This window comes from Microbacterium sp. Soil_N32, assembly GCF_057655505.1.
Genome location: NZ_JBDGME010000009.1, coordinates 56,070 through 111,756, shown reverse-complemented (window position 1 = coordinate 111,756; position 55,687 = coordinate 56,070). Strand labels below are relative to the sequence as shown.

At 71.4% G+C, this 55,687-nt stretch carries 54 protein-coding genes and 1 riboswitch (2 of these 55 only partly in view); of the genes, 32 read left to right on the top strand and 22 right to left on the bottom strand.

The window, feature by feature from the left end; all coding sequences use genetic code 11:
- Positions 1-1,301, top strand: the 3' portion of a protein-coding gene (locus tag AC3A3J_RS01740; RefSeq protein WP_487670631.1) for an MFS transporter. The gene continues 16 nt to the left of window position 1, outside the view; 1,301 of the gene's 1,317 nt are visible here — the last part of the coding sequence; its start codon lies beyond the left edge, outside the window; the stop codon is at positions 1,299-1,301.
- A gap of 10 nt (positions 1,302-1,311) precedes the next feature.
- On the opposite strand, the gene AC3A3J_RS01735 is transcribed toward AC3A3J_RS01740, so the two are convergent.
- Positions 1,312-2,121, bottom strand: a complete 810-nt coding sequence (locus AC3A3J_RS01735) for a Cof-type HAD-IIB family hydrolase (RefSeq protein ID WP_487670630.1) — start codon at positions 2,119-2,121, stop codon at positions 1,312-1,314.
- Positions 2,122-2,131: 10 nt separating this feature from the next.
- Complete coding sequence (locus AC3A3J_RS01730) at positions 2,132-2,977, bottom strand: exodeoxyribonuclease III (RefSeq protein WP_487670629.1); 846 nt, start codon at positions 2,975-2,977, stop codon at positions 2,132-2,134.
- A gap of 97 nt (positions 2,978-3,074) precedes the next feature.
- Here AC3A3J_RS01730 and pyrE point away from each other — a divergent pair, with 97 nt between their 5' ends.
- Positions 3,075-3,635: an orotate phosphoribosyltransferase gene (pyrE, locus tag AC3A3J_RS01725; RefSeq protein WP_487670628.1), complete on the top strand. Its 561-nt coding sequence runs from the start codon at positions 3,075-3,077 to the stop codon at positions 3,633-3,635.
- Complete coding sequence (locus tag AC3A3J_RS01720; protein ID WP_487670627.1) at positions 3,632-4,534, top strand: ROK family protein; 903 nt, start codon at positions 3,632-3,634, stop codon at positions 4,532-4,534. The genes pyrE and AC3A3J_RS01720 overlap by 4 nt, the downstream gene beginning before the upstream one ends.
- 13 nt (positions 4,535-4,547) lie before the next feature.
- Here AC3A3J_RS01720 and AC3A3J_RS01715 read toward each other — a convergent pair whose 3' ends face one another.
- Positions 4,548-4,838: a hypothetical protein gene (locus AC3A3J_RS01715; protein WP_487670626.1), complete on the bottom strand. Its 291-nt coding sequence runs from the start codon at positions 4,836-4,838 to the stop codon at positions 4,548-4,550.
- A 245-nt stretch (positions 4,839-5,083) separates the two neighbouring features.
- Between AC3A3J_RS01715 and AC3A3J_RS01710 the strand changes: the two genes are divergently transcribed.
- Positions 5,084-6,244, top strand: a complete 1,161-nt coding sequence (locus tag AC3A3J_RS01710) for an anhydro-N-acetylmuramic acid kinase (RefSeq protein WP_487670625.1) — start codon at positions 5,084-5,086, stop codon at positions 6,242-6,244.
- A gap of 25 nt (positions 6,245-6,269) precedes the next feature.
- Here AC3A3J_RS01710 and AC3A3J_RS01705 read toward each other — a convergent pair whose 3' ends face one another.
- The 6 genes from AC3A3J_RS01705 to AC3A3J_RS01680 are packed head-to-tail and all read right to left on the bottom strand — an operon-like array spanning position 6,270 to position 10,154.
- Positions 6,270-6,431 carry a hypothetical protein gene (locus tag AC3A3J_RS01705; RefSeq protein WP_314650182.1) on the bottom strand — a complete coding sequence of 54 codons (162 nt, stop codon included), beginning with the start codon at positions 6,429-6,431 and terminating at the stop codon, positions 6,270-6,272.
- Complete coding sequence (locus AC3A3J_RS01700) at positions 6,428-6,994, bottom strand: YdeI/OmpD-associated family protein (RefSeq protein ID WP_487670624.1); 567 nt, start codon at positions 6,992-6,994, stop codon at positions 6,428-6,430. The genes AC3A3J_RS01705 and AC3A3J_RS01700 overlap by 4 nt, the downstream gene beginning before the upstream one ends.
- A gap of 1 nt (position 6,995) precedes the next feature.
- Complete coding sequence (locus AC3A3J_RS01695) at positions 6,996-7,808, bottom strand: HAD-IIA family hydrolase (protein ID WP_487670623.1); 813 nt, start codon at positions 7,806-7,808, stop codon at positions 6,996-6,998.
- Between the two features lie 42 nt (positions 7,809-7,850).
- Positions 7,851-8,483, bottom strand: coding sequence for a metal-dependent transcriptional regulator (locus tag AC3A3J_RS01690; RefSeq protein ID WP_487670622.1), 633 nt, complete (start codon positions 8,481-8,483; stop codon positions 7,851-7,853).
- A 40-nt stretch (positions 8,484-8,523) separates the two neighbouring features.
- Positions 8,524-8,823 (bottom strand): hypothetical protein, encoded by a 300-nt coding sequence (locus AC3A3J_RS01685; protein ID WP_487670621.1) that lies wholly within the window; start codon positions 8,821-8,823, stop codon positions 8,524-8,526.
- Between the two features lie 35 nt (positions 8,824-8,858).
- A complete protein-coding gene (locus AC3A3J_RS01680) occupies positions 8,859-10,154 on the bottom strand; it encodes an Nramp family divalent metal transporter (RefSeq protein ID WP_487670620.1) in 1,296 nt (431 codons plus the stop codon).
- Between the two features lie 69 nt (positions 10,155-10,223).
- On the opposite strand from AC3A3J_RS01680, the gene AC3A3J_RS01675 reads away from it, so the two are divergent.
- Complete coding sequence (locus tag AC3A3J_RS01675; RefSeq protein WP_487670619.1) at positions 10,224-10,937, top strand: TrmH family RNA methyltransferase; 714 nt, start codon at positions 10,224-10,226, stop codon at positions 10,935-10,937.
- Between the two features lie 73 nt (positions 10,938-11,010).
- Here the strand turns inward: AC3A3J_RS01675 and AC3A3J_RS01670 are convergent, their stop codons facing one another.
- Positions 11,011-12,330 (bottom strand): MATE family efflux transporter, encoded by a 1,320-nt coding sequence (locus AC3A3J_RS01670; RefSeq protein WP_487670618.1) that lies wholly within the window; start codon positions 12,328-12,330, stop codon positions 11,011-11,013.
- Between the two features lie 102 nt (positions 12,331-12,432).
- Between AC3A3J_RS01670 and AC3A3J_RS01665 the strand changes: the two genes are divergently transcribed.
- From AC3A3J_RS01665 to AC3A3J_RS01655, 3 genes are all read left to right on the top strand, one after another.
- Positions 12,433-13,014, top strand: a complete 582-nt coding sequence (locus tag AC3A3J_RS01665) for a DnaJ family domain-containing protein (RefSeq protein ID WP_487670617.1) — start codon at positions 12,433-12,435, stop codon at positions 13,012-13,014.
- Between the two features lie 53 nt (positions 13,015-13,067).
- Positions 13,068-15,032: a M13 family metallopeptidase gene (locus AC3A3J_RS01660; RefSeq protein ID WP_487670616.1), complete on the top strand. Its 1,965-nt coding sequence runs from the start codon at positions 13,068-13,070 to the stop codon at positions 15,030-15,032.
- Between the two features lie 108 nt (positions 15,033-15,140).
- A complete protein-coding gene (locus AC3A3J_RS01655; protein WP_487670615.1) occupies positions 15,141-16,076 on the top strand; it encodes a serine hydrolase in 936 nt (311 codons plus the stop codon).
- A 93-nt stretch (positions 16,077-16,169) separates the two neighbouring features.
- On the opposite strand, the gene AC3A3J_RS01650 is transcribed toward AC3A3J_RS01655, so the two are convergent.
- Together AC3A3J_RS01650 and AC3A3J_RS01645 are read right to left on the bottom strand one after the other, a co-directional pair.
- A complete protein-coding gene (locus tag AC3A3J_RS01650) occupies positions 16,170-17,609 on the bottom strand; it encodes an MFS transporter (RefSeq protein WP_487670614.1) in 1,440 nt (479 codons plus the stop codon).
- 157 nt (positions 17,610-17,766) lie between these two features.
- Positions 17,767-19,236 carry a peptide MFS transporter gene (locus AC3A3J_RS01645; protein WP_487670613.1) on the bottom strand — a complete coding sequence of 490 codons (1,470 nt, stop codon included), beginning with the start codon at positions 19,234-19,236 and terminating at the stop codon, positions 17,767-17,769.
- 136 nt (positions 19,237-19,372) lie between these two features.
- Between AC3A3J_RS01645 and AC3A3J_RS01640 the strand changes: the two genes are divergently transcribed.
- Positions 19,373-20,758, top strand: a complete 1,386-nt coding sequence (locus AC3A3J_RS01640; RefSeq protein ID WP_487670612.1) for a glycine--tRNA ligase — start codon at positions 19,373-19,375, stop codon at positions 20,756-20,758.
- A gap of 91 nt (positions 20,759-20,849) precedes the next feature.
- Here AC3A3J_RS01640 and AC3A3J_RS01635 read toward each other — a convergent pair whose 3' ends face one another.
- A complete protein-coding gene (locus AC3A3J_RS01635; RefSeq protein WP_487670611.1) occupies positions 20,850-21,425 on the bottom strand; it encodes an HhH-GPD-type base excision DNA repair protein in 576 nt (191 codons plus the stop codon).
- Between the two features lie 59 nt (positions 21,426-21,484).
- Positions 21,485-22,798: a glutamyl-tRNA reductase gene (locus AC3A3J_RS01630; RefSeq protein ID WP_487670610.1), complete on the bottom strand. Its 1,314-nt coding sequence runs from the start codon at positions 22,796-22,798 to the stop codon at positions 21,485-21,487.
- Positions 22,799-22,880: 82 nt separating this feature from the next.
- Between AC3A3J_RS01630 and hemE the strand changes: the two genes are divergently transcribed.
- The 11 genes from hemE (at position 22,881) to AC3A3J_RS01575 (ending at position 32,363) form a co-directional block, all read left to right on the top strand.
- Entirely contained in the window at positions 22,881-23,909 is a 1,029-nt protein-coding gene (gene hemE / locus AC3A3J_RS01625; RefSeq protein WP_487670609.1) for a uroporphyrinogen decarboxylase, read from the top strand.
- Between the two features lie 94 nt (positions 23,910-24,003).
- The gene (locus AC3A3J_RS01620) at positions 24,004-25,557 is read left to right on the top strand and encodes a protoporphyrinogen/coproporphyrinogen oxidase (protein WP_487670608.1); all 1,554 of its coding nucleotides are present in this window, start codon (positions 24,004-24,006) and stop codon (positions 25,555-25,557) included.
- Positions 25,558-25,702: 145 nt separating this feature from the next.
- Positions 25,703-26,134 (top strand): hypothetical protein, encoded by a 432-nt coding sequence (locus tag AC3A3J_RS01615; RefSeq protein WP_487670607.1) that lies wholly within the window; start codon positions 25,703-25,705, stop codon positions 26,132-26,134.
- A gap of 3 nt (positions 26,135-26,137) precedes the next feature.
- On the top strand, positions 26,138-26,548 hold the full coding sequence (locus tag AC3A3J_RS01610) for a phage holin family protein (RefSeq protein ID WP_487670606.1): 411 nt from the start codon (positions 26,138-26,140) through the stop codon (positions 26,546-26,548).
- A complete protein-coding gene (locus AC3A3J_RS01605; RefSeq protein ID WP_487670605.1) occupies positions 26,535-26,804 on the top strand; it encodes a hypothetical protein in 270 nt (89 codons plus the stop codon). Before AC3A3J_RS01610 ends, AC3A3J_RS01605 begins: the two co-directional genes overlap by 14 nt.
- A 109-nt stretch (positions 26,805-26,913) precedes the next feature.
- A complete protein-coding gene (hemQ, locus tag AC3A3J_RS01600; RefSeq protein ID WP_487670644.1) occupies positions 26,914-27,594 on the top strand; it encodes a hydrogen peroxide-dependent heme synthase in 681 nt (226 codons plus the stop codon).
- Between the two features lie 4 nt (positions 27,595-27,598).
- Positions 27,599-28,594 carry a hydroxymethylbilane synthase gene (gene hemC, locus AC3A3J_RS01595; RefSeq protein ID WP_487670604.1) on the top strand — a complete coding sequence of 332 codons (996 nt, stop codon included), beginning with the start codon at positions 27,599-27,601 and terminating at the stop codon, positions 28,592-28,594.
- Entirely contained in the window at positions 28,591-29,391 is an 801-nt protein-coding gene (locus AC3A3J_RS01590; RefSeq protein ID WP_487670603.1) for a uroporphyrinogen-III synthase, read from the top strand. Before hemC ends, AC3A3J_RS01590 begins: the two co-directional genes overlap by 4 nt.
- Positions 29,388-30,365: a porphobilinogen synthase gene (gene hemB, locus AC3A3J_RS01585; protein ID WP_487670602.1), complete on the top strand. Its 978-nt coding sequence runs from the start codon at positions 29,388-29,390 to the stop codon at positions 30,363-30,365. Before AC3A3J_RS01590 ends, hemB begins: the two co-directional genes overlap by 4 nt.
- A 34-nt stretch (positions 30,366-30,399) precedes the next feature.
- Positions 30,400-31,722, top strand: a complete 1,323-nt coding sequence (hemL, locus tag AC3A3J_RS01580; protein ID WP_487670601.1) for a glutamate-1-semialdehyde 2,1-aminomutase — start codon at positions 30,400-30,402, stop codon at positions 31,720-31,722.
- A 188-nt stretch (positions 31,723-31,910) separates the two neighbouring features.
- A complete protein-coding gene (locus tag AC3A3J_RS01575) occupies positions 31,911-32,363 on the top strand; it encodes a hypothetical protein (RefSeq protein WP_487670600.1) in 453 nt (150 codons plus the stop codon).
- A 79-nt stretch (positions 32,364-32,442) separates the two neighbouring features.
- Here AC3A3J_RS01575 and AC3A3J_RS01570 read toward each other — a convergent pair whose 3' ends face one another.
- Entirely contained in the window at positions 32,443-34,698 is a 2,256-nt protein-coding gene (locus AC3A3J_RS01570) for an ATP-binding cassette domain-containing protein (protein WP_487670599.1), read from the bottom strand.
- A gap of 116 nt (positions 34,699-34,814) precedes the next feature.
- Here AC3A3J_RS01570 and AC3A3J_RS01565 point away from each other — a divergent pair, with 116 nt between their 5' ends.
- The 3 genes from AC3A3J_RS01565 to AC3A3J_RS01555 all read left to right on the top strand — a co-directional run bounded on the left by AC3A3J_RS01565 (position 34,815) and on the right by AC3A3J_RS01555 (position 40,069).
- The gene (locus tag AC3A3J_RS01565) at positions 34,815-35,876 is read left to right on the top strand and encodes an enoyl-CoA hydratase/isomerase family protein (protein ID WP_487670598.1); all 1,062 of its coding nucleotides are present in this window, start codon (positions 34,815-34,817) and stop codon (positions 35,874-35,876) included.
- 198 nt (positions 35,877-36,074) lie between these two features.
- Positions 36,075-37,802 (top strand): ABC transporter ATP-binding protein, encoded by a 1,728-nt coding sequence (locus AC3A3J_RS01560; protein WP_487670597.1) that lies wholly within the window; start codon positions 36,075-36,077, stop codon positions 37,800-37,802.
- Entirely contained in the window at positions 37,799-40,069 is a 2,271-nt protein-coding gene (locus AC3A3J_RS01555) for an ABC transporter ATP-binding protein (RefSeq protein ID WP_487670596.1), read from the top strand. The genes AC3A3J_RS01560 and AC3A3J_RS01555 overlap by 4 nt, the downstream gene beginning before the upstream one ends.
- 125 nt (positions 40,070-40,194) lie before the next feature.
- Here AC3A3J_RS01555 and AC3A3J_RS01550 read toward each other — a convergent pair whose 3' ends face one another.
- Positions 40,195-41,820, bottom strand: coding sequence for a D-alanyl-D-alanine carboxypeptidase family protein (locus AC3A3J_RS01550; RefSeq protein ID WP_487670595.1), 1,626 nt, complete (start codon positions 41,818-41,820; stop codon positions 40,195-40,197).
- Positions 41,821-41,901: 81 nt separating this feature from the next.
- Positions 41,902-42,013: riboswitch (TPP riboswitch) on the top strand.
- On the opposite strand from AC3A3J_RS01550, the gene AC3A3J_RS01545 reads away from it, so the two are divergent.
- The 5 genes from AC3A3J_RS01545 (at position 42,004) to AC3A3J_RS01525 (ending at position 46,775) form a co-directional block, all read left to right on the top strand.
- Positions 42,004-42,678, top strand: coding sequence for an ECF transporter S component (locus tag AC3A3J_RS01545; protein ID WP_487670594.1), 675 nt, complete (start codon positions 42,004-42,006; stop codon positions 42,676-42,678). (Overlaps the previous riboswitch by 10 nt.)
- Positions 42,678-44,135: an ABC transporter ATP-binding protein gene (locus AC3A3J_RS01540; protein WP_487670593.1), complete on the top strand. Its 1,458-nt coding sequence runs from the start codon at positions 42,678-42,680 to the stop codon at positions 44,133-44,135. Before AC3A3J_RS01545 ends, AC3A3J_RS01540 begins: the two co-directional genes overlap by 1 nt.
- Complete coding sequence (locus tag AC3A3J_RS01535) at positions 44,132-44,923, top strand: energy-coupling factor transporter transmembrane component T family protein (RefSeq protein ID WP_487670592.1); 792 nt, start codon at positions 44,132-44,134, stop codon at positions 44,921-44,923. The genes AC3A3J_RS01540 and AC3A3J_RS01535 overlap by 4 nt, the downstream gene beginning before the upstream one ends.
- Positions 44,924-45,035: 112 nt before the next feature.
- Positions 45,036-45,797 carry a 3-hydroxyacyl-CoA dehydrogenase gene (locus AC3A3J_RS01530; protein WP_487670591.1) on the top strand — a complete coding sequence of 254 codons (762 nt, stop codon included), beginning with the start codon at positions 45,036-45,038 and terminating at the stop codon, positions 45,795-45,797.
- Positions 45,798-45,944: 147 nt separating this feature from the next.
- Positions 45,945-46,775: an SDR family oxidoreductase gene (locus AC3A3J_RS01525; RefSeq protein ID WP_487670590.1), complete on the top strand. Its 831-nt coding sequence runs from the start codon at positions 45,945-45,947 to the stop codon at positions 46,773-46,775.
- Positions 46,776-46,936: 161 nt separating this feature from the next.
- On the opposite strand, the gene AC3A3J_RS01520 is transcribed toward AC3A3J_RS01525, so the two are convergent.
- The 3 genes from AC3A3J_RS01520 to AC3A3J_RS01510 form a co-directional block, all read right to left on the bottom strand.
- Positions 46,937-47,689, bottom strand: coding sequence for a sulfite exporter TauE/SafE family protein (locus tag AC3A3J_RS01520; RefSeq protein ID WP_487670589.1), 753 nt, complete (start codon positions 47,687-47,689; stop codon positions 46,937-46,939).
- A 7-nt stretch (positions 47,690-47,696) separates the two neighbouring features.
- On the bottom strand, positions 47,697-48,338 hold the full coding sequence (locus AC3A3J_RS01515) for a bifunctional 4-hydroxy-2-oxoglutarate aldolase/2-dehydro-3-deoxy-phosphogluconate aldolase (protein WP_487670588.1): 642 nt from the start codon (positions 48,336-48,338) through the stop codon (positions 47,697-47,699).
- Between the two features lie 82 nt (positions 48,339-48,420).
- Entirely contained in the window at positions 48,421-48,891 is a 471-nt protein-coding gene (locus AC3A3J_RS01510; RefSeq protein WP_487670587.1) for a hypothetical protein, read from the bottom strand.
- An 86-nt stretch (positions 48,892-48,977) separates the two neighbouring features.
- Here AC3A3J_RS01510 and rlmN point away from each other — a divergent pair, with 86 nt between their 5' ends.
- Positions 48,978-50,291: a dual-specificity RNA methyltransferase RlmN gene (rlmN, locus tag AC3A3J_RS01505; RefSeq protein WP_487670586.1), complete on the top strand. Its 1,314-nt coding sequence runs from the start codon at positions 48,978-48,980 to the stop codon at positions 50,289-50,291.
- Here the strand turns inward: rlmN and AC3A3J_RS01500 are convergent.
- A complete protein-coding gene (locus tag AC3A3J_RS01500; protein WP_487670585.1) occupies positions 50,240-50,866 on the bottom strand; it encodes an NAD(P)H-dependent oxidoreductase in 627 nt (208 codons plus the stop codon). The two genes, rlmN and AC3A3J_RS01500, sit on opposite strands and share 52 nt — an antisense overlap.
- Before the next feature lie 64 nt (positions 50,867-50,930).
- Between AC3A3J_RS01500 and AC3A3J_RS01495 the strand changes: the two genes are divergently transcribed.
- The 3 genes from AC3A3J_RS01495 (at position 50,931) to AC3A3J_RS01485 (ending at position 54,273) form a co-directional block, all read left to right on the top strand.
- On the top strand, positions 50,931-51,500 hold the full coding sequence (locus AC3A3J_RS01495) for a TetR/AcrR family transcriptional regulator (protein WP_487670584.1): 570 nt from the start codon (positions 50,931-50,933) through the stop codon (positions 51,498-51,500).
- 85 nt (positions 51,501-51,585) lie between these two features.
- Positions 51,586-53,106 (top strand): DUF4407 domain-containing protein, encoded by a 1,521-nt coding sequence (locus AC3A3J_RS01490; protein ID WP_487670583.1) that lies wholly within the window; start codon positions 51,586-51,588, stop codon positions 53,104-53,106.
- Positions 53,107-53,259: 153 nt separating this feature from the next.
- Positions 53,260-54,273, top strand: coding sequence for an aldo/keto reductase family protein (locus AC3A3J_RS01485; protein ID WP_487670582.1), 1,014 nt, complete (start codon positions 53,260-53,262; stop codon positions 54,271-54,273).
- A 253-nt stretch (positions 54,274-54,526) separates the two neighbouring features.
- Here AC3A3J_RS01485 and AC3A3J_RS01480 read toward each other — a convergent pair whose 3' ends face one another.
- Positions 54,527-55,033, bottom strand: coding sequence for a glycine cleavage system transcriptional repressor (locus tag AC3A3J_RS01480; protein WP_487670581.1), 507 nt, complete (start codon positions 55,031-55,033; stop codon positions 54,527-54,529).
- Positions 55,034-55,248: 215 nt separating this feature from the next.
- On the bottom strand, positions 55,249-55,687 hold the final stretch of the coding sequence (locus AC3A3J_RS01475) for a PLP-dependent cysteine synthase family protein (RefSeq protein WP_487670580.1). The gene runs 620 nt beyond the window's last position; 439 of the gene's 1,059 nt are visible here — the last part of the coding sequence; its start codon lies off the right edge, out of view; it ends in the stop codon at positions 55,249-55,251.

Here is a 55,687-nt window from a genome sequence, read left to right as displayed (position 1 = left end):
GCCCTCGCCTCGCCCCGCTGTACCTCGCGGGCTTCACCACCGCCTTCGGTGCGCACGGCATCGCCGCGGCGCTCGGCGCCGAGACCGAGGACATCGGGTGGACGCTGCTCGCGTTCGGCCTGACCCTCGCGCTGTACGACCTCGCCGAGGTGCTGCTGAAGCCCCTGTTCGGCGCGCTCAGCGACCGCGTGGGCGTGCGCCCCGTCGTCGTCGGCGGGCTGGTCGCCTTCGCCGCCTTCTCGGTCGTCGGGGCGATGGCCCCCGGCATGGTCGGGCTCGTCGTCGCCCGCTTCGGGCAGGGGGCCGCCGCATCCGCCTTCTCTCCCGCCTCGTCGGCGGCGGTCGCCCGGCTGACCGACGAGAGCACGCGCGGGCGGTACTTCGGCCGGTACGGCTCGTGGAAGAGCCTCGGTTACGCGCTGGGGCCCCTCCTCGGTGCCGTGCTCGTGGTGTGGGGCGGCCTCCCGCTGCTGTTCTGGGCCCTCGCGGTGATCGGCCTCGCCGCCGCCGTGTGGGTGGCGGTCGCCGTGCCCGCAGTGCCCGTTCTTCCCCGCAAGCGCGTGACGCTGGCCGACGTCGGGCGCGAGCTCGCCGCCCCGGGCTTCCTCGTCCCGACGCTGGTGCTCGCCGCGACGACCGGCGCGCTCGCCGTGGCCGTCGGCTTCCTCCCGCTGCTGGGGCGGCAGAACGGGCTGGGCACGGTCGGCAGCATGGCGATCGTGACCGTGCTCGCGGTGGTGTCGAGCATCCTCCAATCGCTCACCGGTGCCGCCCACGACCGCGGTCGGGCCTCCGTGCGCGCCGCGATGCTCTCCGGTCTTCTGCTGATCTCGGTCGGCATCGCGCTCGCCGCTCTCCTGCCCCATCCCGGGGTGCTCGTGGCGACGGCGGTGCTGGTCGGCGCGGGCGTGGGAATCGCCACGCCCGTGGCGTTCTCGCATCTCGCCGCGACGACGCCGCCCGAGCGCATGGGGCGCACCATGGGCAGTGCGGAGCTCGGACGCGAGCTCGGCGACGCGGGCGGCCCTCTGGTCGCGGGGGCCGTGGCCGCCGCGACCGTGCCGGCGCTCGGGATCGGGGCCGTCGCCGTTCTCGTTGCGGCTGCGGGTGCGGGGGCGGCGTTCGGTCTGCGCGGTGGCTCCCCGGCGACGCCGGGCGGTGGCTCCTCCGCCGGAGGGTCCACGACGTCGGGTGCGGCGCCGCGGTCGACGGTGGGCGGGTCGACCGCGCCGGGGTCGACGGACGCCGGGTCGACGGAGGCCGATCCGTCGGCACCCGGGTCGAGGGCGCCGCTGCCCTGACTCGGGCGGGTCAGCCCTCGGTCAGCATCCGCTCGATCACTTGCGCGACGCCGTCGTCGTCGTTCGAGACGGTCTGCTCGTCGGCTGCGCCGCGCACGGCCTCGTCGGCCCCGCCCATCGCCACGCCTCGACCCGCCCAGCGCAGCATCTCGACATCGTTCAACGCGTCGCCGAACGCGACGACGTCGGCGCGGTCGATGTCGAGGTGGGCGCACAGCCGGGCGAGACCCGTCGCCTTCGTGACGCCCTCGGCCATGATCTCGACGAAGGGCGCCCCCGAGAGCGTGGCCTCGAAACCGGGGAGACCGAGGGCCCGCAACGCCTGGAACACGGCGGGAGGCGCGAGTTCGGGATGCCGGATCACGAACTTCACGCTCGGGGCGTCGAGAACCTCGTCGAGCGGCACGCCACCCATCGAATCGGGGTCGCGCTTGTGGTCGGAGTGGTCGGCGATCGCCGCGTAGCCCTGCTGCGCCACGAAGGTCTCGCCGGCGTCGCGCACGCTCGCGAAGAGCAGATCGGGGATGCTCGCGCTGAGGGCCTGGGTCAGCGCGCGCAGAGTCTCGACGGGCACCTCCTCGGCGAACAGCAGACGGCCGTCGGCCAGGTGGGTCGCGTAGGCGCCGTTGCTGCACACCGCCCAGTCGCGGAAATCCGCCTCGGCGGCGATCGCGCGCAGGCCGATCGGCTGCCGGGCGGTCACCGGCACGACGTGGATGCCCCGGTCACGGGCAGCGTCGAGCGCGCGCCGGGTGCGCGGGGTCACCGATGACGTCGAGTCGAGGAGCGTGCCGTCGAGGTCGGTCGCGATCAGCCGCATGGGCGGATGCTCACGAGAAGATCATCGGCAGGTCGCCGTCGTCGTCGGCACCGCCGAGGTCGAGCTCGGCGACCACGGGCACGTGGTCGCTGGGCTGCTCGCCCTTGCGCTCCTCGCGGTGGATCGACGCGCCGGTGACGGCGTCGGCGAACGAGGACGAGCCGAGGATGAAGTCGATGCGGATGCCCTCGTTGCGCGGGAACTTGAGCCGCTGGTAGTCCCAGTAGGTGTAGCCCTCGGGCAGCAGGGGCCGCACGACGTCGGTGACCCCGGCGTCGGCGAGCGCGAAGAACGCCGCACGCTCGGGGGGCGAGACGTGGGTGGAGACGCCCTCGACGATGTCGGGGTCGCCGTTGTCGGAGTCGAACGGGATGATGTTGAAGTCGCCGACGAGCGCGAGGGGCAGCCCGGGCGTCGCGGCGAGCTCGGCGGCGGTCGAGGTCTTGAGGGCTTCGAGCCAGTGCAGCTTGTAGGTGTAGTGGGGGTCGTTCAGCGAGCGTCCGTTGGGCACGTACAGGCTCCACACCCGCACCCCGTCGACCATGACTCCGAGCGCGCGGGCCTCGAGCGGAGCATCCGGCCCTTCGTGACCCTTCGCGAACCCCGGCATGCCGTCGAAGGCGGTGCGCACGTCCGTCATGGGCAGGCGGCTGGCGATCGCGACGCCGTTCCATTGATTCAAGCCGTGCACCTCGACCTGGTACCCCGCCTCTTCGAACGCCGCATAGGGGAACTGCTCGGGCTTGCACTTGATCTCCTGCATGGCCAGCACGTCGATGTCTTCGCGAACCGCGAAGTCGACGGTGCGGGCGACACGTGTGCGGATGGAGTTGACGTTCCAGGTGGCCAAGCGCATGCGTCCAGCCTAGTTGCGGGGTCGGACAGCCGTCGCGCCCGCGACCCGCCTGGACATGACAGCGCAGTCAGAGCGCGGGCGCTCTACACTGGACGCCGTGACCGCACTCGACGCAGACCGTCAGAACCTCCTCGCCCTCATCACGGACGAGGCGGTGTTCCACGGCGACTTCACCCTCTCCAGCGGCAAGAAGGCGACGTACTACGTCGACATGCGCAAACTCACGCTCGACCACCGCGCCGCCCCCGCCATCGGCCGCATCATGCTCGACCTCATCGGCGATCTCGACGTCGCCGCCGTCGGCGGGCTCACCCTGGGCGCCGACCCGATCGCGAACTCGGTCATGCATGCGTCGGTCGCGACCGATCGTCCGCTCGATGCGTTCGTGGTGCGCAAGGAGCCGAAGGACCACGGCCGCGGCCGTCAGATCGAGGGCGCCGACGTCGCAGGCAAGCGCGTCGTCGTGCTCGAAGACACCTCCACGACCGGGCAGTCGGCGCTGAAAGCCGTCGAGGCGCTGCGCAAGGAAGGTGCAGAGGTCGTCGCCGTCGCAGTGATCGTCGACCGCAAGACCGGTGCGCAGGCCGCCATCGAGGCCGAGGGCCTCGAGTGGCGTGCGGCATTCGACCTCGACGACCTCGGGCTCGACCCGCAGTGACCCGCTACGCCCTCGCCGTCGACGTCGGCGGCACGAAGATGGAGGCGGCCCTCGTCGCCGAAGACGGCACGCTCGTCGACGGCAGCCGCAGTCGCCAGGCCACCGGTCGCGACGCCACCGCCGCCTCGCTCGACGCCGCCGTCGCCGAGATCGTGCGTCACGCTCTCGCGGCGCTGCCCGCCGGGGCCGAGCTCGTCGGCGCGGGCGCGGGGAGCGCGGGCCCCGTCGACCGGCGCACCGGCAGCATCGCGCCGGTGAACATGCCGGGAGCGCACGGATACGGACTCGCCGAGGCCGTGCGCCGCGAGGCGTCGGCGGTGCTCGGGCGCGCGGTGAGCGCGGTTCTCGGCCACGACGGCGGTGCGCTCGCGCTCGCCGAGGCGTGGCGCGGCGCGACGCAGGATGCCCGGGCCTCACTGTCGATCGTCGTCTCGACCGGCGTCGGCGGAGGGTTCGTGGTCGCCGGGGCGTACATCCCCGGAGCATCCGGCAACGCCGGGCACCTCGGGCAGATCCGCCGGGAGGGCGGGCTGACCCTCGAGGAGATCGCCTCGGGACCGGCCAGCGTCGCGTGGGCGCAGTCGCAGGGCTGGGTCGGATCGACCGGGGAGGACCTCGCTCGGGACTCCGCCGGTGGCGACACCGTCGCGCGGGCGGCTATCGAGCGGTCGGCGAAGGCGGTCGGCGAGGCGCTGGCGGATGCCGCGACGCTCGTCGACCTCGACATGGTGGCGATCGGGGGTGGGTTCTCGCGGGTGTCGCCGGACTACATCGATCTGGTGCAGGAGGCCCTCACGGCGAGCGCCGTGCACGAGTACTCCCGTCGTGCGCGGGTGGTGCGATCGGGGCTGGGCGACGAGGGGCCGCTCATCGGCGCCGCGGCTCTCGTGCTGCGCTAGTCCTTCGGGCCGTTCAGTGACCCGGCACGAACAGGTGTCGAGCGGGGCCCTCGAGACGAGCGACGGAGATCTTGAGTTCCGTCACGTCATCCGCGACCGCGTCGATGCGGGTGGTGAGCTTCGCGTCGACAGCGTCGATGCAGGCGGTGAGCTTCGTCTCGACCGCGTCGATCCGGGTGGTGAGCTTCGCGTCGACAGCGTCGATGCGCCGCACGCACCACGCGAAGCCCGCGAGCATTGCCGTTCCGAGGCTCAGCACGATCCCGACGGCACTGAGCACGACGGCGAAAGTCTCTGCAGACACGAACACGCTCCTATTGTGCGACCTCAACTCCGATTCCGCATCGGACGATACGTGCCGCGCGGGGCGCCTCCCGCCCGAAGCCGCGCGCGAGACACCGCCAGCCTCGCGAGACATCACGTGCGCGGCGCCGTCTCGCACCGGTTCCGGTGTCTCGCGATGAATACAGGTCTCGGCGTGCGGCGCATCCGTTCACAGTCCTAACAAATACCGCGTAGGGTCGAAGAACGACGACGGAAGGATGCTCCATGCGCGTACTCGGCCTCATCTCGGGCACCTCGCACGACGGAATCGACGTGGCGGTGGTCGACTTCGCCTTCGACGGAGGGGCCCTGACGGGCACAGTGCTGCACGACGACAGCGTTCCCTACGCCGACGACCTGCGCGCGCGTCTGGTCGCGGCGCTGCCGCCGGCGCAGACGACGCTCGCCGAGGTCTGCGAGCTCGACACGCTCATCGGTCAGGCGTTCGCCGAGGTCGCCGCCGACGCCGCCGCGGCCATCGGGGGAGTCGATGCGGTGTGCTCGCACGGGCAGACCGTCTACCACTGGGTCGAGGGCGACCACGCCCGCGGCACGCTGCAGATCGGCCAACCCGCCTGGATCGCCGAGGCCGTCGGGGCGCCCGTCGTCTCGGACGTCCGCATCCGCGACATCACCGCCGGCGGACACGGTGCTCCGCTGGTGTCGTTCCTCGACGAGCTGCTGCTGCGCGGCCGCGGCGACACCGCTGCCGCCCTCAACCTCGGGGGCATCTCGAACATGACGGTCGTCACCGACGGGAAGATCACCGCCTACGACATCGGACCGGCGAACGCGCTCGTCGACGCCGTCGTCGTCGACCGGGGGCTGAACGACAAGGGGTACGACGACGACGCCGCGATCGCCCGGGCGGGCACCGTCGACGACGCGCTCCTCGCCGAGCTGCTCGCCGACCCGTACTACGCCCTCGCCGCCCCGAAGAGCACGGGCAAGGAGCACTTCCACCTCGACTACGTGCGCGCCCACATCGAGGGGCGCGACATCGCCGACGCCGACCTCGTGCGCACCCTCACCGAGCTGACCGTGCGCACCGTGGCGAACGACGTGCGCGCCGCCGGGATCCGCTACCTCGCGGTCTCGGGCGGCGGATGCCACAACCCGGTCATCCTCGACGGGCTGCGGTCGGCCCTGCCCGACGTCGACGTCGTGCTCGCCGACGAGCTCGGCGCCCCGGTCGACAGCAAGGAGGCGATCCTCTTCGCGCTCATCGGCTGGTGCACGCTGCACGGCGTTCCCGCGATCGTCCCGGGCGGCACCGGTGCCCGCGCACCGCGCATCCTCGGCACCATCACCCCGGGGGCGGGGCCGCTGCGCCTGCCCGAGCCGGTCGAGGCGGTCTCGGGGCTGACGCTGACTACAGGCTCCTAGCGGGGGCGCGAGCGCCCCGGTCGAACTAGCGCCGGCCGTCCTCGTCCCACGGACCCTCCCACCAGTTGCCGCCGCGGTCGTCTCCGGGTCCGCGGCGCCGCGAGCGCACGAACTGCACGATGAACAGCGTGATCGAGCTGAGTCCGATCAGGATCAGCACGAGGAAGAGCATGTCGCTCTGGGTCATGGTCGCCTTCCCTCCGCAGCATCCGCCACGATCTTCGCGATGCGGGCCTCGCGCGTCGTCGGTCGTTTCGCCGTCGCGATCTGCGTGAGACCGAACTTCTTCACCGACGGCGGGAATGCATCCCAGTTCGTCCGCGCGGCGGGAACGGCGTCGAGGGCCGCGGTGAGCTCCGCTGGCTCGATCCCGGCCTCGGGGCCGTCGAGCAGGGTCCACGACCCGTCGGCCTTCGCGGCCTCGACCATGCGGATGCCGGCGGGCGCGAGCATCCCGGCCGCCTCGAGCTCGATGAGCCGGGCCTTGTTCGTCGCCGCCCAGCCGCTTCCCTTCCGGCGGGGCGAGAACCACTGGGCGTTGTCTCCGTCGATCAGGCGCACCGGACCGTCGATCCAGCCGAAGCACAGGGCCTGGCGCACGGCGTCGTCGTAGGAGATCCCGTCGCTCCCGGCGCCGCGGGCACGCATCAACCACACGCCATGCGGGCGGGTGTGATTCTCTTCGAGCCAGGCGCGCCAGGCCCCGGCATCCGCCGCGGTGACGCGCTCGCCGTCGTCGAGCACGCCCACGTCAGTCCTCGTCGAGCGTGGGGATCGACTCGGTGACGGTCGGCAGCAGGTCGGCGACCGAGTCGACGACCTCGTCCGGGCGGAACGGGTACTTCTCGATCTCGGCCTGGTCGCTGATGCCCGTCATCACGAGCACGGTGTGCAGACCGGCCTCGATGCCGGCGACGATGTCGGTGTCCATGCGGTCGCCGATCATGCCGGTCTTCTTCGAGTGCGCGCCGATCTTGTTGAGCGCGGAACGGAACATCATCGGGTTCGGCTTGCCGACGACATACGGCTCCTTGCCCGTGGCCTTGGTGATCAGCGCGGCGATCGCGCCCGTCGCCGGCAGCACGCCGTCGGCGCTCGGCCCCGTGGCGTCGGGGTTGGTGACGATGAAGCGCGCGCCCTTGTTGATGTGCCGGATCGCCTTGGTGATCGCCTCGAACGAGTAGTTGCGGGTCTCGCCGACGACGACGAAGTCGGGCTCGGTCTCGGTCATGATGAAGCCGGCCTCGTGCAGCGCGGTGAGGATGCCCGCCTCGCCGATCACGAAGGCGGATCCGCCCGGGAGCTGCTGCGCGAGGAAGTCCGCCGTGGCGAGGGCCGACGTCCAGATGCGCTCCTCGGGCACGATCAGGCCGCTGGCGCGCAGGCGGGCCGAGAGATCACGGGCGGTGAAGATCGAGTTGTTCGTGAGGACGAGGTAGGGGATGTCGTTGCGCTCCCAGCCGGCGAGCAGCTCGGATGCCCCGGGGATGGCGGTGTTCTCGTGCACGAGGACGCCGTCCATGTCGGTGAGCCAGCATTCGATGTCATCGCGGTGTTGTCCCATGTGCTCAGCCTAGAGGGAGTGGGTTTCCGGCAGGTGTGAGTGTCAGGCGGTGAGCCAGACGACCTGGTCGGCGCCGTCGGGCACCCCCACCTCGGTGCCGTCCACCTCGAGACCGGATGCCGTCACGCGCACCCGCGACGAGACGTCGACGCCGAGCGCCTCCAGGGCGCGCAGCAGCTCGGGGTCGCGGTCGTCGACCCGCAGCACGGTGCCGGCGTGGCCCGCCGGAGCATCCGCCAGCAGCACGAACGGCACGCGCTCGACGTTGCCGTCGGCGTCGGGGATCGCGTCGCCGTGCGGGTCGAAGCGCGGCCGTCCGAGCCGTGCGTCGATGCCCTCCAGCAGGCGGTCGCTGATCGTGTGCTCCAACACCTCTGCCTCGTCGTGCACCTCGTGCCAGCCGTAGCCGAACTCCTGCACCAACCACGTCTCGATCAGGCGATGGCGCCGCACCATGGCCAGCGCGCGCCGGGTTCCGGCATCCGTGAGGCGCACGGCCCCGTAGGGAACGTGCGAGACGAGACCCGCCGCGGCGAGCTTCTTGACCATCTCGGTCACCGACGAGGGGGCGATGCCCAGTTTGCCCGCGAGGACAGACGGGGTGATCGGAGAGTCCTGCCACTCGGTGTGCGCGTACACCGTCTTCAGATAGTCGTCTGCTGCCGGGGATGCCACCGCTCCAGTCTACGCGGGCGGTCCCTCCCGACCCGGGGCGTCAGTTCGCGAGGGCGACGAGCACGCCGAACGCGACCTGCCCGGCGAAGAAGACCACGATGAAACCGAGGATCGCTGCGAGCAGTGACAGGCGTCCGTCGTAGCCCTCGACCTCGGCGATGCCGATGCGGCGGGCGCGGAACGCGAGTACCAGGGTGATGATGCCGAGGGCGAGCTGCGCCCAGGGGCCGCCGATCGGGAGCAGCGAGGGCACGGCGACGAGCACCGCCCCGAGCACGCCGGTCGCGAGGGCGAACCAGGTGAGGAGGCGGACGCGGTGCTCGGCGGACTCGGCGGACATGTCTTCGAGCCTATCCGCGCGGTCGCCGCTCGTCGTCACGCGCCCGTGAGCACGAGCCAGAGCAGCGCGGCGTTGAGCGCGATCAGCAGCACCGAGGCGATGACACCCGCGGCGGTCGTGAATCCCCGGTTCGCCCAGGCGCCCAGGGTGCGCTTCTGGGCGGTGAGGGCCACGAGCGGGATCAGCGCGAACGGGATGCCGAACGACAGCACCACCTGGCTGAGCACGAGCGCGAGGGTCGGGTCGACGCCGAAGCCCAGGATTCCGAGCGCCGGGAGCAGCGTGATGATGCGTCGCGCCAGCAGCGGGATGCGCACCTGCAGCAGGCCGTGCATGATCTCGGCTCCCGCGTAGGCGCCGACCGAGGTCGAGGCGAGGCCCGAGGCGAGCAGTCCCACCGCGAAGAACGTCGCGACAACCGGGCCGAGGCCGGCGGCCAGGGCGGCATGAGCGCCCTCCAGGGAATCGGTCCCTGCGACGCCGGCGAGGTTCGCGGCGGCGAGCAGAAGGATGCCGAGGTTCACCGACCCCGCGATGATCATCGCGATCGTCACGTCCCACCGCGTCGCTGCGAGCAGGCGTCGGATGCGGCCGGCGTCGGTGCGCGCGGTCTCGGCCTCGGCATCCGCCGGCTGTCGGCCGCGCGCGCCGAACCGGTCGCGACTGAGCGCGGAGTGCGCGTAGATCGCATGCGGCATGATCGTCGCCCCGAGGATGGATGCCGCGAGCAGCACCGACCCGGTGTCGTCGAAGCGCGGGAGCAGACCGCCCACCACCCCGGCGGGGTCGGGGGGTGCGATGAAGACGCCGGCGATGAAGCCGACGGTGATGATGACCATGAGGCCGACGATGACGAACTCGAACGGCCGGGCCCCGCGTCGCGACTGCACCGCGAGCAGGACCATCGAGACGGCGCCGGTGATGAGCCCGCCGAGCAGCAGCGGCACGTCGAAGAGCAGGTTCAGCGCGACGGCGCCGCCGATGACCTCGGCGAGGTCGGTCGCCATCGCCACCAGTTCGGCCTGCAGCCAGTACGCGCGACGAGCCCAGCGATTGCGCAACCGAGACCCGAGCACCTCGGGCAGGCTCTGGCCCGTCACCACGCCGAGCTTCGCCGAGAGGTACTGGATCAGCCACGCCATGACGTTGCCGGCGACCACGATCCACACCAGCAGGTAGCCGTACTGCGCTCCGGCCGTCATGTTGCTCGCGACGTTGCCGGGATCGAGGTACGCGACCCCCGCCACGAGGGCGGGCCCGAGCAGCCAGAGACTGCGCGGCGGAGCGGCGGTGGGGCGCGGCTGGTCGATCACGCTCGGATTTTTCGGCACACCGAAACCCTAGCCAAGTTTTCGGTGCGCCGAAATACCCGCTGGTGGCGAGGCGGCTAGCCTGGCGGAATGGATGAGCAGACCCCCGGAGCGCCTGCCGACGAGCATCCGGGCGGCCCTGCGAACGCCAATGCGGGCAGCCCCCCGAGCGCCGATGCGGGCGAGACCGCCGAGCGCACGACGCACGGGGTCGGCCCCTGGCCCGGCGGGCAGGGGGCGTGGCCGGACGGCGAGCAGTACGACCGCGACCTGCTCGCGCACGGAGACACGCGCAACGTCATCGACCGCTACCGGTACTGGCGCATGGAGGCGATCGTCGCCGACCTCGACACGCGACGGCATCCGTTCCACGTCGCCATCGAGAACTGGCAGCACGACATGAACATCGGCTCGATCGTGCGCAGCGCCAACGCCTTCCTCGCCGACACCGTGCACATCATCGGGCGGCGGCGGTGGAACAAGCGCGGCGCGATGGTCACCGACCGCTATCAGCACGTCGTGCATCACGAGGACATCGCGACGTTCGCCGCGTGGGCCGCCGAGGAGCGGATGCCGATCGTCGCCGTCGACAACGTCGACGGGTCGGTGCCGGTGGATCGCGCGGAGTTGCCGGAGCGATGCGTGCTGCTGTTCGGCCAGGAGGGGCCGGGCCTCTCGGCGGAGGCGCTCGCCGCGGCATCCGCCCATGTCGAGATCACCCAGTACGGCTCGACCCGATCGATCAATGCCAGCGCCGCCGCGGCGGTCATCATGTACGAGTGGTGCCGGCGCTACGCCGAGTGACAGCGGCGCAACGGGCACGACGCCGGCTGAACGGGGTGCAGGGAGCTACGCCGGGCGAACGCGGTGCGGGGCGCTACGCGTCGATCGTGGTCCAGCGCCCCAAGCGCACGCGCCACCCGAGCGTCGCGAGTCGCGCCAGCAGGTAGACCCCGAAGAACGCCACCGCCAGCCAGACCAGGCCCGCGATGCCGTCGAGGCCGAGGACCGCGATGATCCAGAGGCACGGCAGGAACGGCACGAGGTTGAGGCCCCCGGCGATCGCGAGGTAGCGGGCGTCGTCGGCGCCCATCAGCACGCCGTCGAGCACGAACACCACCCCGGCGATCGGCTGCGCGACGGCCAGCACGAGCAGGGCGGGCTGCACGAGGGCGGCCACCTCGGGGTCGCCCGTGAACACGATGCCCAGCACGCCCGAGAGGGCGGCGATCACCGCTCCGACCAGCACGCCGAACCAGACTCCCCAGGCGACGGTGCGCGCGAGCACCCGGCGCACCTGCTGCGGGTCGCCGGCGCCGATCTCCTTGCCGATGAGGGCCTGCGCGGCGATCGCGAGGGCGTCGAGCGCGAAGGCCGCCGCCGAGAAGATCGTGAAGACGATCTGCCATCCCGCGAGCTCGGCGGTGCCGACCCCCGTGGCGACCGCGACGGTCGCGAGCAGCGCGACCCGCAGGCTCACGGTGCGCAGGAACAGCCAGCCGCCCGATCGCGCGGTCGAGCGCAGTCCCTCGCGCTGCGCGCGCAGCGAGGCGCTGTGCCGGGTCGCGAGCCGGCGGACCACCAGCGCATATGCGCCGACCATGCCCCACTGGGCCGTGACGGTGCCGGCCGCCGAGCCGGCGATGCCCCAGCCGAAGCCGTAGATGAAGAGCACGTTGAGCAGAGCGTTGGCGCCGAACCCGAGTCCGGCGATCCACAGCGGCGTCACCGTGTCCTGCATGCCGCGCAGCAGGCCGGTCGCCGCGAAGACGATCAGCATGGCGGGAAGACCCCACATCGAGATGACGAGGTAGTCGTTCGCCTGCGCCGCGACGGCCTCGCCCGCACCGAACAGCGACACCAGCCACGGCGACGACACCGCGCCGAGCACCGCGAGCACCGAGCCGAGGGCGAGGGCGAGCCACATGCCGTTGATGCCGACCGACACCGCCTCACCGGGGCGACCGGCGCCGAAGCGGCGCGCCACCGCCGGGGTGGTCGAGTAGGCGAGGAACACCATGAGTCCGACGATCGTCTGCAGCACGGCGCCGGCGATGCCGAGACCCGCCAGGGGAGTCGTGCCGAGGTGGCCGACCAGGGCGGCGTCGACGATGAGGAAGGCGGGTTCGGCGATGAGAGCGCCGAGTGCGGGGACGGCGAGACGCAGGATCTCTCGGTTGAGGGAGCGCGTCGCCATCCTCCGAGCCTATGGCGTGCCGCCGACACCGTGCGGGATCGGGCCCCGCCCGCCGCCGCGGTCGTACCCTGGAAGACCCCGGATGCGGCAGAACGGAGCATCATGACGGATCCCCGCGAGCAGGCGGCGCGCTACCGTGCTCGGCAGCAGGCGCGCGAGGCCGCATCGGACGCGGACGAGGTCGGCGACGCGACGGGGCCCGCCTCGGCGCCGGGGCTCGGCGCGGCGGTCGACAGGGCGGCGTTCATCGAATCGGCCATCCAGGTCGCGATCCGCCGGGGCGACTTCGACGATCTGCCGGGGGCGGGCAAGCCCATCGAGGGGCTCGGAGATCATCACGACCCGGATTGGTGGATCCGTCGCAAGATCGAGACCGAGAACCTCACCGGACTCGGGCCGCCGGCGCTGCTGCTGCGCGAGGAGGACCGCGGGCTCGACGCGCAGCTCGACCTTCTCGGTCGCGAGGCCGATGTGCGGGCGGTGCTCGACGACTTCAACCATCGTGTGGTGGAGGCGCGTCGCCAGCTGCTCGGCGGCCCGCCCGTGGTCACGGCGACCCGCGACGTCGACGCCGAGGTGGTGGCATGGGCGGAGCGCCGAGCGCGTCGAGCCGCGGCGGTCGCGCCGGCGGATCCGGTGCCGCCCCGTCGTCGGTTCCGGTGGGGTCGCCGTCGCGCGGAGTGATTCCAGAGCATCCGCTGGACACGATGTCGGGGACCCGTCCTAGGGTGGAAGGCATGACAGACGCGCTTCCTTCGGGCCTCGCCCTCGACGAGTTCAGCTCCGACATCCGCCCGCAGGACGACCTCTACCGCCACGTCAACGGCGCCTGGCTCTCGCGCACCGAGATCCCGGGCGACAAGGCCCGCTGGGGCTCGTTCCACCTCCTCGCCGAGCAGGCCGAGGCCGATGTGCGCGCGATCATCGAGGAGTCGCAGCAGGCCGAGCCCGGCACCACCGCGCGCAAGATCGGCGACCTGTTCGCGAGCTTCATGGACACCGAGCGCATCGCCGCCGCGGGCACGAGCCCCCTCGCCGAGACGCTGGCCGAGATCGACGCGATCGACGGCATCCCCGCCCTGCTCCGTACGGTCGGGGCCTACGACCGCGACGGCCGCGCCGCGGTGATCGGCCTCTACGTCGACGGCGACCCCGGCAACCCCGAGCGCTACCTTCCCGTGCTCGTCCAGGCCGGACTCTCGCTGCCCGATGAGAGCTACTTCCGGCTCGACGCCTTCGAGGGCACGCGGGCGGCCTACCGGGCGCACCTCGGTCGTCTGCTCGCGCTGGCGGGCGTGGCGGATGCCGAGAGCCAGGCAGACCGCTCCATCGCGCTCGAGACCGAGCTGGCCGCGCACCACTGGGACAACGTGCGCAGTCGCGACGCCGTCGCCACCTACAACCTCAAGACCTGGGACGAGCTGCAGGCTCTCGCGGGCGTCGACCTGACGCCGTGGCGCGAGGCCGTGACGCCCTCGAACCCGGCCGCGTTCGACGAGGTCGTCGTCGCCCAGCCCAGCTTCTTCGAGGGTCTGGGCTCGCTGCTCGTCGAGGCGCGTCTCGACGACTGGAAGGCCTGGCTCCGGGCCAAGGCCGTGCACGCCGCGGCCCCGTACCTCACCGACGAGATCGTGGAGGAGAATTTCTCGTTCTACGGCACCGAGCTCACCGGCGTGCCCACGATCCGCGAGCGCTGGAAGCGCGGTGTCTCGCTGACCGAGGGGGCCATGGGTGAGGCGATCGGCAAGGTCTACGTCGAGCGCCACTACCCGCCGACGGCCAAGGCCGCGATGGACGAGCTCGTGGCGAACCTCATCGAGGCGTACCGCCGCAGCATCACCGACCTCGAGTGGATGACCCCCGCAACGCGGGAGCGCGCCCTCGCGAAGCTCGACTCCTTCACGCCGAAGATCGGTCACCCCGAGGTGTGGCGCGACTACTCCTCGCTCGAGATCGACCGCGACGACCTGTTCGGCAACGTGCGGCGCGCGTCGATCTTCGAGCACGACCGCAATATCGACAAGGTCGGCGCACCGATCGATCGCAACGAGTGGCACATGCCGCCGCAGATGGTCAACGCGTACTACAACCCGTCGATGAACGAGATCGTCTTCCCGGCGGCCATCCTGCAGTACCCGTTCTTCGACGCGGGCCGAGACGCTGCCGCGAACTACGGCGGGATCGGCGCGGTCATCGGCCACGAGATCGGTCACGGCTTCGACGACCAGGGCAGCCGATACGACGGCGACGGTCGCCTCGAGGACTGGTGGACGGATGCCGATCGTGCGGCGTTCGAGGAGCGCACGAAGGCTCTCATCGCCCAGTACGACGCGCTCGTGCCCGAGGGGCTCGACGCCGCGCACCACGTCAACGGCGCGCTGACGATCGGCGAGAACATCGGCGACCTCGGGGGCCTCGGCATCGCGCTCAAGGCCTACGAACTGTCGCTCGACGGCGCCGACGCCCCCGTCATCGACGGGCTGACCGGAGTACAGCGCCTGCTGCTCTCGTGGGCGCAGGTGTGGCAGCAGAAGAGCCGCGACGCCGAGACGCTGCGTCTGCTCACGATCGATCCGCACTCGCCGAACGAGTTCCGCTGCAACCAGATCGTGCGCAACATCGACGCGTTCTACCGCGCGTTCGACGTGACCCCCGACGACGCGCTCTGGCTCGACGAGAACGAGCGCGTGACGATCTGGTGACCAATCGCCTCGCACCATGAGGCCGTCCGCACGGCGGGGGTACGATATCCGTGCCGTGCGGACGAGCTCACGGCATCCCCCACATCCCATCCCCCGTAAGGATCACGCGTGGGCGCTCTCTCCTCCTCGAATCCGGAGCCGGTCGACGGTCCCCGCGCGGTGCTGCGCGGCTCGCAGCGCCCGCATCGGCGCCTTCCCCGGCGGGCGGCCGTGGGTCGGCGCTCCTTCACGGCGACGCTGCGCGCACTCGAGAATCTCGCCCAGTCGGGTGCACAGGTGTCGGTGCACGTCGTCGACCTCGACTCCCACGAGCACGTGCTCTCGGGCGACGACCACGTCACGATGCCCGTGGGCGGCCTCGGTGTCGTGCCGCTGCTCATCGAGGTGGCGGCGGGCTTCGAAAGCGGGGCGCTGGACCCGCTCGAGATCATCGAACGCACGAGCGTCGACGAGGTCTCGTCATCCGGCCTGTGGCGTCACCTCCACGCCCCGGCTCTGCCCCTCGCCGACCTCGCGGTGCTCGCGGCCACCGCGGGCGACCCCATCGCCGTCAACGCGCTGCTGCAGAAGGTGGGCCACGACCGCGTGCGCCAGCGCATCGACGCCCTCGGTCTGCGACGCACCGCCCTGCTCGACCGGTTCCGCGACCTGCGCGGCCCCGACGACGCTCCGCAGGTCGCCGTCGGATCGACCCGCGAGTTCGCCGGCCTCTTTTCGGCGCTCGTCAACTCATCGGTTGTCGACGCGGCCGTGAGCGCCCAGGTCTCGGAGTGGCTGAGCCTCAATCAGGATCTGAGCCTGGTCGCGGCATCCACCGGGCTCGATCCGTTCGCGCACGACCACGACGCCCACGGGCTCCTCTTCATCAACAAGACCGGCCGCGACCGCGGCGTGCGCGCCGAAGCCGGCGTTCTCGCCGGGCCGCGCGCCGGCGTCGCCTACTCGCTCGTCGTGTGCTTCGACGACCTCTCGATCGCCCATCGTCTGCGGGCGCACGACGCTTTCCGCGTGCTCGGCGTCGAACTCATGGAGTACACGCACTGACGAAACCCTGTTCGCGGCGTGCGGGATCAGAATCGCACGCCGCAGCCCCCGGGAACCTGACATATCGATCCCGCACGGGAGTGCGGGCCGGGGTCAGGGGAGGGAGGGGTGGGGGTCGGTGGTGCGCTGCTTGGGGATGAACAGCGACAGCACCAGCGCGACGATGCCTGCGGCGATCGCGAGCCAGAAGCACACCTGGAAGGCGTCGTGGGTCGGCACCGCGACGCCGTCGACGTCCACGGTCATCGCCGCGAGCACGCCGCCCATCACGGCCGACGCACTCGAGGTGCCGACCGAGCGGAAGAGCGCATTGAGTCCGTTCGACGCGCCGGTCTCGTGTGCGGGCACCGAGCGCATGATGATCATCGGCATCGCGGCGAACGTGAAGCCGATGCCCACGCCGATGAGCAGGTTGCCGACGAGGATGTGCCAGACCTCGCTCGACAGGATCAGCACGAACACATACGCCAGCACGATCGCCGCGGCGCCGACTGTGAAGAGCGGGCGTGGTCCGACGGTGCGCTCCAACCAGCCCGAGAGGGGCGAGATCACCATCATCACCAGTCCCGCCGGCATGACGACCAGAGCCGCCGAGATCATGTCGAGCCCGAAGCCGGCACCGCTGCCGACCGGCATCTCGAGCATCTGCGGGAAGGTGACGTTCGACGCGAACAGGGCGAAGCCCATGCCGATCGCGGCGATGTTCGTGAAGAGCACCGCCGGTCGTGCGGCCACGCGCAGGTCGAGCAGCGGGTCGTCGGTGCGCAGCTGGTACCAGCCCCACACGAGCAGAACCACGACGCCGCCGACGATGCAGGCGAGCGTCGAAGGGGCGGTCCAGCCCCATTCGGCGCCGCGCGATACGAAGAGCAGGATGCCGGTGAGGCCGATCGCGAGACCGATCGCGCCGACGATGTCGAGGCGCCCGGGTGAACGGAGTACGTCCTCCGGCACGATGAGGACGATGAGGAGCAGGCCGACCACGCCCAGCGCGGCGGCGAGCCAGAACAGGGCGTGCCAGTCGGCGTTGACGGCGAGATACGCGGCCACCGGCATACCGACAGCCCCGCCGACTCCCATCGTGGCGCTCATGAGTGCGACGGCCGTGCCGAGGCGCTCAGGCGGAAGCACGTCGCGCATGATGGCGATACCCAGGGGCACCACTCCGGTGACGGCTCCCTGCAGCGCGCGCCCGATGATGACGCCGACGATCGAACCCGAGAGTGCGGCGATCAACGACCCCACGATCAACAGGCCGAGCAGCGCGATCGCGACCCGCCGTTTGCCGTACATGTCGCCGAGGCGCCCGGAGATCGGCGTGGCGACGGCGGCGACGAGCAGCGTGATCGTGACCACCCACGTCGTGTCCTCACGCGACGAGTCGAGCAGCGCGGGGAGCTCGGCCTGCAGCGGCACCACGAGCGTGAACATGAACGACGAGCACAGTCCGGCGAAGGCCAGCACCGCCACGATCGCCCACCGCGGGGTATTCCGTGAGAGTCGTCGTCGGGCCCGGTCGTCGTTCTCTCTCACCGATCAAGGCTATCGGCGCCGACGGGGTTCGGGGCCGTCGCGCCCTGTCAGTCGCCGGGGCGGATGCGGGATCAGAAACGCGCGTCGCAGGCCCCGGGAACCTGACATATCGATCCCGCACCGGGGAGTGGGGGGAGGGGGAGGGGGGCGTCGGGGCTTAGCGAACCCCCCGCATCAACCGCAGCACCGGCTTCACCGCGAGCAGGAGCCCGATGCCCACCACGATCGCGATCGCGCCGAGGATCGAGAAGTACGGCACCTCGTTCTCGGGGTCGTAGAACCGCACCAGCCACCCGGAAATAGCGGTGCCGAGCGCGACCGAGAGGAAGAACAGGGCCACCATCTGCGTGTGGAACACCGTCGGGGCGAGCTTCGTCGTGACCGAGAGTCCGACGGGCGACAGCAGCAGCTCGGCCACCGTGAACACGAACAGGATGCCGACGATGCCCAGGAGCGGCGTGGAGTTGGCGCCGCCGCCCGAGAACGGCAGGAAGAGCAGGAACGCCGATCCCATGATGATCGCGGCGAGGCCGAACTTCACCGGGGTCGACGGCTGGCGCGCCCCCAGTCGCGTCCAGATCGCGGCGAAGACTCCGGAGAGGATGATGATGAACACCGGGTTGATCGACTGCACCCACGACACCGGCATCTCCCAGCCGAAGAGGTCGCGGTTCAGGCGCTCGTCGGAGTACACCGTCAGCACCGTGAACTGCTGCTGGTAGAGCGACCAGAAGGCGACGCTCGTGATGAACAGCGGGAGGAACCCCCACACCCGCGAGCGCTCGGTGGCGTCGATGCGCCGACTGGTGAGGATCACCGCGAAGTACGCGACCGCAGCGACGACCGTCACGGCGATGACGATGGTCGCGAGATTGTCGGCGCGGATCACGCCGAAGAGCACGAGCACGGCGATCAGTACGACGGCGCCGACGCCCACGCCCCAGACCAGCGGGCGGCGGGCCGCGGGGAGCGGGTTGGCGACCCGGCGCGCCTCGTCGGGCAGGCTCCGGCGGCCGAAGGCGTACTGCACCAGGCCCGCCGCCATTCCGACCGCGGCGAGTCCGAAGCCCCAGTGGAACCCCGCCCTCTCCTGCAGCAGCCCGGTGAGGAGCGGGCCGAGGAAGGCGCCGAGGTTGATGCCGAGGTAGAACAGCGAGAAGCCCGCGTCCCGCCGCACATCCTCGGCGCGGTAGAGCGTGCCGACGACGGCGGTTGCGTTCGCCTTCAGCCCGCCCGATCCGAGCGCGACGAGCACGAGACCCACGCCGACACCCACGAAACCGGGCAGCACCGCGAGGGCGGCGTGTCCGGCGACGATCACGATCGCGCTCGCGAACAGCACGCGCTCGGCCCCGAACAGCCGGTCGGCGAGCCATGCGCCGAGGACCGTCGCGAGGTACACCGAGCCGCCGTACGCGCCCAGGATGCCGCCGGCCACCGCCTTCGGGATGCCGAGGCCGCCGTCCTCGATCGAGAAGTAGAGGTAGATGAGCAGGATGCCCTGCATGCCGTAGAAACTGAACCGCTCCCACATCTCCACTCCGAAGATGTGCACGAGCGACCACGGCTGCCCGAAGAAGCGGGTGTCGTCGTCGCGGTTCCGCTGAGGCTGCGCCGTCGTGCTCATGGCTCGACGCTAGTGCGCGGCGGGGGATGGGGCGAGGGGTTGACGCCGGGAACGGAGCGGGGTGCGCGGATAGAATGAGGATGCCGCGCCATCGCGCGTGTCGCCTCCTCACCCGCATCCGACCATTGGAGCCACCATGGCCGAACAGTCCCGCCTCGACAAGGTCATCGCCCTCGCCCGCCACCGCGGGTTCGTGTTCCAAGCGGGTGAGATCTACGGCGGTTCGCGGTCGGCCTGGGACTACGGCCCCCTCGGGACGGAGCTCAAGGAGAACATCCGCCGCCAGTGGTGGCAGACGTTCGTGCGCGGGCGCGGCGACATGGTCGGCCTCGACTCGAGCATCATCCTGCCGAAGCGCGTGTGGGAGGCATCCGGTCACGTCGCGACCTTCACCGACCCGCTGGTCGAGTGCCTGAGCTGCCACAAGCGCTTCCGCGCCGACAACCTCATCGAGGACTTCGAGGCGCGCAAGGGCCGCAAGGCCGAGAACGGCCTCGCCGACGTGCCGTGCCCGAACTGCGGCACGAAGGGCCAGTACACCGAGCCGAAGTCGTTCTCGGGCCTCGTGAAGACCTACCTCGGCGTCGTCGACGACGAGTCGGGCCTGTACTACCTGCGTCCCGAGACCGCGCAGGGCATCTTCGTGAACTTCTCGAACGTGCTCACCGCGAGCCGCAAGAAGCCCCCGTTCGGCATCGGCCAGGTCGGCAAGGCGTTCCGTAACGAGATCACCCCGGGCAACTTCATCTTCCGCACGCGCGAGTTCGAGCAGATGGAGATCGAGTTCTTCACCCCGCCCGCTGACGCGCCGGAGTGGTTCCAGCACTGGGTCGACGCCTGCTGGAACTGGTTCATCGACCTCGGCATCGACCCCGAGAACATGCGTCAGTTCGACGTGCCCGAAGACGACCGCGCCCACTACTCCGCCGGCACGATCGACGTCGAGTACAAGTTCGGCTTCGCGGGCAAGGAGTGGGGCGAGCTCATGGGCGTCGCGAACCGCACCGACTACGACCTCTCCAGCCACAGCGAGGCGTCGGGCCAGAGCCTGACCTACTTCGACCAGGCCACGGGCGAGCGCTACACCCCGTACGTGATCGAGCCGTCGTTCGGTCTGACCCGCGCCATGATGGCCTTCCTCGTCGACGCGTACCGCGAAGAAGAGGTGCCCAACGCCAAGGGCGGCACCGACGTGCGCACCGTGCTCAAGCTCGACCCGCGCCTCGCACCGGTCAAGGCCGCCGTGCTGCCGCTGTCGCGCAACGAGCGCCTGTCGCCGCTCGCGCGCGAGGTCGCCGACACCCTGCGCAGCTCGTGGGCCGTCGACTTCGACGACGCCGGTGCGATCGGTCGCCGCTACCGCCGCCAGGACGAGATCGGCACCCCGTTCTGCGTGACGGTCGACTTCGACTCGCTCGACGACCGTGCCGTCACGGTGCGCGACCGCGACACCATGGCGCAGGAGCGCGTCTCGATCGACGAGCTGCACGCCTACCTCGCCGAGCGCCTGAAGGGCGCCTGACCCGGCATCCGGTTCGCACCGACGCCCTCGCCCCGACAGCCGCCGTGCGCGGTGACTGCGGCGGCGGGGGCGTCGTCGTCTGCGGCGGGCGTCAGGCCTTCGCGGCCTTCGCGGCCGCCTTCATCGCCTTCTTGTGCTCGCGCACCTTCGCCAGCGACTCGGGCGAGACGATGTCGGCGACGCTGCGGAACGAGCCCTCGTCGCCGTAGTCGCCGGCGGCTTCGCGCCAGCCCGCGCCGGTGAATCCGTACTGCTTGCCGAGCAGCGCGAGGAAGATCTTCGCCTTCTGCTCGCCGAAGCCCGGAAGCGCTTCGAGCCGCTTCCGCACCTCGGCGCCGTCCGGGTCGCCCTGGGTCCAGATCGCGGCGGCGTCGCCGCCCCAGTCGTCCACGATCGTCTGGCACAGCGTCTGCACGCGCGTCGCCATCGACCCCGGGAAGCGGTGCACGGCGGGTGTGGTCTTGAATGCCTCGAGGAACTCCTCCGGGTCCATGCCGGCGATCGCCCGGGCATCCGCCGCTCCCGTACGCTGCTCGATCTTGAGTGGACCGGTGAACGCGGTCTCCATCGGGATCTGCTGGTCGAGCAGCATGCCGACCAGGAGCGCGAGCGGGTTGTCCGTCAGGAGCGCGTCGGCGGCGTCGTCTCCGGTGATGTGCAGGGCCATGCCCTCATTCTCCCACCGGTGCCGCGCCGCGACGGGTGACGGAAGGCCCGGATGCGGCGTCAGGCCGAGGCGGCGTCGTCGAGCGGGTCGACTGCGGCGACGGCCGGGGCCTCGGGCGACAGCCCGTACAGCGTCTCGAGCGCGGCGGTGAAGTCGTCGGCACGGCCCGACGCCGCGAGCTCGTGCGCGCGGGTGGTCGGGGTGTGCAGCAGCACACCGGCGAGGTGGCGCAGGGCCTGCTCGACCTTACCGTCCTCGTCGCCGCGGGCTCGGGCGCGATCGATCTCGCCGTCGAGCAGAGAGAAGATGTGCGACCGCAGTGCGATGACGGCGGGCGTCACGCTCTGACGCGAACCGACGACGTGGAAGGTCTCGGCGGCCTCGCGCACGACGTCGCGCGCCGCGTCGGTCGCCTGCAGCTCTTCGAGCGGGGCGTGGAGGCGGATGGTCTCGAGGTCGAGCAGGGCGACGCCTTCGACCGTCGCGACCGCGGGGTCGACGTTGCGCGGCATGCCGAGGTCGATGACGAGCTGCGAACCGTGGGAGACCGGGCAGCCGACGGCGGTCGGGCCGGTGGGGGCCTGCAGGTGCTGGGGGCCGAGCACCGGCTCGGTGGCCGACGTGCAGGTGATGAGCAGGCTGGACCGCGCGGCGGTGCGGGCGTACTCGGCTTCGGCGACCGGGCGGATGCCGTGCTTCGCGGCGAAGATCTCCGCACGACCCGACGGCGAGTAGACCGAGATGTCGACGGCACCGCGCTCGCGCAGCGTGGCGAGGGTGACCGCGGCATACGCGCCGGTGCCCACGAGCAGCACCCGCTCGGCCGACCAGTCGGCGATACGGCTGTCGGCGAGCTCGAGGGCCAGACGCACGAGCGAGCGACCGGCGCGGCCGAGGGCGGTGACGTTCTTGACCTTGCGCTGCGCCTGGCTGGCGCGCTGGAAGAGACGCTCGAGCTCGGGGGAGGTGGTGCCCTCCTTGCGGGCCGACTTCAGGGCGCGGCGCACCTGGCCGGCGATCTCGCCCTCTCCCGAGACGACCGACTCGAGGCCGGACGCGACCGAGAACAGGTGCTCGGCGACGTGACGGCCGGAGTGCACGGCGTAGGCGCCGTCGAGCTCGGATGCCGGAACCCCGGTGGCCGATTCGACGGCCTCGAGCACGGCTTCGACGCCGATCGCACCGGCAGCGGTGACCGGCTCGTCCATTTCCACGTACGCCTCGAACCGATTGCACGTCGCGAGAACGACCGCACCCTGCACGCACGGGGCCATCCCCACGAGAGTGGGGGCGACATCGTCGGGGGTGCGGCTCAGGCGTTCGAGCAGATCGAAGCTGGCGGTCTTGTGACTCGCCGTGACACACAGCAGCACCCTTCGATTCTATCGCAGCGCAGGTCGAGGTCGGCCGTGAGGGCACGGCATCCGCACAAGCGTGCGGTGGGAGGATGGAGGAATGCCGCTCTCCGACGCTCCGCTCCTGCGCGCCCTCACCGGCGACCGCCCCGCCACGCCGCCCGTCTGGTTCATGCGCCAGGCCGGCCGCTCGCTGCCCGAGTACCGCGAGCTGCGTGTGGGCACGCGGATGCTCGACGCCTGCCTCACCCCCGACCTCGCCGCCGAGATCACGCTGCAGCCGGTGCGGCGTCACGGGGTCGACGCGGCGGTGTTCTTCAGCGACATCGTCATCCCGCTGCGCCTCGCGGGCGTCGACGTCGAGATCGAGCCGGGTCGCGGACCGGTCTTCGCCGATCCGGTGCGCACCGCGGCCGACGTCGACCGCATCACGGCGATCGACCCGCAGTCGCTCGACTCCTCGGCCATCGCCGAGGCGGTTCGGCTGACCGTCGCCGAGCTCGGCGACACCCCCTTGATCGGCTTCGCCGGGGCCCCGTTCACGCTCGCCGCCTACCTCGTCGAGGGCGGCCCGTCGAAGGAGCACCTGCGGGCCCGGGCCATGATGCACGCCGACCCCGACTCGTGGAACCGCCTCGCCGGCTGGCTCGCCCAGGTGTCGCGCGTCTTCCTCGCCGCGCAGCGCGACGCCGGAGCATCGGCCGTGCAGCTGTTCGACTCGTGGGCCGGCGGCCTGAGCCGCTCCGACTACCGCACATACGTGCAGCCGCACTCGCGCGTCGCGCTCGAGGGCATCGGTCTGCCGAGCATCCACTTCGGCGTCGGCACCGGACCGTTCCTCGCCGACATGCGCCTCGACGGCGCGGCCGACGCCGTGGGCGTGGACTGGCGCCAGCCGCTCGACGAGGCCGCGGCGCTGCTCGGACCCGACGTGACCGTGCAGGGCAACATCGATCCGGCGCTGCTGTCGGCGCCCTGGCCGGTGCTCGAGGCGCACGTGCTCGACGTGCTGGAGCGGGGGCGCGCCGCGCGGGCCCACATCGTGAACCTCGGCCACGGGGTGCCGCCCGAGACCGATCCCGATCAGCTCACCCGCATCGTGGAGCTCGTGCACGCGCAGCGCGCCTGACCCGCGACCCGCGCACCGGGACCGCGCGCCGGGACCGCGCACGCGCGCGGTTATCCCCGGCGGGTGCGGAGGAGGGCGATGGGAGGATGGGAGCATGACCGAGCCCCATGAACTCGCCGCCCGCGCCGCCGAGAAGCACGTCGTCGTGGTCGGGGGCGGTATCGGCGGCCTCATCGCGGCCCGCGAGTGCGCGAAGGTCGGCATGCGGGTGACCGTGCTGGAGGCATCGGATGCCCCGGGCGGCGCGATCCGCGCGGCCGAGCTCGACGGGGTGCGGGTGGACGCCGGGGCCGAGAGCTTCGCCACCCGCGGCGGACACGTGCGCGCCCTGCTGACCGAGCTCGGGATCGCCGACCGCATCGTGTCGCCGGCGCCGGGCGGAGCCTGGCTCGCGGGCATCCCCGGGATCGGCGCGGCACCGCTGCCGGTCGGGGGGATCCTCGGCATCCCGGGCAACCCGTTCCAGCCCGACGTGCGGCGCATCCTCGGGTGGTCCGGTGTCTGGCGCGCCTACCTCGACCGGCTGCGTCCTCCGCTGACGATCGGTCACCAGCACAGCCTCGGCACGCTCGTCGCCTCGCGCATGGGACGCAAGGTGCGCGACCGTCTCGTCGCTCCGGTGACGACGGGCGTCTACTCCGCGACCCCCGACGACATCGACGTCGACGTCGCGGCCCCCGGTCTCAACGCGGCCCTCACCCGGGTCGGCTCGCTGGCGGGCGCCGTGCAGGCGCTCAAGGAGGAGAGCGCGGCGCGCGCGGTCGACCGCAAGCCCGGCGCCGCGGTCGAGGGGCTGGACGGGGGCATGACGCAGCTGGTCGACGCCCTGCTGCGCGACCTCTCGACGTTCCGGGTGGAGGTGCGCACCGCCGCTCCCGTGCGCGGCATCGCACGGCGGGGCGACGGATGGCGCATCGCGGTCGACGCCGCACCGGACGCGCAGGATGCCGATGCGGCGGCGATCGACGACACGGCCTCCGACGGTGATGAGAGCACCGCCCCCGCCGACACCGCCGCCCCGGCCGCCGTCCCGACGGAGGACCTCGACGCCGACGCCCTCGTGATGGCGGTCGACGAGCGCGCCGCTCGGGCCCTGCTCGCCGACGTCGTTCCGGCCCTGGCCGAGGCGGCGGATGCCGTCGCGCCCGAGATCGAGGTCGTGACGCTGCTGCTCGACGCCCCGGCGCTCGACGCCGCGCCGCGCGGCACCGGCGTGCTCACCGTGCCCGGCAGCAGCATCGCCAAGGCGCTCACCCACTCGACCGCCAAGTGGGAGTGGGTGCGGCGCGCGGCCGGTTCGCGTCACGTGGTGCGCGTGTCGTTCGGTGCGCAGGGCGAGCCGGCGGCCACCGCGGTGCTCGACGACGCGGCAGCCGCCGACCTCGCCCGGCGCGAGGCATCCGTCCTGCTCGGCGTCGACCTGGCCCCCGAGTCCGTGGTCGCCGCGCACCGAGCGCGGTACGTGCAGGCGCAGCCGGCGTCGGTGATCGGTTCGGGCGAGCGTCGGGATGCTGCGCGCGCCGCCGTGCGCGCGGTGCCCGGTCTCGCCGCGGTCGGCGCCTGGCTCGCCGGGACGGGGCTCGCGCAGGTGGTGCCGGATGCCGTCGACGAGGCCGACCGCCTGCGACGCGCTCTGCTGTGGGACTGACGAGCCACGCGGACTGACCGGATCGGCCCGGCGTGTCAACCCCCCGAGCCGTAGATGCCGAATCGGGCATACGGCGTTACTCTGGTGACCTGGCCGACGGGGATCGAACGCCTGCGGCTCGACCGGAACAACGTGAGGAGACCCCATGAAGGGGAAGATCGGACTCATCGTCGGACTCGGAGCCGGCTACGTCCTCGGAACGCGCGCCGGACGCGAGCGCTACGAGCAGATCAAGACGCAGTGGCTCAAGGTCTGGAACATGGACCCGGTGCAGGAGCGGGTCGACCAGGTGAAGGGCTTCGTCGGCGACAAGGCCGCCGCGGTGCCCGGTGCCGTCTGGAACGGCGCGGTCAAGATCGTCAAGTCCGTCGGCAGCGACAAGACCCCCGGGCAGAAGCTCGACTCGGTCATCGCCGCGGGCAAGGACGTCGCCGAGGACATCGAGGATGCCGCGGAGGACGTGAAGGACAAGGTCTCGTCGAAGTCGGGATCGTCGAAGTCCGGGTCGTCGGCCCAGCCCTCCGCCTCCGGCACGTCGAAGCCCGCCTCGACGGCGGCCAAGAAGTCCGAGGGCTGATCGGTGCCCCGCGGGTACCGCGATCGGGCCGATGACAGCTTCCTCTCGCTGATCGGCGACCTGCCCGAGCTCGTCTCGAACCTGGTCAAGGCCGAGATCAACGCCGCCAAGGCCTGGGTGTCGCGTACGGCGAAGGACGCCGGCATCGGATCGCTGTGGTTCGTCGTCGCCCTGTTCTTCCTGTTCTGGGCGATTCCGGTGCTGCTGGTCTTCGCCATCGCGGGCATCGCGTCATGGTGGCCGGTGTGGCTGTCGGCGATCGTCGTGTTCGCCGGGCTGCTGCTCATCGCGCTGCTGTTCGCGCTGCTCGGCGTGCTGAAGTTCCGCAAGGTGCTGCGCCGCGAGAATCCCGCCCAGGCCGTCAAGACCGACGTCCGCATCGTGAAGGAGGCCGGCGACAATGACGAATTCTGACCTGCCGAACACCGCGGTCCCCGCCGGGATCGTCGACCCCGTGCTCTCGGCTCGCGCCGAGCTGAAGGCCGCGCTGGCCGCGATCGAGATCAAGGGCAATGTGCCCCGCCGGCTCGACAAGGCCTCCAAGCGCGCGGCCGTGCGGCTGCGCACGATGGCCGACCGCAACCCGGCCGGCGCGATCGCCGTCGCGGTGGCCGCGGCCGCCGTGGTCGGCAGCGCCGTATGGGTGATCGCGCGAGGGCTCTCGCGCTGAGCATCCGTCTCACTCTCCTCGATCGGCGGCCCGGGCGGATGCTCCGGGTCGCCGATCGTTTTCACGACCGGGCGCGTTCGCGGCCCTCCGACAAAAGGGGCAGACTGGAATCATGTCCGCAGAGACCATAGAGAACCCGTCCGGCTTCACCCTCTGGGCCGTGTGGCGACGCAACCCCGATGTCGCCGTCACCGAGTCCGACTCCACCGAACTCGAGACGATCGTCTCGTACATCGAGGACTCGGGCGTGACCGTGCGCGGCTTCTACGACGTCTCGGGCCTCAAGGCCGACGCCGACCTCATGGTGTGGCTGCACGGACCGACGGCCGAGGAGCTGCAGGTCGCCCTGCGCCGTCTGCGCCGTACCGAGCTGCTGCGTTCGCTGCTGCCGGTCTGGAACGTCATGGGCGTGCACCGCGACGCCGAGTTCAACCGCTCGCACGTGCCCGGCTTCCTGCGCGGCGTCGAGCCGAAGCAGTGGCTGTGCCTGTACCCGTTCGTACGCACTCCGGAGTGGTACCTCGCGCCCGAGGAGGAGCGTCGCGAGATGCTCATCGACCACGGTCGGAAGGGCGCGGCATTCACCGGTGTCATCGCGAACACCGTCGCCGCGTTCGCCCTGGGCGACTACGAGTGGATCCTCCCGATGGAGGCCGACGACGTGACCGACCTCGTCGACATGATGCGCGACCTCCGCTACACCGAGGCCCGTCGCTTCGTGAAGGAGGAGGTGCCCTTCTACACGGGTCGACGCCTGCGGTTCGACGAGATCGCCGACGTGCTGCAGTGACATCATGACCACTCCCATCCGCCTGGGGACCAGGCGCAGCGCCCTCGCGCAGGCCCAGTCCGGTCACGTCGCCGTCGCCCTCGAGAAGGTGGCGGGGCGGCCGGTCGAACTCGTGCCCATCACGTCCGAAGGCGACACGAATCGTGCATCGCTGTCGGAGATCGGCGGCCAGGGAATCTTCGCGACGCGTCTGCGGGAGGCCCTGCTGGCGGGGGAGTGCGACTTCCTCGTGCACTCGCTCAAGGACCTGCCGACCGCGGTCCCCGACGGCCTCGTGATCGCGGCGACGCCCGAGCGCGAGGACGCTCGCGACGTCGTCATCACCCGCGGGGGCACGCCCCTGCACGCGCTGCGCACCGGCAGCACGGTCGGCACCGGATCGCCGCGTCGCATCGCCCAGGTGCGCCGCCGCGCGCCTCACGCGCAGGTCGTGGACCTGCGCGGCAACGTCGACTCGCGCCTCGCCCGCGTCGCATCGGGCGAGCTGGATGCCGTGATCCTCGCCGCGGCCGGCCTCTCGCGTCTCGGCACCGACAGCCCGCTGCGTCGCGAGGAGCTCGGCCTCGCCGAGTGGCCGACCGCTCCGGGCCAGGGAGCCCTCGCGATCGAGACCCGGACGGATGCGCCGGCGGAGCTGCGCGAGGCGCTCGCCGCCCTCGACCACGAACCCACGCGCATCGCCATCAGTGTGGAGCGCGGCGTGCTCGAAGGGCTGGACGCCGGATGCCAGGCGCCGATGGCCGCTCATGCGCAGGTCGAGGGTTCGTCGATCCGCGTCAGAACGGTGGTGTACGCCCCCGACGGCGAGCGCCGGATCGGGCTCGACGTCACCGAAGCCCTGGACGAGGAGTATATTCGTCGGAACGGCAGTGGCAATGGGGCGGATGCTGCCGATGGCGCAGGCCCGATCCCGGCTGCTCGATCTCTGGGACTGGCCCTCGCGCATCGGCTGCTCGATCACGGGGCGGCCGACCTCGTCCCCCGAGAGCAATCCTCATGACCACGACACCCGAATCGAAGCACGACAAGCCGCTCGACGGCTGGCGCATCCTCGTCCCCCGCGGAGGCCCCTGGGGCGACGGCGTCGCCGCCAGCCTGCGGGCGCAGGGAGCGGTGCCGGTCGTCGCGCCGCTCATCAACTTCGCCGCCACGACCGACCAGGCCGCGCTCGATGCGGCGCTCGCGCAGCTGGCCGACGGCGCCTTCGACTGGCTGACCGTCACGAGCGCGACGACCGTCGACGTGATGTTCGCGCACCGTGCGGTCGTGCCGCCGACGACCCGCATCGCCGCGGTCGGGGAGACCACGGCGGCGGCCCTGCAGGCCGTCGGCTACGACGTCGCCCTCGTACCCGCGCAGGACAACTCGGCGGCGGGCATGGCGCAGCAGATGATCGCGCTCGAGACCGAGCCGCGTCGCATCCTCGCCCTCCGCAGCGAGATCGCGAAGCCCGTGCTCAGCGTCATGCTGACCGACGCCGGCCACGACGTCGAGAGCGTCGTGGCGTACCGCACGGTCGGCGTGCCGGTGACCGAGCGCATCCGCCGCGATGTCGAGAACGGACGTATCAACGCCATCCTCATCACGAGCGGTTCCGTCGCCGAGCAGGTGCGCGAGCAGTTCCCCGTGATCCCCGACGACACGATCCTCGCGGCCATCGGTCCGCGCACGGCGAGCGACGCCCGCAAGGCCGGTCTCCCCGTCTCGGTCGTCGCCGACCGGCAGACGGTCGACGCGCTCATCGAGGCCGTGTCACTCTTCCCCCTCCCGCACGCAGCCGACGAGGTGGCGCCATGACCTTCCCCCAGACCCGGCTGCGGCGACTGCGCCAGTCGCCCGCGGTGCGCAATCTCGCACGCGAGACCAGCCTCCTGCCGCACCAGCTCGTGCTCCCACTGTTCGTGCGCGAGGGGCTGACCGAACCGGTCGACATCGGCTCGATGCCCGGCGTGCAGCAGCACTCGATGGACTCGCTGCGGCGCACCGCGGTCGAGGCGGCCGAGGCGGGTGTGGGCGGCGTGATGCTGTTCGGCGTGCCCGAGGTCCGCGATGCCCAGGGGTCGGGCGCAGACGCGCCTCACGGCATCCTGAACCTCGCGACCGAGGCGCTCGCCGCCGAGGTCGGCGACGCGCTCGTCGTGCAGACCGACCTGTGCCTCGACGAGTTCACCGATCACGGCCACTGCGGGGTGCTCGCATCCGACGGCTCGGTCGACAACGACGCGACCCTCGTGCGGTACACCTCGATGGCGCTCTCGCAGGCGCGCGCCGGCTCACAGCTGCTCGGCCTGTCGGGCATGATGGACGGCCAGGTCGCCACGATCCGCGCGGCGCTCGACGCCGAGGGCTTCACCGACACGCTGCTGCTGGCCTACGCAGCCAAGTATGCGAGCGCGTTCTACGGTCCGTTCCGTGAAGCCGTCGATTCCCAGCTGAAGGGCGACCGCCGCACGTACCAGCTCGACCCCGGCAACCGCCGCGAGGGCGTGCGCGAGGCCGTGGTCGACGAGGCCGAGGGTGCCGACATCGTCATGGTGAAGCCGGCGATGGCGTTCCTCGACGTGCTGCGCGAGGTGCGCGACACGGTGCACGTGCCCGTGTGGGCCTATCAGGTCTCGGGCGAGTACGCGATGATCGAGGCCGCCGCCGCGAACGGATGGATCGATCGCCGGGCGGCGATCCTCGAGTCGCTGCTGTCGATCCGTCGCGCGGGGGCCGACGCCGTGCTGACGTACTGGGCGACCGACGTCGCCGGCTGGCTGCGCGGCTGATCCGCGCTGCCCGCATCTTTCGAGAGGAACCCCCATGTCCGATCGCAACGACGACCTGTTCTCCGCCGCGCGCGCGGTGATTCCCGGCGGCGTCAACTCGCCCGTGCGCGCCTACGGCTCGGTCGGCGGCACGCCGCGGTTCCTCGCCTCGGCGCACGGCGCGACGGTGACGGATGCCGCCGGCAACACGTACGTCGACCTCGTCGCGTCGTGGGGGCCCGCCTTGCTCGGTCACGCGCATCCCGAGGTCGTGGCGGCCGTGCAGGAGGCCGCGACCCGCGGCCTGTCGTTCGGTGCGCCCACCGAGGGCGAGGTCGAGCTGGCCGCGCTGATCGCCGACCGGGTGCGCGTGGGCGAGGTGCGTCCCGTCGAGCGGGTGCGGCTGGTGTCGACCGGCACCGAGGCGACGATGACGGCGATCCGTCTCGCCCGCGGGGCGACGGGACGCGACCTGCTCGTGAAGTTCGCGGGGCACTACCACGGCCACTCCGACGGTCTCCTCGCCGCTGCGGGCTCGGGCGTCGCGACGCTCGCGCTCCCCGGCTCGGCCGGCGTACCCGCGCCGATCGCTGCGCAGACGCTCGTCATCGACTACAACGACCCCGACGCCCTCGCCGCGGTGTTCGCCGAGCACGGCCCGCGCATCGCGGCCGTCATCGTCGAGGCATCCGCCGCCAACATGGGTGTCGTCGAGCCCCTCCCCGGCTTCAACCGCCTCATCGCCGAGACCGCTCATGCGCACGGCGCCCTGATGATCCTCGACGAGGTGCTGACCGGCTTCCGCGTGCACCCCGCCGGATACTGGGGGCTGCAGGCCACGGCGGGTGAGGAGTACCTGCCCGACATCCTGACGTTCGGCAAGGTGGTCGGCGGAGGCATGCCCCTCGCCGCCCTCGGCGGACGCGCCGAGATCATGGACCTGCTCGCGCCGCTCGGCCCGGTGTACCAGGCGGGCACGCTGTCGGGCAATCCGCTCTCGGTCGCCGCGGGCCTCGCCACGCTGCGCCTCGCGACGCCCGAGGTCTACGCCACCATCGACGCCTCCGCCGACCGGCTCGCGACCGCGCTCGACCGTGCGCTGGCCGAGGCGGGGGTCGTGCACTCCGTCGCCGAGGCGGGCAACCTGTTCAACGCGTCGTTCCGGTCGTCGGCCCCGCGCGACTATGCCGAGGCGCAGGCGCAGGAGACGTTCCGCTACGCGCCCTTCTTCCATGCGATGCGCGAGCAGGGGGTGGCCCTCCCGCCGAGCGTGTTCGAGGCCTGGTTCCTCACCGCCGCCCACGGCGAGGAGGAACTCGCCCACATCGAGCGCGCGCTGCCCGTCGCCGCCGCGGCCGCGGCATCCGCCCAGCCCTGACCCGCTGCGCGGTCCGCTTCCGGTCGCACGAACGGCTGCGCGGTCCGCTCCGGTCGCACGAACGGCTGGTTTCGGGCTTGAGACGAGCCGTTCGCGCGACCGGAAGCGCCGGAGCCCACAGTGTGATCGTTGTGCGTCTGTGAGGAACATGCAGACAAACGGCAGGATGCCGCTGGCAGACTGGTCGCATGGTGACGTTGCTCTTGGACCAGACGCAACTCGAGATCGTGCTCTCGCCCCTGGAACGCGCCGCGACCTTCCATCGTGAGAACCTCCGCATCGAGCGCGAGACCATCACCAAGGTGCAGCTCACCGACGACGCGTGGACCTGGCTGCGCGGGGTGCCGAACCCCGGCACGCACATCCCGACGGTCCTCGCAGCCGGAACCTGGAAGGCCGCGGGCAGCACCGACTTCGTGCTCATCCGCCGGCGACGCCCGAGCGTGGTCATCGACCTGACCGGCGACGACGAGTACCGCCGCCTGATCCTCACCACCCGTCACGGCCCGGCGCTCACGCAGGCCCTGCGACTCGACGTGTCGGACGAGCCCGCCGACGTCGAGGAGATCGTCTCGACGACGGGCGCGATCCCGACCCCGCCGACCCGTCGGCGCCCGGTAATCCGGCCGCGACCCGCCTGATCCGGCTGCTCGGACGAACGACGGAGCCCTCCGCACCGAGAAGGTGGCGGAGGGCTCCGTCGTATCGACCGTGGCGGCGTCAGCCGTGGTGCTGGTCGTCGTGATGCCGGTCGTCGTGCTGAGCGTGCTCGCCGTCGTGGTGCTCGCCCCCGTGACCGTGGTGGTGGTCGCCCTCGTGGTGCTCGCCCTCGTGACCGTGGTGCTCGCCCTCGTGACCGTGGTGCTCGTCGGTCGCGGAGTCGTCGGCGGGGAGGTCGTCGTGCTCATCGGCGTTCGCGGCCTCGTCGTCGGAAGCCGAGAGCGGCGCCGTCTCGACGATCTCGATCACCCGGGTGCGCACGTCATCGTCATCGTCGCCGCCCGTGAGCGAGGGGTCGACGGCGAGAGGGGCGTCAGCGACGGGCGCATCGGCCTCGCCCTCGTCGGTCGTCGCCTCGTCGGTTGCCGCGGCGGCGGGCGACGCGTACGGGTAGTCGCGCGGCTCGTCGTGGAAGTAGGTGCGCGCCGCGTCGGCGAGCATCGAGCTCACGGCCGCCGCCCGCGGGTCGTCGTCGTCCGCCGCGGGAGTGTCGGCCGATGCATCCCCGACGGTGCCGACGGTGTCGACGGTGCCGTCGGTGTCCTCGTGCGCGTCGAGAGCCGGGAAGGCGCCCGTCTCGGCGTCGAGCCCGTCGAACACCTCGACCCCGATGGCACCGGTGTCGGTGTCGGAGCCGGGTGCGTCGTCGTCGGAGGAACCCGCGCCGTCATCGCCGGCGGAGTCCGCGTCGGCGGTCTCGGTCGCCGGGGCGGAGACCGCGTCGCCCTGTGCCTCGTCGGCCGGTGCGTCGCCCTCGCCCGCGGGGCGGGGGAACGTCGACGGCGCCTCAGGCTCCGGCGCGGCGGATCCGAACAGGATGTCGTCGAACGACCGGTGCCCTTCTGCCTCTCCGCCGTCCGTCGACGGAGCGGCGGCGGAGGCATCCGTGGCGTCGGTGTCGGACGCTCCGTCGGTGTCGGTGTCGGTGTCGGTGTCGGTGTCGGTCGCGGAGTGCGCGGCGTCGCCCGCGGTGGTGCCGCGGCGGAGGCCGGCACCGGCCGCGATGGCCGTACCCGCGCCCGCGGCCAAGACACCGGCCGAGACCGGGCCGCCGGGAGCGGCGGTCGCGACGTCGGCGGCGATGGCGGATGCGGTGGCCGAGGCCTCGGCGTCAGCGGCGTCATCGGAGGTCGGAGCACCCGCCGGCGCGTCGTCCGACGCGTCCGACGCGTCGGTGACGGCGGTCGCGTCGTCGTCGGCGGGGGTAGCCGCGCTGGGGACGGATTCGTCGGAGGCGTCTGCCTCGGTCCCCTCGGACTCCGACTCGTCGGCGTCCGCCGTCGACTCCTCGGCAACGGCCTCGGCGATGGCGGGGGCGGCGAGCGCGCTCGCCGCGGCGAGGGCCTCCACCCGCGGCTCGAGGAGCCCGCCGCGCGTGAGCTGGATGAAGACGTCTTCGAGCGTCGGACCCCGCTGCAGCAGCGTGGTGAGCGCGATGCCGGCGTCGGCGGCGACCTCGCCCACGCGACGGGCGTCGGTGCCGCGCACGGTCAGACCCGAGCGGAGCACCTCGATCTCGAAGCCCGCCGCGGCGAGGGCGTCGGTGAGCGCCGAACGATCGGCGGCGTCGACCACGACGGCCCCGCCCGAGGGGTCGGCGAGCTCCTCGATGCCGCTCGAGAGCACGAGACGCCCCTTCGAGAGCACGAGCACGTGATCGGCGACCTGCTCGACCTCGCTGAGCACGTGCGACGACACGAGCACCGTTCGGCCCTCGTCGGCCAGGCGGCGCATGAGCAGGCGCATCCACCGGATGCCCTCGGGGTCGAGTCCGTTCGCCGGCTCGTCGAACACCAGCGCGCCGGGGTCGCCGAGCAGAGCGTGCGCCACGCTCAGGCGCTGACGCATGCCGAGCGAGAAGCCGCCGATGCGGGCATCCGCGTCGTTCTCGAGTCCGACGAGCGAGAGCACCTCCGAGACCCGCGCGAGGGGGATGTCGTTCGCCTTCGCGGCGATGGTCAGCTGCCGGGTGGCGGTGCGGCGCGGCCGGTACGCGGTCTCCTCCAGCACCGATCCGATGACGCGCAGCGGCTGCCGCAGGTCGGCGTACGCGGACCCGCCGATGGTCGCGATGCCCGACGTCGGGCGCACCTGGCCGAGGAGCATCCGCAGCGTGGTGGTCTTGCCGGCTCCGTTCGGGCCGAGGAAAGCGGTCACGGCGCCGGGCTCGATGCGAGCGGAGAAGTCCGAGACGGCGGTCACATCATTGAAGCGCTTGGTCACGCGCGTGAATTCGAGAACCTGTCGATCGGGCATCCTCGACCTCTCCTTGCTTGGTCGGTCAGTCCCCTCTATCCTGCCGGAAAAGCGCCCGGATCGCGTATTTCCTGCACAGGCCGGGACGCCGAGGGTGAGCGGGTAGCCTGGCTCCCGTGACCGATTCCCCCTCGTCCGACCGCGTTCTCGTCCGCACCGACGGAGCGCTGGGCCGCCTCACGCTCGACCGTCCCGAGGCGATCAACGCCCTCGATCTCGGCATGGTGCAGCGGATCACGCAGGTCCTCGAGGCGTGGCGCGACGACAGCGACATCCAGATCGTGCTGCTCGACGGGGCGGGGGAGCGCGGCTTCTGCGCCGGCGGCGACGTGCGCGCCCTGCACGCCCAGATCACGGCCGGACGCGCCGACGAGACCGCCGAGTTCTTCCGCGCGGAGTACGCGCTGAACGCGATGATCGCCGAATACCCCAAGCCCGTGGTCGCCATCGCCGACGGCATCACGATGGGCGGCGGCATCGGCCTCGCCGGCCACGCCGCGATCCGCATCGTCACCGAGCGGTCGAAGCTCGCGATGCCCGAGACCCGCATCGGCTTCACCCCCGACGTCGGCGGCACGTGGCTGCTCGCTCGCGCGCCCGGTCGGCTGGGGGAGTACCTCGGCCTGACCGGCGGCACGATGACCGCGGCGGATGCCGTCGCGACCGGCTTCGCCGACTACCTGGTGCCGTCCGACCGCCTCGACGCCCTGCGCGACGCCCTCGCCCACCGCGCCGACCCCACCGGCACGAGCGAGATCGTGCTGCTCTTCGACGAGACGCCCGAGCCGTCTCATCTGCTGGAGGCCCGGGCCTGGATCGACGAGGACTTCTCGGCGCCCACCGTGCAGGAGATCGTCGCGCGGCTGCGCGCACGCGCAACGACGGATGCCGCGCAGACGGCCGATCTGCTCGGATCGCTCGGGCCCACCGGCCTGGCCGTGACGCTCGACGCCGTGCGCGAGGCGCGCGCGGCGAGCGGTCTCCGGGCGGCGCTGGAGGGCGAGTACCGGCGCGTGCTGTGGTTCGTGAACGAGCATCCCGACCTCGTCGAGGGCATCCGTGCGCAGCTGGTCGACAAGGACCGCACCCCGCGCTGGCAGCCGGCGACGCTCGCCGAGCTCGCGGCGGATGCCGGAGCGGGCGCGCGGCAGTACCGGCCCGCCGTTCCGCTGTTCTGAAGCAACGCCCGCTCGTCGAGCGCCTGTCGGGGCGCACCGGCTCGCGTCGGGAGCAGCCTGGTGGTTCGCTGTGAGCGAAGGGCGCGAACCTGCGGGTACGAATGTCTGCGCTTCGTGTCACCCTGTGTTGTGGCCGCATTCGGGCCGCCCGCCTCCCCCACAGTCAATCCGCATCCTCCTCTCTCAGAAAGTCCGCCTGTGCTGGGTAAACTCCTCGTCCGATATCTCGCCAGATACAAGTGGCTGCTGCTCGCCGTGCTGGTCTTCCAGTTCACGAGCGCCCTGGCCACCTTGTACCTCCCCCGTCTCAACGAAGACATCATCAACAAGGGCGTCGCGCTGTCCGACACCGAGTACATCTGGCGCACCGGCCTGTTCATGCTCGCCGTCTCGCTGGGGCAGATCGTCGCCGCCGTCATCGCCACCTACTTCGCGGCGCGCGCAGCGATGGGCGCCGGGCGCGACATCCGCGCCGACGTGTTCGCCAAGGTCAGCGGCTTCTCCGAGCGCGAGGTGTCGCGCTTCGGCGCGGGATCGCTCATCACCCGCAACACCAACGACGTGCAGCAGGTGCAGATGCTGGCGATGATGGGCGCCACCATGCTCGTCACGGCTCCGCTGCTGGCGATCGGCGGTGTGATCTTCGCCGTGCAGACCAACGCGGGTCTCAGCTGGATCATCGCCGTCTCGGTGCCGCTGCTGCTCATCGTCGCCGCGATCGTCGTCGGGCGCATGGTGCCGCTCTTCCGCAGCTACCAGGGCAAGCTCGACGCCGTGAACCGCGTCCTGCGCGAGCAGCTCACGGGCGTGCGCGTGGTGCGCGCCTTCGTGCGCGAGCGCATCGAAGAGGAGCGCTTCCGCGGTGCCAACACCGACATCATGGTCGTCGGCCGCAACGTCGGGTCGCTGTTCGTTCTGCTGTTCCCGCTGTTCATGCTCATCCTCAACGTGACCGTGGTCGCGGTGATCTGGTTCGGCGGCATCGAGGTCGACGCCGGCACCGTGCAGGTCGGCACGCTGTTCGCGTTCATGCAGTACATCGGTCAGATCATGGGCGGCGTCATCATGTCGAGCTTCATGGCGATCATGATCCCGCGCGCCGCGGTGTCGGCCGAGCGCATCGGAGAGGTGCTCGACACCGAGTCGAGCATGGTGCGTCCCGAGAACGGCGTGACCGCCTTCGCGGCACCCGGCGCCGTGGCTTTCGACGATGTCGAGTTCACCTACCCCGGCGCCGACGCTCCCGTGCTCTCGGGCATCAGCTTCGGTGCCCAGCCCGGCGAGACGGTCGCCATCGTCGGCTCGACGGGGGCGGGCAAGACCACGCTCGTCTCCCTCATCCCGCGGCTCTTCGACGTCTCGGGCGGCGCGGTGCTGGTCGGCGGCACCGACGTGCGCGAGGCGGATGTCGAGGCGCTGTGGAAGACCATCGGCCTCGTGCCCCAGCGCCCGTTCCTGTTCACCGGAACGGTCGCCTCGAACTTGCGCTACGGCCGTGAAGAGGCCACCGACGAAGAGCTCTGGAAGGCGCTCGAGATCGCCCAGGGCCGCGACTTCGTCGAGGAGATGCCCGACGGCCTCGACTCGCGCATCGCGCAGGGCGGCACGAACGTCTCCGGCGGTCAGCGTCAGCGTCTCGCCATCGCCCGGGCCATCGTGCGCCAGCCGCAGATCCTGGTGTTCGACGACTCGTTCTCGGCGCTCGATCTCACGACGGATGCCCGTCTGCGCCAGGCGCTGTGGCGGGAGCTGCCGCACGTGACCAAGATCGTCGTCGCGCAGCGCGTCTCGACGATCACCGATGCCGACCGCATCGTCGTGCTCGAGGGCGGCACGATGGTGGGAGTCGGCACGCACGAGGAACTTCTCGAGACCAACGACACCTATCGCGAGATCGTGGAGTCGCAGCTGGGGGTGGACGCATGAGCGAGCAGAACGCATCGCCGAAGCGCCGCGGTCGCGCGGCCGTCGCGAACGGAGCCGCTCCGGCGGCGGTGGTCGAGCCCGAGCTCACCGACGAGGAGAAGTACGAGGCCGAGCTCGCCGAGCAGGCGCGCCAGAACGGCGGCGGCTGGGACAGTGTGGCGCCGGGCAAGGCCGACAACTTCGGCAAGAGCTTCGCCCGCATGATCGGGCTGCTCAAGCCGTCGGCCGTCTGGTTCGTGTTCGTCTCGATCCTCGGCGCGATCGGCGTCGTGCTCACCGTCGCGGCACCGAAGGTGCTGGCCGAGGCGACGAACCTCATCTACACCGGGTTCATCTCCCGGCAGCTGGGCGAGGGGCAGGGCGACTTCCCGGGCTTCCCCGCCGGGACGCCCAAGTCGGAGGTCGTCGAGCAGCTTCGCGCCGCCGGGCAGGACGACTTCGCCAATCAGGTGTCGGCGCTCGAGAGCTTCCGCGTCGGCGACGGCATCGACTTCGACGCGCTGCGGTGGATCGTCGCCGCGGTGCTCGCGATCTACGTCGTGGCGGCGTTCCTCAGCTGGCTGCAGGGCTACGTCATCAACGTCATCATGGTGCGCACCATGTGGCGTCTGCGCGAGCAGGTCGAGGCGAAGATCAACCGTCTGCCGCTGGCGTACTTCGACAAGGTGCAGCGCGGCGAGCTCATCTCGCGCGTCACCAACGACATCGACAACATCACCCAGACCATGCAGCAGTCGCTGTCGGGGGCGCTCACCGCGGTGCTCACCGTCGTCGGCGTGCTGGTGCTGATGTTCACCATCTCGTGGCAGCTCGCGCTCGTCGCGCTGGTGGCGCTGCCCCTGATGGGTGTGATCTTCGGCATCATCGGGCCGCGGTCGCAGAAGGCGTTCGGAACGCAGTGGCGCAAGGTCGGCCGCCTCAACGCCCGCGTCGAGGAGGCGTTCTCGGGTCACGCGCTCGTGAAGGTGTTCGGTCGCGAGAAGGACGCGCTGCAGAAGTTCGGCGACGAGAACGAGGAGCTCTATCAGGCGGCCTTCAAAGCGCAGTTCCTGTCGGGCATCATCATGCCCGCGATGACCTTCGTCGGCAGCTTGACCTACGTGGGCATCGCGGTGCTCGGCGGCCTGCTGGTGGCCAGCGGACAGCTGCGCATCGGTGACGTGCAGGCGTTCATCCAGTACTCGCAGCAGTTCACGCAGCCGCTGTCGGAGCTGGGCGGCATGGCGGCGGTGGTGCAGTCCGGCACGGCCTCGGCCGAGCGGGTCTTCGACTTCCTCGACGCCGACGAGCAGGAGGCCGACGCCGCCGACGCCCCCGACCTGCCGGACGGCCGCGGCGTCATCGAGTTCGAGAACGTCGCGTTCTCGTACAGCCCCGACCGTCCGCTCATCACCGATCTCTCCTTCCGGGTCGAGCCGGGGCAGACGGTCGCGATCGTGGGCCCCACCGGCGCAGGCAAGACGACGCTCGTGAACCTCATCATGCGGTTCTACGAGCTGAGCGGCGGGCGCATCGTGCTCGACGGGCAGGACATCTCAGAGATCACCCGCGACGAGCTGCGCTCCCGCACCGGCATGGTGCTGCAGGACCCGTGGCTGTTCGCGGGCAGCATCCGCGAGAACATCCGGTACGGACGATCGTCGGCCACCGATGAGGAGGTGCTCGAGGCGGCGAAGGCGACGTACGTCGATCGCTTCGTGCACGCGCTGCCCGACGGGTACGACACCGTGCTCGACGAAGACGCGTCGAACGTGTCGGCCGGTGAGCGTCAGCTCATCACGATCGCCCGGGCGTTCGTCGCCCAGCCGTCGATCCTCATCCTCGACGAGGCGACGTCGGCGGTCGACACCCGCACCGAGCTGCTGCTGCAGAACGCCATGGCCGCGCTGCGCAAGGGCCGCACCTCGTTCGTGATCGCGCACCGGCTCTCGACGATCCGCGACGCCGACCTCATCCTCGTGATGGAGCACGGCGACATCGTCGAGAAGGGCACGCACGACGAGCTCATCCAGGCGCAGGGGGCGTACTGGCGGCTCTACCAGTCGCAGTTCGAGCAGGCGGCGACCGACATCGATGCCGAAGACGCCCTCACGGGCTCCACGCCGACCGTCATCACGGGCGACGCCGACACCCCCGTGAACGCGTCGGAGGCGGCGGCGGCCGACGTCGTGGCCGGCGTGGCCGTGGGCGCCCAGGTGCCCACCGCCGAGGCCACCGCGGCGCAAGGCATCGTCGAACGCCCCGCCCCTGAGGGCGACCGGGCCTGACCCGCTCCCGGGCCTGACCCGCTCCCGGGCCTGACCCGCTCCCGTCGCACTTTCTGTCGCCTCCCGCCGCGCGGGGCGACAGAAAGTGCGACGGGAACGCGGGGTGCGGGTGGGGGGTGCGGGGGCTAGTCGGCGTCGAGGCCGAAGAGGGCGATCGGGTTCGTCAGGCGCCACCAGAAGGTGGGCCCCTCGATGTCGTCGCTGAGGCTCAGTTCGGTGGTCGCGGTGTTCAGCGGCCCGACCGTGCGGAGTGTTCCGACGACAGCCCCGTCGTAGACCGCGTCATCGAGCGTGAACTCGGGCGACGAGGTCGCCGCAGCGCCGTTCCACAGGATCACATCCGCGTCGGCATCGGTCACGATCTCGACCTGCTCGCCCCATTCGGTGTCGACCCGGCCGACCACGGTCCCCGCCGGCACGGCCGCCGACTGCGTCTGCAGCGCGGCCTCCACCTCGGCGAAGAGCGAGCGGGTGCCCGCGAGGCGCTGCGCATCATCGTCCTGGTTGAGCACGGCGGCGTACAGCGTCACCGGGATGTCGTCGACCGTGACCGTCTTCGACGTGAGCAGGTTCCACCCGACGAGCGTGCCCGTCTTGATGCCCGTCACCCCGGCATCGTCGAGCATGCCGTTCGTGTTCGTCACCACGCCCGCTCCGGGGATCTCGGCCGAGCGTGTTCCGACGATCTGAGCGAAGACGGGATTCTTCATGGCGATCTCGCCGAGGCGCACCAGCGCTTCGGGCGTCGCCGTGTTGCGCTCGTCGAAGCCCGACGGGGTCACGATGGTCATGTCGTCGGCCAGTCCGCGGTCGCGCAGCCACGCCTCCGCGGCCACCGCGAAGCCCTGCTCCGAGCCCCAGAGTTCGCGCGCCAACCGGTCAATGTAGTTGTTCGCCGAACCGAGCAGCGTGCCCTGCAGCATCTGATACTCCGTCAGCACACCGCCCACGGGCACGTCGAGCGACGACTGGTTCGATCGGCGATACGACCAGAAGTCACGGCTGTCGGCGGCGGTGAAAGCGAACTCGGGACCCTGCTCGCCCAGCGCCAGCGGCAGGCGGTCGAGCACCATGAGCACGCTCACCACCTTGGTGATGCTGGCGATGCTCGCGGGGTCGACCGACGACGCGGTCGTGGTCAGGCCGCCGACCCCGACGGCCGAGCTCCCCTGCGCGGGCCAGGTGATGGTCGCGGCCGGCGCGGACACCGTCTCGAAGGACACGGCGGATGCCGTCGGTGCGACCTCGTGCAGCGGCCACAGCGCGGTCGTGCCGGCGTACGCCGCCGTCAGCGCCACGACCATGCCGATCGGAACGAGCACACCGGGGCCCGCCACCGCGGGGCGCAGTCGGGCGCCTCGGAGCAGCCCTGCCCCGCCGGCATCGACGGGCTCGTCGAGAGAGCGGGCCGTGGAGTGCGCAGCGACGGTCTGCGGGTCGACCCAGGTCAGCGCGGTGGCCGGGCGCTCCTCGTCGGCCCACTGCGCCGCGGCCCACGCCTCGTCCTCGTCGCGGTCGTCCTCGTCGCGGTCGTCGTCGGCGAGGGGAGCGTCGGCGAGAGGAGCGTCGGCAAGGGGAGCGTCGGCGGGTACACGGTCGACGGACGTCGCGACCGCGGCGGTCTCGGCGTCTCCCGCTTCCTGCGCACGCGCATCCACCTCCGCATCCGCGAGGGGAGCGGGTTCCGCATCACGGACGGCGCGATCCGTCGCATCGGCGGCGGTGGCGTCGGTGGGGTGAGCTGCGGTCACTCGTTTACGGTACCCAATCTCCCGCGAAAAACCGCGTGCGGGAAGACGTGACCGCGACATGTCGCCCCCGGGTATGCTGTTCACCACAACCACGGGAGTCCGGCGAGCCGGGCTGAGAGGGAGCGAATCGCGCTTCGACCGTCGAACCTGATCTGGGTCATGCCAGCGCAGGGAGGAGTTCACATGAGTACGTCCACGCCCGAATCCACCGCGAAGAACAGCGGGATCACGGCATCCGCCCCGGCATCCGCGAAGAGCGGCACGGCCTCCCTCTCGATCTGGCGCTGGCGCGTCGTCGACATCGTCGTCGCCAGCGTGCTCGGCGTCGCCGCGGGGCTGATCTTCCTCGCCTGGAACGTCGGCTACCTCGGCCCGAAGGCCCTGCTCGAGCCGCTGCTGCCGGGCCTGCAGGGCCTGCTCGACGGCCCCTGGCTCTTCGCCGGCGTGCTCGGCGGGCTGATCATCCGCAAGGCGGGCGCCGCGATCTACGTCGAGCTGCTCGCCGCCGTCGTCTCGGCGCTGTTCGCCAACCAGTGGGGCGGATTTCTCACGCTCGAAGCAGGTCTCGTGCAGGGCCTCGGCGCCGAGCTGATCTTCCTGCTCTTCTTCTATCGCCGCTGGTCGCTGCCCGTCGCCATCCTCGCCGGTGCGGGCGCGGCGCTCGCCGGCGGCATCAACAACCTCGTGCTCTGGTACGCCGGGTCGGGCGCCGAGTTCACGACGATCTACCTCGTGAGCACCATCGTCTCGGGCGCTGTCATCGCGGGCGCGCTCTCATGGGTGCTCGCGCGGGGCATCGCCGCGACCGGCGCGCTCGACCGCTTCGGCTCGGGCCGCGAGGCGCGCGTGCGCGTGTGATGTCGAGCGATCACGCCGGCCCCGCGGCCGTCGAGGCGGTCTCGTGGGGCTGGCGTCACGCCAGTCGCCTCGCCTGGGCGCTGCGCGACGTGTCGTTCCGCATCGAACCCGGAGAGCGCGTGCTCGTGCTCGGGGCTTCCGGGGCGGGCAAATCGACCCTCCTCCAGGGCCTCGCGGGCGTGCTCGGGGGCGATGAGGAGGGCGAGTCGGAGGGCGCGCTCCTCATCGATGGGCGCCCGGCCGCTGCGACCCGCGGCCGTGCAGGGCTGGTGCTGCAGGACCCCGATTCGCAGGTCATCCTCGCCCGGGTCGGCGACGACGTCGCGTTCGGATGCGAGAACCTGGGGGTGCCGCGGGGGGAGATCTGGCCCCGCGTCTCGCAGGCGCTCGACGCGGTCGGCCTCGACGTTCCGCTCGACCGGCCGACGAAAGCCCTCTCGGGCGGGCAGAAGCAGCGCCTCGCTCTGGCGGGGATGCTCGCGATGCGCCCCGGGGTGGTGCTGCTCGACGAGCCCACCGCGAACCTCGACCCCGACGGCGTCGTCGAGGTGCGCGACGCGGTCGAACGGATGCTCGCCGCGCATCCCGCGACCCTCGTCGTGGTGGAGCATCGGCTCGAGGTGTGGCTGCCGCTCATCACGCGGGTCATCGTCGTCGGTCAGGGGGGCGTCGTCGCCGATGGGCCGCCCGAGCTCGTGCTCGGCGAGCAGGGTGCGCAGCTCGCCGCCGACGGGGTGTGGGTGCCGGGGTTCGCTCCGGAAGCTCCGCCGCCCCCGCCCACCCCACCGGGCGAGGTGCTGCTGTCGGCGCGCGGCCTGGCCGTGGCCCGAGAGAAGGGCGCTCCCGTCGCGACGGGCATCGACCTCGATGTGCGGGCCGGGCAGGCGCTCGCGATCACCGGGGCGAACGGAGCGGGCAAGTCGACTCTCGGACTCACCCTCGCCGGGTTGCTCCCGCCGGCGGGTGGGGTGGTGGAGGCGTCCGCCGCGCTCGCCGCGGGCATCCGTCGGGTGCCGATCGACTGGGCGTCGCGCGACCTGCTCACGCGCATCGGAATGGTCTTCCAGGAGCCCGAGCACCAGCTGCTCGCCAAAACGGTGCAGGACGAGTTGGCGGTGGGGGCGCGCGCCCTCGGCGTGCCCGAAGACGAGATCGCCGCCCGCAGCGACGAGCTGCTGCATCGGCTGCGCCTCGACCGGCTGGCCCGGGCGAACCCCTACACGCTGTCGGGCGGGGAGAAGCGCCGTTTGACGGTGGCGGCGGCTCTCGCCACACGGCCGCGAGTGCTGGTGCTAGACGAGCCCACCTTCGGGCAGGATGCCCGCACATGGGCCGAGCTGATGGCGATGCTGGCCGCCCTCCGCGACGAGGGCACGGCGATCGTCACCATCACGCACGACCTGGACGTGGTCCGCGCGCTCCACGCCGAACGGTACGAACTGCGGGGCGGGCGATGACCGTCGTCGAGACGGCGGCGCGCACCGGCCGCGTCGCCCGCATCAATCCGGTCGCGAAGCTCGCCGTCAGCGCGCTCATCGCGATCCCGCTCATCCTCACGCTCGATCCGGTGTCGGCATCCGTCGCGCTGGTGCTCGAATGCGTGCTGTTCCCCTTCGTCGGGGTCGGATGGCGGGAGTTCTGGTTGCGCACCTGGCCGGTGTGGATCGCCGCGCCCCTGACCGCGTTGACCATCGCCCTCTACGGCGAGACGAGCGGCACCGTGTACGTCGAGTGGTTCGTGCTGCGCATCAGCGACGGGTCGTTGGCGCTCGCGCTCGCCGCTTTCCTGCGAGTGCTCGCGATCGCGCTGCCCTCGGTGGTGCTGTTCATCACGGTCGATCCGACTGATCTCGCCGACGGCATGGCCCAGGTGCTGCGGCTGCCCGCGCGGTTCGTGCTGGGAGGGCTCGCAGGTCTGCGAATGGTCGGTCTGTTCCTCGACGACTGGCGCGCGCTCGAACTCGCGCGGCGAGCACGCGGGGTCGCCGACCGCGGGCGCATCCGCCGGTTCTTCGGCATGGCGTTCGCGCTGCTGGTGCTGTCGATCCGCCGGGGGGCGAAGCTCGCGACGGCCATGGAGGCGCGCGGGTTCGGGGCGCCCGGTCGCCGCACGTGGGCACGCCAGTCGCGGTTCGGGGTCGCGGAATGGATGCTCCTGGCCGTCGGCGTCGCGATCTCGGCGGCGGCCGTCGTGGCAGCGGTGGCGACCGGGGCGTGGAACTTCATCCTCGGGCCGAGCGCCTGACCGCGGTCGTGTCGTAGGCTCCTTCCCGTCGGCCGCTCCGCGGGACCGTGGTGGCACTTAGAACCACGTAGGCTGATACTCGGTCGCACAACGACGTTCGAAGGAGAACACGATGCAGATCAGCGGACAGGGCGCTCTCATCACGGGCGGGGCCTCGGGGCTCGGGCTCGCCACCGCGCGACGGTTGGCGGATGCCGGAGCCCACGTCACGATCGTCGACCTCCCCGCTTCGCAGGGGGCCGAGATCGCCGAGGAGCTCGGCGGGCTGTTCGTGCCCGCCGACGTCACGAGCGTCGACGAGGTGCACGACGCCGTCGCCCGGGCGCAGCAGGCCGCTCCGCTGCGCATCGTCGTGAACTGCGCCGGTATCGCCCCGCCCGCCAAGGTGCTCGACCGCGACGGCAACCCCGCCGCTCTCGCCGACTTCGAGCGCGTCGTGCGCATCAACCTGATCGGCACGTTCAACGTGCTGTCGCAGGCATCCGCCGTGATCGCGAAGAACGAGCCCGACGGTGGCGGTGGTCGCGGCGTCATCGTCGACACGGCGAGCGTCGCCGCGTTCGACGGACAGATCGGTCAGGCCGCCTACTCGGCGTCGAAGGGCGGCGTGCACGCGATGACCCTCCCCGTGGCGCGCGAGCTCGCCCGACACGGCATCCGCGTGGTCACCATCGCCCCCGGGATCATGGAGACGCCCATGCTGCTCGGTCTGCCGCAGGCCGCGCAGGACTCGCTGGGCCAGCAGGTGCCGTTCCCCTCGCGTCTCGGGCGCCCCGACGAGTACGCCGCCCTCGTGCAGCAGATCGTCGAGAACGACTACCTCAACGGCGAGACCATCCGTCTCGACGGCGCCATCCGAATGGCCCCGAAGTAACCCCCCCACCCCCGCGCCCGGTCGTCCCCGCTCCCGTCGCATTTTCTGTCGCCTCCGTGGCTCGGAAGCGACAGGAATTGCGACCGGAACGGCCGACGGAGCGGGCCGAAGGAACAGGCCGAGACGGCCGCAGAACGAGGAGAACCCATGACACTCGCAGGAAAGACCATCCTCATGTCCGGCGGCAGCCGGGGGATCGGACTCGCGATCGCGCTGCGCGCCGCCGCCGACGGGGCGAACATCGCCATGCTCGCGAAGACCGACACGCCGCATCCGAAGCTCGAGGGCACGGTGCACACCGCGGCCGAACAGATCAGGGAGGCGGGCGGCCAGGCGCTGCCGATCGTCGGCGACGTGCGCGAAGACTCCGACATCACCGAGGCGGTGCTCAAGACGCAGGGCGAGTTCGGCGGCATCGACATCGTCATCAACAACGCCAGCGTCATCGACCTGTCGCGCTCGCTCGAGCTGAGCGCGAAGAAGTACGACCTCATGCAGGACGTGAACGTGCGCGGCACCTTCCTGCTGTCGCGCGCCGCCGTGCCGATTCTGAAGGATGCCGAGAACCCGCACATCCTCTCGCTCTCGCCGCCGCTCAACCCCTCGCCCAAATGGCTCGGCGCGCACACCGGCTACACGCTCGCGAAGTTCGGCATGACGATGGCGACGCTCGGCCTCGCCGCCGAGTTCGCGCCGGACGGCATCGCCGCGAACACCCTGTGGCCGCGCACGACCATCGCGACGGCCGCGGTGCAGAACCTGCTCGGCGGCGATCGGGTGATGGCGGCGAGCCGCACCGCCGACATCTACGCGGATGCCGCGTACGAGGTGCTGCGGCAGCCCGCCCGGTCGTACACCGGCCAGACGCTCATCGTCGAGGACGTTCTCGAGGCGGCCGGAGTGACCAACTTCTCCCGCTACGCCGCCGTACCGGGTACTCCCGACTCGGCCCTGTTCCCCGACATCTTCCTCGACTGACGCGTTCGCGGTGCCCGGCCTGTTCGGTCCCGCGGCGTGCGAAACGGAGAGCGGATGCCTATGGCCCGGTGTGTCGTCGGTCGACGCGCCGTGTGGTGCGCGACCGATCTCCGTTTTCGCGTGCGATCGCGATCGCGGGGAGTTGTCGAGCGGCACCCGCGTCAAAACAGGAGGTAGAGCGCGCCGACGATCGTGAGGGCGATCACCAGGCGGTCGAAGAGGCGCTGATCGAGGCGCTTCGCGATGGCGAGGCCGACCAGTGCGCCGATCACGACGAACGGGGCGAGCACGGCGTCCATCAGCAGCACGGGCGGCGTGAACAGACCGATGCCCGCGAGGAACGGCACCTTCACCAGGTTGATGATCGCGAAGAACCACGCCGCGGTGCCCAGGAACACCTGCACCGGGGTGCGCGTGGCGAGGAAGTACATCGACATGACGGGCCCGCCCGCGTTCGCCACCATGGTCGAGAAACCGCCGAGTCCGCCGTAGACCCCGGCGAGCACGAGTCCCCGCCCGGGTTCGCGGACGACGGCATCGGCCCGGCTCTGCCGCCATCGCCGCCAGAGGGTGATCGCGATCATCAGCAGGAGGATGACCCCGATCGCCCGTCGCACGACGCCGTCGCCCGCGAGCGCCAGGAATGCGAAGCCCGCGAGCAGTCCGAGCACGACCGCCGGGGCGAGTCGCAGGATCGTCGGCCAGTGCGCGTGCCGTCGATAGGCGAGAAGAGCGAACACGTCGCCGACGATGAGCAGCAGCAGCATCGCCGCGGTCGACATGCGCGCCGGCAGCACGGTCGCGAACAGCGCGATGGCGAGGATGTTACTGCCGGGGAGTGCGGTCTTCGAGATGCCGATGACGACCGCCGCGACCCCCAGGGCCGCCCAGGCCCAGGGGTCGAGCGCGATCACGCCCGCGTCAGCCGCGGACGGCAGCGAGAGCGGCGGCGAAGCGGGCCGAACGCTGTTCGATGTCGGCCCAGTCCTGGGCCTTGAGCGACGCGCCGTTGGCGAGGTCGCCGCCGGCTCCGACCGCGACGGCGCCGGCGGCGAACCAGTCGGCGAGGTTGTCGGGGTTCACGCCGCCGGTGGGCATGAGGGGGGCGTCGGGGAACGGCCCGCGCAGGGCGCCGAGGTACGACGGGCCACCGAGCGAGGCGGGGAAGATCTTGACGACGTCGACGCCCAGGTCGAGTGCGGTCATGACCTCGGTGGGGGTCATGGCGCCGGTCATCACGACGCGTCCGGTGCCGATCATGTGACGGGTGAGGTCGGGCAGCGTGCCGGGGCTGACGAGGAACTCCGCGCCGGCCTCGGCTGCGAGCGTCGCCTGCTCGGAGGTGGTAACGGTGCCGGCCCCGACGTAGGCGGCGTCGCCGTGACGCGCGATGAGCTCGCGGATGACGGCCGGGGCGTCGGGGGTCGAGAACGTGACCTCGATGCCGGTCACCCCTCCGCGGATGATGGCCTCCGAGGCCTCGAGCGCGAGCTCGGGGGAGGAGGCGCGGAGAACGGCGAGGACTCCGGTGGCGCGGGCGCGGTCGAGACGGTCGGACATCATGCTCCTAGCGGTGGGGGTGCTTCCATTGTCGCGGATGCCCACTTGTCATTACAACGCGCGCGATCCGAAGCGACCCCGGGCTTCAGCGCTGCCAGGCGTCGATCGCATCCTTCGCCTGCTTCAGGCCCAGTCCGGACTCGGTGCGCAGCAGCTTGATCGCCGCGATCTGCTGGTCGGCGGCGACCAACCGGTCGATCTCTGCGGCCGCGTCGGGTGCCAGCATCGCCCGCACTTCGGCCGGGTCGTCGAACGCGGGAGGGAAGATCGGGATCGCCGTCGTCGCGGGGGCCCCGCCGATCGTCCACCGGTGGATGCGGCGCTTCGACGTCTGCAGGCTTTCGCCGGTGTGGTCGCGGAGCACCTTGACCGCCGCGACCGTGTTGCCCGCGCGCACAAGGCCGTCGATACGCGCCACCACCTCAGGAGCGAGGACCGGCGCCGGACCGCTCGGCACCTCGGAGGCCGTCGGCCGCACCGCGTGCACCACCCCGTAGACGAGCGCGAAGACGCCCAGGGCCGCAACGACGATGCCGATGATCATGACGAGGTCCATGCGAGACAGTCTAGGAAGAGCATCCGACATCGCCCGCCGCCCGGGGTCCAGCCGCTTCCCACCCGCTCGCCGGTACCCTGGAGGGTATGACCGAGAACCCCCGCACGCGCGAGACGCGCCCCGCAGCATCCGCGTCCGCCCCCGAGGGTCGACCCGCCCAGGGCAAGGTCCGCACGACCGGCCGACCCGCCGGCGGCACGCAGGTGCGCCCGGCGACCGAGGGCTGGACCCAGCAGAAGGATGCCGAGGGCCGCCCGCTGCTGCAGTTCGCGAGCCCGAAGCGGGGCAAGCCGCCCGTGCACCTCGCCGACCTCACGCCCGAAGAGCGCGTCGAGAAGGTGAAGGAGCTCGGCCTGCCCGGCTTCCGCGCCAAGCAGCTCGCCACCCACTACTTCCGCCACTACACGTCCGACCCGGCGCACATGACCGATCTGCCCGCCGGCATCCGCGACGACCTGGTCGCAGGCATGCTGCCGCCGCTGATGACGGAGGTGCGCCGTCTCGAGACGGACCGCGGCGACACGATCAAGTTCCTGTGGCGTCTGCACGACGGCGCTCTCGTCGAGTCGGTGCTCATGCGCTACCCCGGCCGCATCACGCTGTGCGTGTCGAGTCAGGCCGGCTGCGGCATGAACTGCCCGTTCTGCGCCACGGGCCAGGCGGGACTCACGCGCAACATGTCGACCGCCGAGATCATCGAGCAGATCGTGCGCGCGAACCGCGCGATCGCGAACGGCGAGCTGGGCGGCAAGCGCCGCGACGACCACAGCATGGAGCGCGTCTCGAACATCGTCTTCATGGGCATGGGAGAGCCGCTCGCGAACTACAAGCGGGTGATGGATGCCGTGCGCATCATGGTCGCCCCGCAGCCAGACGGCCTCGGCATGAGCGCGCGCGGCATCACGGTTTCGACCGTCGGCCTCGTGCCCGCGATCAAGAAGCTCGCCGATGAGAACATCCCCGTCACCTTCGCGCTGTCGCTGCACGCGCCCGACGACCACCTGCGCGACGAGCTCATCCCGGTGAACTCGCGGTGGAAGGTCGACGAGGCCCTCGATGCGGCCTACAACTACTACGAGAAGACCGGTCGCCGCGTCTCGATCGAGTACGCGCTCATCAAGGACATGAACGACCACGCGTGGCGCGCCGACCTCCTCGCCGACAAGCTCAACGCCCGCGGGCGCGGCTGGGTGCACGTGAACCCGATCCCGTTGAACCCGACCCCCGGCTCGATCTGGACGTCGTCGGAGAAGAGCGTCACCGACGAGTTCGTGCGCCGCCTCAACGACGCTGGCATCCCGACGACCCTCCGCGACACCCGCGGCAAGGAGATCGACGGCGCCTGCGGTCAGCTCGTCGCCACCACCGAGGACGAGGCCGCCTCGGCCGCGATGGCCTGAGCCCGCGCGGCATCGCGCCTGCCGTCAGCGGCGCCCCGGCGCTCGACCTCCGTCAGCCAGCGCGCGATCGTGGCGGACCCGGCGGCTTTGACGCCCAGCATCCGGTGGGTGCGGACCGATCGGATGCCGCAGAACCGCATCGTGTTGCGCACGACCTGCCGCTGGGCGGGGAGACCGGTGAAGGGCGCCGCGTACCAGGGGGTGTCGGCGAGGAGCAGCAGCCGTCCGTGGCGTGCCGAGAGGAGTCCGACCGGAAGCCCGCGCGGCGAGTAGCGGTACTCCTGCTGCGGGAGCAGGGCGCGATCGAAGAAGCCCTTGAGCAGCGCGGGCACGGATCCCCACCACAGCGGGGTCGCGATCACGACGGTGTCGGCGGCCGCGAGCGCCTGCTTCGCGTCGACGAGGTCGGGTTCGAGCGGCATGCGCTGGCGGTAGCCGAATCGCAGGTGCGGATCGAAGTCGAGGGTGCGCAGCGCCAGCACGCGGGCGTCGCCGTGCGCATCGGCGTACCGCTGCGCGAGAGCGGCGGTGAGGGAGTCGGCGTGCGGGTGGCCGTCGATCACGAGAGCGGGCATACGCGTTCCAATCTGGACAGTGTCAACTAGCTGGACACTGTCAAGATAGGAGAGGATGTTGCGCATGTCAAGTTCGAAGCCCGGGTACCACCACGGTGACCTCGCTCGTGCCCTCGAAGACGCCGCGATGCACCTGCTCGAACGGATGCCCGCGGCCGACATCAGCCTGCGAGAGGTGGCACGCGCCGCGAACGTCAGCCATAACGCCCCGTATCACCACTTCTCCGACCGCCGTGGCCTGCTGAAGGCGATCGCGGAGCGCAGCATGTCCGACCTCCTCGAACAGGTGCAGCGGGCGGCCCGCGACCAGGCGAGCCCGCGTGCTGCGCTCGCGGCGGGAGGCGAGGCCTACATCCGCTTCGCGGTCGAGCATCCGCATGCGTTCGACGCCGTCTACGACCCGACCGTCTGCGTGCCCGGATCGCCCACCGCGACCATGGCGCCGCTCATCGACGCGCTCGAAGAAACGCTCGCCGCCACCGCGGCCGCGACCGGCCTCGACCAGCCGACGGACGTGACGGCCCTGTGGGGTCTCATCCACGGCCTGGGCACGCTCGCCGCTGCCGGCCACTTCGGTCTCGACGACGCGCTCGCGGCGTTCTCGGCACTGCTCGATCGCCTGGTCACCACCTGATCCCGGGTTCGCCGTCAGACGAAGCTGAGAGCCGTCAAAGCACTCTTCCACCGTGCGCACAGGCGCGGATTCGTACGATATCGGGATGCCCTATTCCGCGCACCGACCGGGTCGCTTCGACTCGCAAGGTCGGATCATCCTCGACGGCGACCCGAACGCCGAGACCGATGACCTCGACTTCCTCCGCGAGTACGAGCCCACCGGCGCCGACGACGAGCCGTTCGTCGGCGCCCCCGCGCAGACCCGACGCGTCTCGAACGACGAGACGGATGCCCCGGCCGAGGCATCCGAGAACGACGAGTCGCCCCGATCCCGCGAACCGCGCCCGCGCCGCCAGCCGCGCCCCCGACGGGTGCGCACCCCGCGGGCGCCCGGATCGCGGCTGCGTCAGCTCGCGATCCTCGGCGGTGCGGAGGGGGAGATCCTCGACCGCGTGCCGGGGGAGACGCCGCGCTTCGTGCAGATGTTCTTCGTGCTCGCCGGCACGGCGCTGGTCTCGGCGATCTCGATGCTCTTCGCGCTGACCACCGGTGTGCAGGCGGCGATCTGGCTCGCCGTGCCGCTCGCGCTCGTGTGGGCGCTCATCATCTTCAACCTCGACCGGTTCCTCACCTCGACCATGTCGTCGACGAAGAACGTGTGGCGGCTGATCGGTCTCGCCATCCCTCGCGTCATCATGGCGGCCATCATCGGGTTCGTCGTCGCTGAGCCGCTCGTGCTGCAGGTGTTCCACAACGACATCGCCCGCGAGGTCGCCGCGACGAACATCACGCAGGCGCAGTCCGACCAGGAGGCGCTCGAATCGGGGCCCGAGAAGATCGCCCTCGACGCCGCCACCGCCAAGGTCGCCGAGCTCGAGAACCAGGCCGCCACCGGTGTGGTCGCCGGCACCGATTCGTCGTCGGCATCCGAGTCGGCGGCGCAGTCGACGGTCGACGACCTCACCGCCAAGCTCACCGAGCAGCAGGCGGTCATCGACCAGGCCCGGGCGTTGTACCAGTGCGAGCTGACGGGCGAGGGCGCCGGCACGGTCCCCGGATGCACGGGCGTGAACGGCGAGGGTGCCAGCTCCGACGCGGCGCAGGCCCAGCTCGCTCAGGCGCAGCAGACCTACGACGGGCTCGCCGAGCAGCTGCGCGTCGCCAACGAGGAGCTCGCCGCGGCCGGCACGACGGCCAAGCAGAACACCGCCACCTCCGAGACGCAGAACCGCCAGCTCGCGCAGGACCAGCTCCCCGCCGCGCGCGACACCTACGAGCAGGCGCTGGAGGCCTACAACGCCCGGGCGGATGCCGTGGCGCAGGGCAACGCGGGAGCGGTCGGGCTGCTGAGCCAGATCAGCGGCCTGAACAGGCTGAGCGAGAAGGAGCCCGCGATCCTGTGGGCGCACATCCTCATCGCCGCCCTGTTCTTCATGATCGAGCTGCTGCCTGTGCTGGTGAAGGTGCTCACCTCGTACGGCGAGCCGAGCCTGTACGAGAAGGCGGCTGCCATCCGCAAGCAGGTCGCGCTCGACAAGGTGACCGCCGAGGGGTTCACCGACCGGGCTGCGATCGTGCAGACCCAGTCGAGTGCCGTGAGCCAGACGGTCGCGCAGACGCCCTAGCGCGCTCGCTCCTGCGCAGGGGGCGGGGAACGGTCGCGTGCGGAGCGCGGGATACGGCGTGTTGTGACCCCTCGCGCACAGTCGCGCGGGGTCGGGGCATGCGGATCCGGAGCATCCGGCCCTGGCGTCGGATGCCGGGGCTAGCGTGGTGTCATGGTCAACTATCGCTATCTCGGCAACAGCGGTCTCAAGGTCTCTGAGATCACGTACGGCAACTGGGTCACGCACGCCTCGCAGGTCGAGGACGACGCGGCGGTGAAGACGGTGCACGCCGCGCTCGACGCGGGCATCACCACGTTCGACACCGCAGACACCTACGCCAACACGGCGGCGGAGGTGATCCTCGGCAAGGCGCTCGAGGGGCAGCGCCGTGAGAGCCTCGAGATCTTCACGAAGGTCTACTTCCCGACCGGACCGAAGGGTCCGAACGACACCGGCCTCAGCCGCAAGCACATCATGGAGTCGATCAACGGCTCGCTCACACGCCTCGGCACCGACTACGTCGACCTCTACCAGGCGCATCGCTTCGACTACGAGACCCCGCTGGAAGAGACGTTCCAGGCGTTCGCCGACATCGTGCGGCAGGGCAAGGCGCTCTACATCGGCGTCTCGGAGTGGACGGCGGAGCAGTTGCGTGAAGGCCACGCGCTCGCGAAGCAGCTCGGCATCCAGCTCATCTCGAACCAGCCGCAGTACTCGATGCTGTGGCGCGTGATCGAGGGCAAGGTCGTGCCGGCCTCGGAGGAGCTCGGAATCTCGCAGATCGTCTGGTCGCCGATGGCGCAGGGCGTGCTCAGCGGCAAGTACCTTCCCGGACAGCCGGTGCCCGAGGGGTCGCGCGCGACCGACCAGAACTCCGGTGCGCAGTTCATCAAGAACTTCCTGCAGGACGACATCCTCACCGCCGTGCAGCGGCTGAAGCCCATCGCCGAGCAGGCCGGCCTCACGATGCCGCAGCTCGCGATCGCGTGGGTACTGCAGAACCCGAACGTGGCCGCGGCGCTGGTCGGCGCATCCCGCCCCGAGCAGCTGGCCGACACGGTCAAGGCCTCGGGAGTGACGCTCGACGCCGACACCATGTCGGCCATCGACGAGGCGCTCGGCGACACGGTCAACCGCGACGCCGAGCACACGTACTCCACGTCGCCGAAGACCCGCCTGGTCTGACCCGCCCGGTCTGACCCGCCTGGTCCGCCCCGCCCCGCCCCCCGCCGCGCGTCCCACTCGTGCGGGATCGATATGTCGGCTTAATAGGCCTTCGAAGGTGCGATATCGATCCCGCAAGGGGAGTGCGAGCGGGCGGGGCGGTGCGTGCGGGCGCGCAGGGCGGCGCGGGCGTGCGGAAGTGTGAGGCGGGCGCGGGCGCGGGCGTGCGAGAGCGCGGGGCGGCGCGGGCGTGCGGGTGGGGAGGACGCCGGGGTTAGGCGAGGGTGATGTCGACCTGGATCTCGGCGGCGAGGCGTTCGAGGTCGGCGCGAAGCGCGTCGAGATCGGCGGATGCGGGGACCGTCGCGGTGACCGTCGACTCGAAGAGACGACCCCCGGCCATGGCGGCGTCGCGCGTTTCGGTCGTCATGCTCGAGATGCTGAGGGCATGGGCGTTCAGCACGCCGGACACCTCGTGCACGATGCCCGGACGGTCGTTGCCGAGAACGGAGAGCGACAGGCTGCTCGCTGCGGCGGCCGCGGCATCCGACCCGGTGTGGATCGTCACCGTCAGCAACCCTGTCAGCGCGCGCAGCGCGGACTGCAGCGCCGGCACACGATCGTCGGCGACCGAGACCTCGATCACACCGGCGAAGGTGCCGGAGAGTTCGGCGAGGCGGCTGTTCTCCCAGTTGCCGCCGTGCGCGTCGACGGCATCGGCGACGGCGGAGACGAGGCCGGGGCGGTCGGCGCCGGCGACGGTGAGGATGAGGGTGGTCATGCGGCCAGCGTAGCCGCCGCAACTCAGGACGAACGAGAAGCGGGGGCGCGCTCTCGGCCCGCCTAGCCCGTCCTGGTGCGGTGCGCGCTGGTGGATGCAGCCGGCGGTCCTGAGTTACGGCGCGGGCAGGCGAGGCCGGGGTGGACCGGCGCCCGGTGCGGCGGTGCCCGGTGGCCCGGTACCCGCTTCGCGGGGAGGGACAGGGCCGGAAGGGGCTACTCGCCCCAGACGCCGGTCTCGAGGAAGGCGTCGAGGCGGGCGCGGTGCGGCGCGAGGTCCCAGCCCCGGGCGGCGACCCATTCGTCGGAGTAATACGTGCCCGCGTAGCGCACGCCGCTGTCGCAGATGAGGGTCACGACGCTGCCGGTCTCGCCGGCCGCGCGCATGCGCGCGATCAGCTGGAACGCGCCGTACAGGTTGGTTCCGGTCGAGCCGCCCGCCCAGTGCAGCGTGCGGTCGCGCAGCATGCGGATCGCCGCGATCGACCCGGCGTCCGGCACGCGGATCATCTCGTCGATCACGGTCGGCACGAACGACGGCTCGACGCGGGGACGCCCGATGCCCTCGATGCGGCTCGGACGTCCGGCCGGGGCATCCGTCGTGCCCGCCCAGCCGTCGTAGAACGCCGATCCCTCGGGGTCGACGACCGCGACC

What these genes read in the sequence shown, in the direction of transcription:
- AC3A3J_RS01735 (WP_487670630.1), bottom strand. Translation starts at nt 2,121, where the DNA reads ATGCGGCTGATCGCGACCGACCTCGACGGCACGCTCCTCGACTCGACG.
- AC3A3J_RS01730 (WP_487670629.1), bottom strand. Translation starts at nt 2,977, where the DNA reads ATGCGCTTGGCCACCTGGAACGTCAACTCCATCCGCACACGTGTCGCC.
- AC3A3J_RS01710 (WP_487670625.1), top strand. Translation starts at nt 5,084, where the DNA reads ATGCGCGTACTCGGCCTCATCTCGGGCACCTCGCACGACGGAATCGAC.
- AC3A3J_RS01705 (WP_314650182.1), bottom strand. Translation starts at nt 6,431, where the DNA reads ATGACCCAGAGCGACATGCTCTTCCTCGTGCTGATCCTGATCGGACTC.
- AC3A3J_RS01695 (WP_487670623.1), bottom strand. Translation starts at nt 7,808, where the DNA reads ATGGGACAACACCGCGATGACATCGAATGCTGGCTCACCGACATGGAC.
- AC3A3J_RS01685 (WP_487670621.1), bottom strand. Translation starts at nt 8,823, where the DNA reads ATGTCCGCCGAGTCCGCCGAGCACCGCGTCCGCCTCCTCACCTGGTTC.
- AC3A3J_RS01675 (WP_487670619.1), top strand. Translation starts at nt 10,224, where the DNA reads ATGGATGAGCAGACCCCCGGAGCGCCTGCCGACGAGCATCCGGGCGGC.
- AC3A3J_RS01670 (WP_487670618.1), bottom strand. Translation starts at nt 12,330, where the DNA reads ATGGCGACGCGCTCCCTCAACCGAGAGATCCTGCGTCTCGCCGTCCCC.
- AC3A3J_RS01665 (WP_487670617.1), top strand. Translation starts at nt 12,433, where the DNA reads ATGACGGATCCCCGCGAGCAGGCGGCGCGCTACCGTGCTCGGCAGCAG.
- AC3A3J_RS01660 (WP_487670616.1), top strand. Translation starts at nt 13,068, where the DNA reads ATGACAGACGCGCTTCCTTCGGGCCTCGCCCTCGACGAGTTCAGCTCC.
- AC3A3J_RS01645 (WP_487670613.1), bottom strand. Translation starts at nt 19,236, where the DNA reads ATGAGCACGACGGCGCAGCCTCAGCGGAACCGCGACGACGACACCCGC.
- AC3A3J_RS01640 (WP_487670612.1), top strand. Translation starts at nt 19,373, where the DNA reads ATGGCCGAACAGTCCCGCCTCGACAAGGTCATCGCCCTCGCCCGCCAC.
- AC3A3J_RS01635 (WP_487670611.1), bottom strand. Translation starts at nt 21,425, where the DNA reads ATGGCCCTGCACATCACCGGAGACGACGCCGCCGACGCGCTCCTGACG.
- hemE (WP_487670609.1), top strand. Translation starts at nt 22,881, where the DNA reads ATGCCGCTCTCCGACGCTCCGCTCCTGCGCGCCCTCACCGGCGACCGC.
- AC3A3J_RS01620 (WP_487670608.1), top strand. Translation starts at nt 24,004, where the DNA reads ATGACCGAGCCCCATGAACTCGCCGCCCGCGCCGCCGAGAAGCACGTC.
- AC3A3J_RS01615 (WP_487670607.1), top strand. Translation starts at nt 25,703, where the DNA reads ATGAAGGGGAAGATCGGACTCATCGTCGGACTCGGAGCCGGCTACGTC.
- AC3A3J_RS01605 (WP_487670605.1), top strand. Translation starts at nt 26,535, where the DNA reads ATGACGAATTCTGACCTGCCGAACACCGCGGTCCCCGCCGGGATCGTC.
- hemC (WP_487670604.1), top strand. Translation starts at nt 27,599, where the DNA reads ATGACCACTCCCATCCGCCTGGGGACCAGGCGCAGCGCCCTCGCGCAG.
- AC3A3J_RS01590 (WP_487670603.1), top strand. Translation starts at nt 28,591, where the DNA reads ATGACCACGACACCCGAATCGAAGCACGACAAGCCGCTCGACGGCTGG.
- hemB (WP_487670602.1), top strand. Translation starts at nt 29,388, where the DNA reads ATGACCTTCCCCCAGACCCGGCTGCGGCGACTGCGCCAGTCGCCCGCG.
- hemL (WP_487670601.1), top strand. Translation starts at nt 30,400, where the DNA reads ATGTCCGATCGCAACGACGACCTGTTCTCCGCCGCGCGCGCGGTGATT.
- AC3A3J_RS01575 (WP_487670600.1), top strand. Translation starts at nt 31,911, where the DNA reads ATGGTGACGTTGCTCTTGGACCAGACGCAACTCGAGATCGTGCTCTCG.
- AC3A3J_RS01570 (WP_487670599.1), bottom strand. Translation starts at nt 34,698, where the DNA reads ATGCCCGATCGACAGGTTCTCGAATTCACGCGCGTGACCAAGCGCTTC.
- AC3A3J_RS01555 (WP_487670596.1), top strand. Translation starts at nt 37,799, where the DNA reads ATGAGCGAGCAGAACGCATCGCCGAAGCGCCGCGGTCGCGCGGCCGTC.
- AC3A3J_RS01545 (WP_487670594.1), top strand. Translation starts at nt 42,004, where the DNA reads ATGAGTACGTCCACGCCCGAATCCACCGCGAAGAACAGCGGGATCACG.
- AC3A3J_RS01540 (WP_487670593.1), top strand. Translation starts at nt 42,678, where the DNA reads ATGTCGAGCGATCACGCCGGCCCCGCGGCCGTCGAGGCGGTCTCGTGG.
- AC3A3J_RS01535 (WP_487670592.1), top strand. Translation starts at nt 44,132, where the DNA reads ATGACCGTCGTCGAGACGGCGGCGCGCACCGGCCGCGTCGCCCGCATC.
- AC3A3J_RS01530 (WP_487670591.1), top strand. Translation starts at nt 45,036, where the DNA reads ATGCAGATCAGCGGACAGGGCGCTCTCATCACGGGCGGGGCCTCGGGG.
- AC3A3J_RS01525 (WP_487670590.1), top strand. Translation starts at nt 45,945, where the DNA reads ATGACACTCGCAGGAAAGACCATCCTCATGTCCGGCGGCAGCCGGGGG.
- AC3A3J_RS01515 (WP_487670588.1), bottom strand. Translation starts at nt 48,338, where the DNA reads ATGATGTCCGACCGTCTCGACCGCGCCCGCGCCACCGGAGTCCTCGCC.
- AC3A3J_RS01510 (WP_487670587.1), bottom strand. Translation starts at nt 48,891, where the DNA reads ATGGACCTCGTCATGATCATCGGCATCGTCGTTGCGGCCCTGGGCGTC.
- rlmN (WP_487670586.1), top strand. Translation starts at nt 48,978, where the DNA reads ATGACCGAGAACCCCCGCACGCGCGAGACGCGCCCCGCAGCATCCGCG.
- AC3A3J_RS01500 (WP_487670585.1), bottom strand. Translation starts at nt 50,866, where the DNA reads ATGCCCGCTCTCGTGATCGACGGCCACCCGCACGCCGACTCCCTCACC.
- AC3A3J_RS01495 (WP_487670584.1), top strand. Translation starts at nt 50,931, where the DNA reads ATGTCAAGTTCGAAGCCCGGGTACCACCACGGTGACCTCGCTCGTGCC.
- AC3A3J_RS01490 (WP_487670583.1), top strand. Translation starts at nt 51,586, where the DNA reads ATGCCCTATTCCGCGCACCGACCGGGTCGCTTCGACTCGCAAGGTCGG.
- AC3A3J_RS01485 (WP_487670582.1), top strand. Translation starts at nt 53,260, where the DNA reads ATGGTCAACTATCGCTATCTCGGCAACAGCGGTCTCAAGGTCTCTGAG.
- AC3A3J_RS01480 (WP_487670581.1), bottom strand. Translation starts at nt 55,033, where the DNA reads ATGACCACCCTCATCCTCACCGTCGCCGGCGCCGACCGCCCCGGCCTC.